52 protein-coding genes and 1 riboswitch (2 of these 53 running past the window's edge) are annotated in these 56,255 nt (G+C 72.1%); of the genes, 35 read left to right on the forward strand and 17 right to left on the reverse strand.

Annotation, left to right across the window (positions count from 1 at the left end; translation table 11 throughout):
- Nucleotides 1-272, forward strand: partial view of a hydrogen peroxide-dependent heme synthase gene (gene hemQ / locus AC2H4J_RS18660; RefSeq protein WP_487466392.1) — the end only. Its footprint begins 448 nt before the window's first position; the window shows 272 of its 720 coding nt (coding positions 449-720); its start codon lies off the left edge, out of view; the stop codon is at nt 270-272.
- 70 nt (nt 273-342) lie between these two features.
- Here the strand turns inward: hemQ and msrB are convergent, their stop codons facing one another.
- On the reverse strand, nt 343-759 hold the full coding sequence (msrB, locus tag AC2H4J_RS18665; RefSeq protein ID WP_487466393.1) for a peptide-methionine (R)-S-oxide reductase MsrB: 417 nt from the start codon (nt 757-759) through the stop codon (nt 343-345).
- Between the two features lie 45 nt (nt 760-804).
- Between msrB and AC2H4J_RS18670 the strand changes: the two genes are divergently transcribed.
- Entirely contained in the window at nt 805-1,272 is a 468-nt protein-coding gene (locus AC2H4J_RS18670; RefSeq protein ID WP_487466394.1) for a hypothetical protein, read from the forward strand.
- Between the two features lie 62 nt (nt 1,273-1,334).
- Here the strand turns inward: AC2H4J_RS18670 and AC2H4J_RS18675 are convergent, their stop codons facing one another.
- Nucleotides 1,335-1,538 (reverse strand): cold-shock protein, encoded by a 204-nt coding sequence (locus AC2H4J_RS18675; protein ID WP_014377016.1) that lies wholly within the window; start codon nt 1,536-1,538, stop codon nt 1,335-1,337.
- Nucleotides 1,539-1,795: 257 nt separating this feature from the next.
- Between AC2H4J_RS18675 and AC2H4J_RS18680 the strand changes: the two genes are divergently transcribed.
- A complete protein-coding gene (locus AC2H4J_RS18680; RefSeq protein WP_487466395.1) occupies nt 1,796-2,050 on the forward strand; it encodes a hypothetical protein in 255 nt (84 codons plus the stop codon).
- Between the two features lies 1 nt (nt 2,051).
- Here the strand turns inward: AC2H4J_RS18680 and AC2H4J_RS18685 are convergent, their stop codons facing one another.
- Entirely contained in the window at nt 2,052-2,468 is a 417-nt protein-coding gene (locus tag AC2H4J_RS18685) for a hypothetical protein (RefSeq protein WP_487466396.1), read from the reverse strand.
- A 135-nt stretch (nt 2,469-2,603) separates the two neighbouring features.
- Between AC2H4J_RS18685 and AC2H4J_RS18690 the strand changes: the two genes are divergently transcribed.
- The 12 genes from AC2H4J_RS18690 (at nt 2,604) to AC2H4J_RS18745 (ending at nt 12,009) form a co-directional block, all read left to right on the forward strand.
- Nucleotides 2,604-3,518 carry a DUF5996 family protein gene (locus AC2H4J_RS18690; RefSeq protein WP_487466397.1) on the forward strand — a complete coding sequence of 305 codons (915 nt, stop codon included), beginning with the start codon at nt 2,604-2,606 and terminating at the stop codon, nt 3,516-3,518.
- A gap of 535 nt (nt 3,519-4,053) precedes the next feature.
- Complete coding sequence (gene mbhE / locus AC2H4J_RS18695) at nt 4,054-6,348, forward strand: hydrogen gas-evolving membrane-bound hydrogenase subunit E (protein ID WP_487466398.1); 2,295 nt, start codon at nt 4,054-4,056, stop codon at nt 6,346-6,348.
- The gene (locus tag AC2H4J_RS18700) at nt 6,345-6,818 is read left to right on the forward strand and encodes an MnhB domain-containing protein (RefSeq protein ID WP_487466399.1); all 474 of its coding nucleotides are present in this window, start codon (nt 6,345-6,347) and stop codon (nt 6,816-6,818) included. Before mbhE ends, AC2H4J_RS18700 begins: the two co-directional genes overlap by 4 nt.
- Complete coding sequence (locus tag AC2H4J_RS18705) at nt 6,815-7,201, forward strand: sodium:proton antiporter (RefSeq protein ID WP_487466400.1); 387 nt, start codon at nt 6,815-6,817, stop codon at nt 7,199-7,201. Before AC2H4J_RS18700 ends, AC2H4J_RS18705 begins: the two co-directional genes overlap by 4 nt.
- The gene (locus tag AC2H4J_RS18710; protein WP_487466401.1) at nt 7,198-8,580 is read left to right on the forward strand and encodes a complex I subunit 5 family protein; all 1,383 of its coding nucleotides are present in this window, start codon (nt 7,198-7,200) and stop codon (nt 8,578-8,580) included. Before AC2H4J_RS18705 ends, AC2H4J_RS18710 begins: the two co-directional genes overlap by 4 nt.
- Nucleotides 8,577-9,065, forward strand: coding sequence for a Na+/H+ antiporter subunit E (locus AC2H4J_RS18715; protein ID WP_487466402.1), 489 nt, complete (start codon nt 8,577-8,579; stop codon nt 9,063-9,065). Before AC2H4J_RS18710 ends, AC2H4J_RS18715 begins: the two co-directional genes overlap by 4 nt.
- 5 nt (nt 9,066-9,070) lie before the next feature.
- Complete coding sequence (locus AC2H4J_RS18720) at nt 9,071-9,340, forward strand: monovalent cation/H+ antiporter complex subunit F (protein ID WP_487466403.1); 270 nt, start codon at nt 9,071-9,073, stop codon at nt 9,338-9,340.
- Entirely contained in the window at nt 9,337-9,648 is a 312-nt protein-coding gene (locus tag AC2H4J_RS18725; protein ID WP_487466404.1) for a cation:proton antiporter, read from the forward strand. The genes AC2H4J_RS18720 and AC2H4J_RS18725 overlap by 4 nt, the downstream gene beginning before the upstream one ends.
- Nucleotides 9,649-9,868: 220 nt before the next feature.
- Entirely contained in the window at nt 9,869-10,030 is a 162-nt protein-coding gene (locus AC2H4J_RS18730) for a hypothetical protein (protein ID WP_487466405.1), read from the forward strand.
- Between the two features lie 34 nt (nt 10,031-10,064).
- A complete protein-coding gene (locus tag AC2H4J_RS18735; RefSeq protein ID WP_487466406.1) occupies nt 10,065-10,262 on the forward strand; it encodes an RGCVC family protein in 198 nt (65 codons plus the stop codon).
- Nucleotides 10,263-10,275: 13 nt separating this feature from the next.
- On the forward strand, nt 10,276-10,590 hold the full coding sequence (locus AC2H4J_RS18740) for a hypothetical protein (RefSeq protein ID WP_487466407.1): 315 nt from the start codon (nt 10,276-10,278) through the stop codon (nt 10,588-10,590).
- Nucleotides 10,591-10,635: 45 nt separating this feature from the next.
- Nucleotides 10,636-12,009, forward strand: coding sequence for an MmgE/PrpD family protein (locus AC2H4J_RS18745; RefSeq protein WP_487466408.1), 1,374 nt, complete (start codon nt 10,636-10,638; stop codon nt 12,007-12,009).
- Between the two features lie 222 nt (nt 12,010-12,231).
- Here AC2H4J_RS18745 and AC2H4J_RS18750 read toward each other — a convergent pair whose 3' ends face one another.
- From AC2H4J_RS18750 to AC2H4J_RS18760, 3 genes are read right to left on the reverse strand one after another with little or no spacing between them, the layout of a single operon-like run.
- Entirely contained in the window at nt 12,232-13,296 is a 1,065-nt protein-coding gene (locus tag AC2H4J_RS18750) for a DNA polymerase domain-containing protein (protein WP_487466409.1), read from the reverse strand.
- A gap of 25 nt (nt 13,297-13,321) precedes the next feature.
- Entirely contained in the window at nt 13,322-14,908 is a 1,587-nt protein-coding gene (locus AC2H4J_RS18755; RefSeq protein WP_487466410.1) for an alpha/beta hydrolase, read from the reverse strand.
- Between the two features lie 60 nt (nt 14,909-14,968).
- A complete protein-coding gene (locus AC2H4J_RS18760) occupies nt 14,969-16,042 on the reverse strand; it encodes an ATP-dependent DNA ligase (protein ID WP_487466411.1) in 1,074 nt (357 codons plus the stop codon).
- A gap of 51 nt (nt 16,043-16,093) precedes the next feature.
- Here AC2H4J_RS18760 and AC2H4J_RS18765 point away from each other — a divergent pair, with 51 nt between their 5' ends.
- Nucleotides 16,094-16,717 carry a maltokinase N-terminal cap-like domain-containing protein gene (locus tag AC2H4J_RS18765; RefSeq protein WP_487466412.1) on the forward strand — a complete coding sequence of 208 codons (624 nt, stop codon included), beginning with the start codon at nt 16,094-16,096 and terminating at the stop codon, nt 16,715-16,717.
- Nucleotides 16,702-17,037, forward strand: coding sequence for a GYD domain-containing protein (locus tag AC2H4J_RS18770; protein ID WP_487466413.1), 336 nt, complete (start codon nt 16,702-16,704; stop codon nt 17,035-17,037). Before AC2H4J_RS18765 ends, AC2H4J_RS18770 begins: the two co-directional genes overlap by 16 nt.
- Before the next feature lie 105 nt (nt 17,038-17,142).
- Here AC2H4J_RS18770 and AC2H4J_RS18775 read toward each other — a convergent pair whose 3' ends face one another.
- The 3 genes from AC2H4J_RS18775 to treZ form a co-directional block, all read right to left on the reverse strand.
- Nucleotides 17,143-20,217, reverse strand: a complete 3,075-nt coding sequence (locus AC2H4J_RS18775; protein ID WP_487466414.1) for a Ser-Thr-rich GPI-anchored membrane family protein — start codon at nt 20,215-20,217, stop codon at nt 17,143-17,145.
- A 194-nt stretch (nt 20,218-20,411) separates the two neighbouring features.
- On the reverse strand, nt 20,412-21,143 hold the full coding sequence (locus AC2H4J_RS18780; RefSeq protein WP_487466415.1) for a dihydrofolate reductase family protein: 732 nt from the start codon (nt 21,141-21,143) through the stop codon (nt 20,412-20,414).
- 1 nt (nt 21,144) lies between these two features.
- Entirely contained in the window at nt 21,145-22,899 is a 1,755-nt protein-coding gene (gene treZ / locus AC2H4J_RS18785; RefSeq protein WP_487466416.1) for a malto-oligosyltrehalose trehalohydrolase, read from the reverse strand.
- A 165-nt stretch (nt 22,900-23,064) separates the two neighbouring features.
- On the opposite strand from treZ, the gene AC2H4J_RS18790 reads away from it, so the two are divergent.
- The 3 genes from AC2H4J_RS18790 (at nt 23,065) to AC2H4J_RS18800 (ending at nt 26,106) form a co-directional block, all read left to right on the forward strand.
- Nucleotides 23,065-24,090: an efflux RND transporter periplasmic adaptor subunit gene (locus AC2H4J_RS18790; RefSeq protein WP_487466417.1), complete on the forward strand. Its 1,026-nt coding sequence runs from the start codon at nt 23,065-23,067 to the stop codon at nt 24,088-24,090.
- Complete coding sequence (locus tag AC2H4J_RS18795; RefSeq protein WP_487466418.1) at nt 24,087-24,815, forward strand: ABC transporter ATP-binding protein; 729 nt, start codon at nt 24,087-24,089, stop codon at nt 24,813-24,815. Before AC2H4J_RS18790 ends, AC2H4J_RS18795 begins: the two co-directional genes overlap by 4 nt.
- Before the next feature lie 76 nt (nt 24,816-24,891).
- Complete coding sequence (locus tag AC2H4J_RS18800; RefSeq protein ID WP_487466419.1) at nt 24,892-26,106, forward strand: ABC transporter permease; 1,215 nt, start codon at nt 24,892-24,894, stop codon at nt 26,104-26,106.
- Nucleotides 26,107-26,162: 56 nt separating this feature from the next.
- Here AC2H4J_RS18800 and AC2H4J_RS18805 read toward each other — a convergent pair whose 3' ends face one another.
- The 3 genes from AC2H4J_RS18805 to glgX form a co-directional block, all read right to left on the reverse strand.
- Nucleotides 26,163-26,765 carry a transglycosylase family protein gene (locus AC2H4J_RS18805; protein ID WP_487466420.1) on the reverse strand — a complete coding sequence of 201 codons (603 nt, stop codon included), beginning with the start codon at nt 26,763-26,765 and terminating at the stop codon, nt 26,163-26,165.
- Nucleotides 26,766-26,768: 3 nt separating this feature from the next.
- A riboswitch (cyclic di-AMP (ydaO/yuaA leader) is annotated at nt 26,769-26,933 on the reverse strand.
- A gap of 199 nt (nt 26,934-27,132) precedes the next feature.
- On the reverse strand, nt 27,133-29,445 hold the full coding sequence (gene treY, locus AC2H4J_RS18810; RefSeq protein WP_487466421.1) for a malto-oligosyltrehalose synthase: 2,313 nt from the start codon (nt 29,443-29,445) through the stop codon (nt 27,133-27,135).
- Complete coding sequence (gene glgX / locus AC2H4J_RS18815) at nt 29,442-31,553, reverse strand: glycogen debranching protein GlgX (RefSeq protein ID WP_487466422.1); 2,112 nt, start codon at nt 31,551-31,553, stop codon at nt 29,442-29,444. Before glgX ends, treY begins: the two co-directional genes overlap by 4 nt.
- 403 nt (nt 31,554-31,956) lie before the next feature.
- On the opposite strand from glgX, the gene uvrB reads away from it, so the two are divergent.
- The gene (gene uvrB, locus AC2H4J_RS18820) at nt 31,957-34,077 is read left to right on the forward strand and encodes an excinuclease ABC subunit UvrB (RefSeq protein ID WP_487466423.1); all 2,121 of its coding nucleotides are present in this window, start codon (nt 31,957-31,959) and stop codon (nt 34,075-34,077) included.
- 38 nt (nt 34,078-34,115) lie between these two features.
- Complete coding sequence (locus tag AC2H4J_RS18825) at nt 34,116-34,478, forward strand: MmcQ/YjbR family DNA-binding protein (RefSeq protein WP_487466424.1); 363 nt, start codon at nt 34,116-34,118, stop codon at nt 34,476-34,478.
- On the opposite strand, the gene AC2H4J_RS18830 is transcribed toward AC2H4J_RS18825, so the two are convergent.
- Entirely contained in the window at nt 34,423-35,400 is a 978-nt protein-coding gene (locus AC2H4J_RS18830; RefSeq protein ID WP_487466425.1) for a TerC/Alx family metal homeostasis membrane protein, read from the reverse strand. The two genes, AC2H4J_RS18825 and AC2H4J_RS18830, sit on opposite strands and share 56 nt — an antisense overlap.
- A gap of 442 nt (nt 35,401-35,842) precedes the next feature.
- Between AC2H4J_RS18830 and AC2H4J_RS18835 the strand changes: the two genes are divergently transcribed.
- The 7 genes from AC2H4J_RS18835 to AC2H4J_RS18865 are packed head-to-tail and all read left to right on the forward strand — an operon-like array spanning nt 35,843 to nt 43,244.
- Nucleotides 35,843-36,838, forward strand: a complete 996-nt coding sequence (locus tag AC2H4J_RS18835) for a TerC family protein (RefSeq protein WP_487466426.1) — start codon at nt 35,843-35,845, stop codon at nt 36,836-36,838.
- 5 nt (nt 36,839-36,843) lie between these two features.
- The gene (locus AC2H4J_RS18840; protein ID WP_487466427.1) at nt 36,844-37,845 is read left to right on the forward strand and encodes a TerC family protein; all 1,002 of its coding nucleotides are present in this window, start codon (nt 36,844-36,846) and stop codon (nt 37,843-37,845) included.
- Nucleotides 37,846-37,856: 11 nt separating this feature from the next.
- Nucleotides 37,857-39,878 (forward strand): S9 family peptidase, encoded by a 2,022-nt coding sequence (locus AC2H4J_RS18845; protein WP_487466428.1) that lies wholly within the window; start codon nt 37,857-37,859, stop codon nt 39,876-39,878.
- Nucleotides 39,879-39,917: 39 nt separating this feature from the next.
- On the forward strand, nt 39,918-41,132 hold the full coding sequence (locus tag AC2H4J_RS18850; protein ID WP_487466429.1) for an alpha-hydroxy acid oxidase: 1,215 nt from the start codon (nt 39,918-39,920) through the stop codon (nt 41,130-41,132).
- 40 nt (nt 41,133-41,172) lie between these two features.
- Nucleotides 41,173-42,171 (forward strand): acetamidase/formamidase family protein, encoded by a 999-nt coding sequence (locus tag AC2H4J_RS18855; RefSeq protein WP_487466430.1) that lies wholly within the window; start codon nt 41,173-41,175, stop codon nt 42,169-42,171.
- A gap of 11 nt (nt 42,172-42,182) precedes the next feature.
- Nucleotides 42,183-42,944, forward strand: coding sequence for an SDR family NAD(P)-dependent oxidoreductase (locus tag AC2H4J_RS18860; RefSeq protein WP_487466431.1), 762 nt, complete (start codon nt 42,183-42,185; stop codon nt 42,942-42,944).
- Nucleotides 42,945-42,953: 9 nt separating this feature from the next.
- On the forward strand, nt 42,954-43,244 hold the full coding sequence (locus tag AC2H4J_RS18865) for a hypothetical protein (RefSeq protein ID WP_487466432.1): 291 nt from the start codon (nt 42,954-42,956) through the stop codon (nt 43,242-43,244).
- A gap of 13 nt (nt 43,245-43,257) precedes the next feature.
- Here AC2H4J_RS18865 and AC2H4J_RS18870 read toward each other — a convergent pair whose 3' ends face one another.
- A complete protein-coding gene (locus AC2H4J_RS18870; protein WP_487466433.1) occupies nt 43,258-44,085 on the reverse strand; it encodes an intradiol ring-cleavage dioxygenase in 828 nt (275 codons plus the stop codon).
- The gene (locus AC2H4J_RS18875) at nt 44,064-44,729 is read right to left on the reverse strand and encodes an MBL fold metallo-hydrolase (protein ID WP_487466434.1); all 666 of its coding nucleotides are present in this window, start codon (nt 44,727-44,729) and stop codon (nt 44,064-44,066) included. Before AC2H4J_RS18875 ends, AC2H4J_RS18870 begins: the two co-directional genes overlap by 22 nt.
- Nucleotides 44,730-44,778: 49 nt before the next feature.
- On the opposite strand from AC2H4J_RS18875, the gene AC2H4J_RS18880 reads away from it, so the two are divergent.
- Nucleotides 44,779-46,203, forward strand: a complete 1,425-nt coding sequence (locus AC2H4J_RS18880) for an amidase (RefSeq protein ID WP_487466435.1) — start codon at nt 44,779-44,781, stop codon at nt 46,201-46,203.
- Between the two features lie 115 nt (nt 46,204-46,318).
- Nucleotides 46,319-49,210, forward strand: coding sequence for an excinuclease ABC subunit UvrA (uvrA, locus tag AC2H4J_RS18885; RefSeq protein WP_487466436.1), 2,892 nt, complete (start codon nt 46,319-46,321; stop codon nt 49,208-49,210).
- A 15-nt stretch (nt 49,211-49,225) separates the two neighbouring features.
- Here uvrA and AC2H4J_RS18890 read toward each other — a convergent pair whose 3' ends face one another.
- The gene (locus tag AC2H4J_RS18890) at nt 49,226-49,720 is read right to left on the reverse strand and encodes a hypothetical protein (RefSeq protein WP_487466437.1); all 495 of its coding nucleotides are present in this window, start codon (nt 49,718-49,720) and stop codon (nt 49,226-49,228) included.
- Between the two features lie 50 nt (nt 49,721-49,770).
- On the opposite strand from AC2H4J_RS18890, the gene AC2H4J_RS18895 reads away from it, so the two are divergent.
- Entirely contained in the window at nt 49,771-50,694 is a 924-nt protein-coding gene (locus tag AC2H4J_RS18895) for an alpha/beta fold hydrolase (RefSeq protein ID WP_487466438.1), read from the forward strand.
- A gap of 15 nt (nt 50,695-50,709) precedes the next feature.
- On the opposite strand, the gene AC2H4J_RS18900 is transcribed toward AC2H4J_RS18895, so the two are convergent.
- Nucleotides 50,710-50,997, reverse strand: a complete 288-nt coding sequence (locus AC2H4J_RS18900) for a hypothetical protein (RefSeq protein WP_487466439.1) — start codon at nt 50,995-50,997, stop codon at nt 50,710-50,712.
- A 334-nt stretch (nt 50,998-51,331) separates the two neighbouring features.
- Between AC2H4J_RS18900 and AC2H4J_RS18905 the strand changes: the two genes are divergently transcribed.
- The 3 genes in view from AC2H4J_RS18905 to rapZ are tightly spaced (at most 9 nt apart) and all read left to right on the forward strand, a layout consistent with a single transcriptional unit that may run on beyond the window.
- On the forward strand, nt 51,332-53,350 hold the full coding sequence (locus AC2H4J_RS18905; RefSeq protein ID WP_487466440.1) for a DUF222 domain-containing protein: 2,019 nt from the start codon (nt 51,332-51,334) through the stop codon (nt 53,348-53,350).
- Nucleotides 53,351-53,359: 9 nt separating this feature from the next.
- A complete protein-coding gene (gene uvrC / locus AC2H4J_RS18910; RefSeq protein ID WP_487466441.1) occupies nt 53,360-55,363 on the forward strand; it encodes an excinuclease ABC subunit UvrC in 2,004 nt (667 codons plus the stop codon).
- A protein-coding gene (rapZ, locus tag AC2H4J_RS18915) for an RNase adapter RapZ (protein ID WP_487466442.1) crosses the window boundary here: on the forward strand, nt 55,360-56,255 show its 5' portion. The gene runs 61 nt beyond the window's last position; the window shows 896 of its 957 coding nt (coding positions 1-896); it begins with the start codon at nt 55,360-55,362; its stop codon lies off the right edge, out of view. The genes uvrC and rapZ overlap by 4 nt, the downstream gene beginning before the upstream one ends.

The raw sequence follows: 56,255 nt of genomic DNA on the forward strand, positions 1-56,255 counted from the left end.
ACCTGCTGCCCGACGAGGAGCGCCGCTTCATGCTCGCCGAGCACGGGAAGATGGCGCGCGACTACCCCGACGTCCGGGCCAACACGGTCGCCTCGTTCGCGCTCGGTGACTACGAGTGGATGCTCGCCTTCGAGGCCGACGAGCTGCACCGCATCGTCGACCTCATGCGCGAGCTGCGGGCCGCCACCGCGCGGCGGCACGTCCGCGAGGAGGTCCCGTTCTACACCGGCGTCCGCAAGCCGATCGCGGAACTGGTCGCAGACCTCGCCTGAGAAAGGACCCGCCTGCCCCCCACTGCTCGCACGCTCGCAGCGGGCCCCTGCAGGCGGGCCGTGGAGCGGGTTACTCGGCCGGCGCCAGCTTGATGCTCACCGAGTTGATGCAGTAACGGTCGCCGGTCGGGGTCCGCGGCGCGTCGTCGAACAGGTGCCCGAGGTGGCTGTGGCAGGTGCCGCAGAGCACCTCGGTGCGGATCATGCCGTGGCTGCGGTCCTCGCGGAGGACGACGTTGTCGGCGTCCGACGCCTCATAGAACGACGGCCACCCGCAGTGCGAGTCGAACTTGGTCTCCGACCGGAAGAGCTCGGCGCCGCAGGCGCGGCACTCGTAGACGCCGACGGTCTTGGTGTCGACGTACTCCCCGGTCCAGGGGCGCTCGGTGCCGGCCTGGCGGAGCACCGCGTACTCCTCCGGCGACAGCTGGGCGCGCCACTCCTCGTCGCTCTTGGTGACCTGGGGCTTCTCCTGCGAGGTGGTCATGTCCCCCACGGTACGACCGTCCGGCGACTGGGCGAGACTGGGACGGTGACGACGTCCCCGAACGAGCTGCTGCCCGATGCCTGGTTCACGCGTGACCTGCCGGTGCTGCGGGCCATCGCGCGGCTGGTCGACAGCTCCGAGCACGGGAACTCGCCGTACCTGCTCGGGGCGGTGGTCCCGGCGAGCGGCCTGCCGAAGGCCGAGGTCATCGCGGCGGCGCAGGCCCTCGCGTCGGCCGGCTACATCGAGCCGCTGACCAACCACAACGGCGACATCGTGCGCATCACCGCGATCTCGGCGGAGGCCCGGCGTCTCGCCGGGCTCTGGCCGACGCCGCAGGGGGAGTGGGAGCGGCTGCTCGAGCAGCTGTCGACCCGGGCGCAGAACGCGCCGACGCAGGTGGAGCGCGACCGCTGGCGGGCCTTCGCCGAGGCGGCGGGCGCCGTCGGCGAGCACGACGGCGCGCTGCTGATGTCGGCGCTCATCGGCGGTTACGTCCCCCGCAAGCGATAGCCCCGCAGACGACAGCGCCCCCGCCCGGAGTTCCGGGCGGGGGCGCTGTGCTGATCAGGAGATCAGAGCGGGGTGACGTTCGCAGCCTGCGGGCCCTTCTGGCCCTGCTCGATGTCGAACGCGATCCGCTGGCCTTCATCGAGCGAGCGGTACCCGCTGGACTGGATGGCCGAGTAGTGGACGAAGACGTCCGGTCCGCCACCGTCGGGGGTGGCGAAGCCGAACCCCTTCTCAGCGTTGAACCACTTCACTGTTCCTTCGGGCATTGCTCGCTCCTTGCTGAGGTCGTGCATCGGGGTCCTGCCATAGCGCAGGGCCTTCCCGACGCGACCAGCCTAGTCACACATGGCCCTCGCGGAACAGCACACCGGGCGCTCGACCCGTCCGGGCGGACGACGTCGAGGGAGTGGCTGAGCGGTCTTGCGGAATTCCTGCGGCAATCTCGGCGGCCCCGTGCGGCCGGTTCCGGAGAGTTCTCCCCAGCCGGGAGCCCCCGGCGTCCGCCGCATCAGGAGAAGCCACCATGACGATCGCCGTTGACCGCACCGCCCGCTTCGTGGCCTTCGCGGATGCCGCGCCCGTCGTCCTGTCGCCGGTCGCCCTGCGCGACGTCGAGGACCTGCACGACGCCGACCTCGACCTGGTCCTGGCCGACCGGCTCGCCGACGCCTACGACGCGGCGGACGTCGCGAACGCGCTCGCCCGGCTGCTCGGGGGGACCCCCGCGGCGCGGACGGTGCACGACCTCGGCGACCGGGCCGCGCGACTGGCCCGCTGACTCAGAGCTGCGGGCCGGGTTCCTCGGGGAACGGCCGGCTGCGCACGCTCGACGTGTAGTAGGTACCGGACGGCGGTGCGGTCACCCTGGCCGCGGGCAGCGCGAGCGGCTCGGGGCGCCAGGAGCGGACGCCGATCGGTGCGTCGTCCCAGACGACCTCGGCCTCCTCGTCCCTGGCCTCCGCGGCGAGCCGCAGCCGCTCCTCGTGCCAGGCGCGCAGCGCCGGGCCCCAGCGCTCGCGGCCCAGGTCGTACGCGACGACGAGCGCGATGCAGACCACGATGGCGAGGAAGGCGTCGGTGAGGGCCTCGGCCACGTCCAGCGGGGTGATCTGCGGCCAGCCGACCTTCTCCAGCTGGTTGCCGACGATCTCGATGGCGACGTACAGCACGCCGTACACCAGGAACGAGACCCTCATGCCCGCTGGATCGACCGGCGGGGGCCTCGGCTGGAGCGTCAGCGGCGCCCAGCGGCCCGCGCGTCACCCGATCGGGTGAACACCCGGGCGGTCGGACCGTGACCCCGGTGGCGCCGTCGCCGCTAGCCTGCCGGCATGACCGAGCGGTGGGCCGCCGTCGACTACGACCGCTGGCGCGCCACCTGCGACACGCTGCACGCGCACACCCAGGTGCTCGGCAAGCTGGCCGTCGCCCTGGCGTCGCCGGAACCGCAGCTCGCCCACGCGGCGTTGCGGCTGACCGCCCGCGGCTGGGAGACGCCGCTCCTGCCGGCGCCCGACGGCTCCGGCGCCGTGGTCGTGGCCCTCGACCTCCGCGCCCACGAGGCCGTCGTCGAGCACACCACCGGCGCGACCGTGCGGATCCCGCTCACCCCGGACCGGCCGGTCGGAGCGGTGACCCGGGACGTGCTCGCGGCGGTCGGCCGCCTCTGCGGCCCGGTGCGGATCAGGACCGACCCGCAGGAGGTGCCGTGGGCCGTTCCGCTGGACGAGGACGACGAGCACGCCACCTACGAGTCCGAGCGCGTCACCGACTACTTCGGGGCGGCGACGCGGGCGGCCCTGGTGCTCGCCCGGTTCCGCGCCCCGTACCGCGGTCGCTCGACGCCGGTGTCGGCCTGGTGGGGCGCGTTCGACCTCGCCGTCACCCTCTTCTCCGGAGCGCCGGCCGAGCCGCCGTCCACCGACTTCATCGTCCGCAACTCCGCCGACGCGCAGGCGGTGTCCGTCGGCTGGTGGCCCGGCGACGACCGGCACCCGACAGCAGCCTTCTACGCCTACGCCCATCCGGCCCCGGCCGGGTTCGCGTCCGCCGATCTGTCGCCGGGCCGGTGGGACGACGTCCTGGGCGAGTACGTGCTCGAGGACGACGACCTCCGCCGATCAGCCGATCCCGACCAGGTTGCCCTGGACTTCCTCCGGCGGGTGTTCCGGCACGCGTGCGCCGTCTGCGACTGGGACCAGGCGCTGGCCGCTTCCGCGGAGGGGCGTCCGCCGCCGGTCCGCTGAGGACTTCGGTCGGCCCGGCGGCCGGCTGCGGACGGTCGCCGGATTGCCGGGTCTCGTCGGGGATTGCCGGGGGTCGGCACATCACCCGCCGGAGCAACGGGCGATAGCGCCAGAGGAGCAGGCCCGACATCGCGACGGCGAGGAGCGGCAGCCCGATGGTCCGCAGCTGGAAGAGCACCAGGAAGATGGCGGCCCAGAGGCCTGCGACCAGCGGAGCCGGTGCGTCGTCCAGGTTCCGGGGCCCGGCCTCCTGGGGCTGGGCCCCGGCCCGCCGCCCGAGGGCCCGCTGTTCGGAAACGCTGAGCATGGCTGCACCTCCTGATTTCCCCCTCGACTCTCCCCGGGGAAGTCGCGAGAGGATAGGGCAGGCGTCGGAGGCATCCCGCGCGTCGCTTTGCCGGTTGTCGGCAATCGGAGGGCGGTACCCGTCGGCCTGGCATGATCGCGTGGGACGCAGATTCGCGGGGGCATGCCGGGGTATCCCCGGCGCGATCCGTGCCGCCGGACGCCACGGCCGACGACCGGAGGGAGCCAGGTGCGGAGCTCCGACAGCCAGCTCGCCGACGAGGCGCCGGTGCGAACGCCCCACCGAGCCGACTGGCCGGGGTGGCTGTCGTGCGCCGTCGCGGTGGTGCTGTTCGTCGGCTGCCTGATCGGCTGGACCTCGGGCGGCGGCAGCTGGTCGGTGCCCTGGGCGCCGTCGCTGGACCTGCACCTGAGCTTCTCCCTCGACGGGCTGGGCGCGCTGTACGCGTTGCTGGCCACGGGGGTGGGCGCCCTGGTGTTCGCCTACGGCACCGCCTACCTGCGGCTGCACCTCGCGCACCAGGGCCGGGACGTGCGCGAGCGGTGGCGGTTCTGGCCGTGGATGGCGCTGTTCGCGGTCGCCATGGTCGGGCTGGCCATGGCGCAGGACCTCGTCCTGCTCTTCCTCTTCTTCGACCTGACCGCGGTCTGCTCCTACTTCCTCATCGGGTTCGACCGCGCCGAGACCGAGGCCCGGCGATCCGCGCTGATGGCCCTGCTGGTCACCGTCGTCAGTGCCGTGGCGCTGCTGATCGGCGCGGTCCTGCTCTACGTCGACTACGGCACGTTCTCGATCCCGGAGCTGCTCGTCCGCGTGCAGCCGGGGACGACGACCACGGTCGCGGGTGCGCTGATCGCGGTGGCGGCGCTGGCCAAGAGCGCCCAGGTGCCGCTGCACTTCTGGCTGCCCAAGGCGATGGCCGCCCCCACCCCGGTGTCGGCGTACCTCCACTCGGCGGCGATGGTCGCGGCCGGCGTCCTCGTGCTCGGCCGGGTGCACCCCCTGCTGGCGCGCAGCGAGGCCGTGCTCACCGGGCTGCTGGTCGTCGGTGGCCTCTCGATCGTCGTGGGCGGCGTGCTCGCGCTCGGCCAGGACGTGCTGAAGCAGGTGCTGGCCTACTCGACGATCTCGCAGTACGGCTACGTGGTGGTGCTGTACGGCATCGGCGGAGCCTCCGCGAGCGGTGCGGCGGCGTTCTACGTGCTGGCGCACGGCGTGGCGAAGAGCGCGCTGTTCATGACCGCGGGCGCCGTCACGTCGGCGACGGGGGAGGACCGGCTGTCCCGGCTCGGCGGGCTGGGCCGCCGGATGCCGCTGCTGGCCGCGTCCGCCGGGGTGGCCGCGGCCAACCTGGCCGGGCTGCCGCTCACGGTGGGCTTCTTCAAGGACGAGCTGTTCTTCGACGCGGCGCACGGAGGCGGCCCCTGGACGACGGTGCTCGGCGTGCTGGCCGCGGGCCTGACGCTCGGCTACATCGGCCGGTTCTGGAAGCTGCTGTTCCTCGGGCGCGCCGGCGCGGCCCCGGAGCCCGTACCGGCGCTGCTCACCGCCCCGGTGGCCGTCCTCGCGGTGATCAGCGTGGCCGGCGGGCTCGTGGCGCGGCCGTTCGCCGCGCTGGCCGAGGACGCCGGGAGCGTCAGCCAGGGCGCCCCCGTGACGCTCTCGCCCGGCTACCACCTCGCACTCTCGCCCGTCACCCTGATGACCCTGGGCGCCTGGGTGCTCGGCGGGCTGCTGATCGGGCTGCCGGGGGCGCCGGGCCGCGGCTCGGCCGTGCTGGCGCAGGCCGGGAACCGGCTGGGACCGCTGCGGGTCTACACCCGGTCGCTGCGGCTGCTGTTCCGCGTCTCCGGCGCCGTCCACGACCGGGAGGTGCGCGACCTGCGCACCAGCATCGCCGCCGTGCTCGTGCCGGCCGGTGTGCTCACGGTCCTGGCGTTCCTGGTCACCCCGACCGTGGGCCAGTTCACCGTCGGCACGCTGCGGGGCAGCGACTGGCTGGTCGTGCCGCTGCTGGCACTGGTCGTGGTGGCGAGCGTCGTGTCGGCCAGGTCGGTCGCGCGGCTGGGCATGGTGCTCGCCCTGTCGGTGGTCGGCTTCGCGCTCTCGGGCGTCTACGCGCTGCTGGGAGCCCCGGACATCGCGCTGGTGTCGGTGCTGGTCGAGACGACGATCACGCTGGTCTTCCTGGCCGCGCTGGCGCGGCTGCCCCAGGCGAGCCCTGCCGTGGACCGATTCCTGCCCCGGCCGCAGGCGCCGGAGCGCCGCGGCCGCAGGGTGGGGGCCGGCATCCTCGCGGGACTGGCCGCGTTCGCCACCGTCTGGGGTTTCCTCTCCGCCCCGACCAAGGCACCGAGCATCGCCGAGGACTTCCTCCGGCTCGCCCCCACGGCCCACGGTAAGGACGTCGTCACCGTGATCATCACCGACTTCCGCGGCCTGGACACCCTCGGGGAGATCACCGTGCTGCTCATCGCCGGCGTCGCGGTCGCCACCCTGCTGCGCAAGGGCAGGCTGTGGTGAGCCGCCCGGACACGGTGCTGCGCGAGGTGGCCCGCGTGCTGTGGGGACCGAGCCTGGTCGTCGCGTTCGGTCTGATGGCGAAGGCGTACGCGGAGGTCGGTGACGGGTTCGCGGCCGGGGTGGTCGTCGCGCTGGTGATCGCGCTGTTCTACGTCGCGCTGGGTGCCGAGGGTGCCGAACGGGCCCTCCCGTTCCTGCGGTTCGCCCCCTGGCTCATGGTGGGCGGGCTCGTGCTGGCGCTGGTCGTCGGCTTCTTCCCGCTCCTGCTGGGCGAACCGCCGTTCACCCACCACCCGGGTCCGGGGGAGCACATCGCCACCGTCGGGACGCTCGAGCTGTTCACCCCGTTCGCGTTCGACCTCGGGGTGTTCCTCCTCGTGCTCGGCGTGCTGACCGTGCTCCTGCACCAGCTCGCCGATCCCGACAGCGAGGCCGGCGAGGCGCTGCCCGACAGCGAGGGACGCCGATGATCCTCGCGTTCGCGGCAGCCGCCGCCGTCCTGTTCGGCACCGGCGCCTACCTGCTGCTGGAGCGCGACCTCCTGCGCGTCGTCGGTGGCATCGCGCTCATCTCGCAGGCGACCGCCCTCACCCTGATCGGGGCCGGCCTCAGCCGCGGGCGGGCGCCGATCGCCCCGGACCCGGCCCATCCGGTCAGCGATCCGGTGCCGCAGGCGCTCGTCCTCACCGCACTGGTCATCGGCCTGGCCACCCTGGCGCTCCTGCTCGCCCTGGTGCACCGGGTCGTCGTCGTCGTCCGGACGGCGCACCGCGAGGAGCTGGCCGCCCAGGAGACCGAGCACTCCGAGACCCTCGAGAGCGACCAGCAGCGCGACCGGGACGAAGCCGCATGACCCTGCTGGCGACAAGTCTGCTGGTGCCCTGGGCGGCCGGCGCGCTGCTCGTCGTGCTCGACGGACGCCGCCGGAGGGTGGCCTGGCTCGGGGTCGCCGCCCTGGCCGCGGCCCTGGTGCTGCTCGCCGTCCTCACCGTGCGCGTGGTCACGTCCGGGCCGCAGGAGCTCGTGACCGGCGGGTGGCCGGCCGGCATCGGCATCATGCTGCGCGCCGACGCACTCGGGGCGGCGTTCGCGGTCGTGTCCGTGCTCGTGCTGCTGGTCGCGGCGGCGCACGAGGCGGTCGCCGGCACGCGGGCGCGCACCTTCCCCGGTCTGCTGGTCCTGCTCGCGGCGGGGCTGATCGGCCTGTTCCTCACCGCCGACCTGTTCAACTTCTACGTCTTCTTCGAGATCTCCATGACCGCCTCGTACGCGCTCACCGCGTACGGGGGAGCGGTCCGCCAGCTGCGCGCGGCGCTGGTCTTCGCGGCGGTGAACCTGCTCGGCTCGTTCATCTTCCTGATGTCGGTGGCCGGCACGTACCACATCACCGGCGCCCTCGGCATGGACGACGTGGCCGCCCGGATGCCGGCGGTCGGCGCCAACGCGGGACTGCTCGTCGCCGTCGGCTTCTTCGTCGCGTTCAGCGTCAAGCTGGGCCTGTTCCCGTTCCACTTCTGGCTGCCGACCGTGTACTCCGGCAGCCGGCCCGCGGTCGCGGCGGTGCTGAGCGGGGCGGTGGCCAACATCGGGGGGTACGGGCTGCTCCGCTTCGGCGGCGGCCTGTTCCCCGAGCAGCTGCAGCTGGCGGCGGGGGCGCTGATCGTGCTGGGTGCGGCGTCGATCGTCTACGGCGCCGTGCTGGCGACGTCCCGGGGCGACACCGCGGAGACCCTCGCCTACTCCGCCATCGGCCAGGTGGGCTACGTGCTGGTCGCGCTGGGCGTCGGCGGCGCCGTGGGCTTCACGGCCGCGGTCCTGTACACGCTGGTCAACGCGCTGAACAAGGGGTTGCTGTTCCTGGCCGCCGAACTGCGCGGCCGGTTCGTCGCCGCGGCGTTCGTGATCGGGGCGCTGAGCGTCGCCGGGGTGCCCCCCGCTGTCGGGTTCCTGGGCAAGCTGGAGCTGTTCCGGACCGCGGTGACCGGCGGCGGTGTCGTCCTCGTCGTGCTGCTGCTGGTCGGCAGCGCGCTGTCGCTGGTCTACATGTTCCAGACCTACCAGCGGACGTTCTGGCGGGGGAGCGAAGCCGGAGCAGGGACGGCGACCGCGCTCCCCGGCCGGCTGATCGTCGCCGCGCTGGGGGTCGTCGTCCTCGGCCTGGGGTTGTGGCCCGAGCCGCTGCTGGCGCTGAGCCAGCGCGCCGCCGACGTCCTGACAGGGGGGCACGGATGATCGCTGCACTGAGTCGCGTCGTCGCGCTCGTCGCGGTCTACCTGTTGGTACTGACCAGCGCGGCGCCCGGCGACGTCCTCGTCGGAACGGTGCTCGCCGTCGCGATCGTCGGGGCCGGTTACCGCGTCCGGCGCCCCGATCCGCCGCCGGCCGGCACCACGCCGCTGCGGCGGCTGATGGGCGTCCCGGCCCTCGTGGGCGGCACGCTGCTGGACATGGCCCGTGCCTCCTGGCAGGTCTCGCTCTGCTGCCTGCGCGGACGGCTGCCGGGGCCGGGCCTGGTCTCGGTGCCCATCGGTCCGCACGCCGGCTCGGCGGCCGCGTGGGGGGTCCGGGTGGGACTGTCGCCGGACACCATCGTCGTCGAGGTCGACGAGCAGCGCGGCGAGCTGCTGCTGCACGTGCTCGACGCCCGCGACCCGGACGCCGTGCGCCGGGAGCAGCTGGATTCCTACGAGCGGCGCCAGCGCCGGGTCTTCCCCTGATCGCCGTGGCTGACTGGCTCCTCGTCGCCGCCCTGGTCTGGGTCACGCTGCTGCTCGTGGCCGGGGGACTGGTGCTGCTCCGGGCGCGGGACGCCGTCCAGCGCCTCGTCGCGATGGACCTGCTGGCCGTGCTGGTCATCGCGCTGCTCGCGCTGCTGTCCTACCTGCTCGACCAGCCCTACTACTTCGACGCCGCGGTGGCGCTCGCGCTGCTCTCGCTCGTCTCCACGGTCGCGGCCGCGCGCTACCTGTCGTCGGGAGGTCCGTTCGAATGATCTCGGTCGTGCTGGACGTCGTCGGGACGGCGCTGCTGATCCTCGGCCTGGTGCTGCTGACGATCAGCCTCGTCGGTCTGCTGCGCCTGAAGGACACTCTCAGCCAACTGCACGCGCAGGGGCTGGCCACGGGACCCGGCGTGATCGCCGTCCTCGCCTCCTCGGTCGCGACCGAGAACGCGGCCGTCATCACGTTCGCGGCGCTCGGCATCGCCTTCGTGGTGCTGACCTCACCGGCGTCCGGACACGCGATGGCCAAGGCGGCACACCGCCGCACCGCCCGCGACGAGGGGCCGGACGGGCCCTGACCCACCGCGGCCACGGTCGGGGGGCTTCTTGCCGCCAATCGGCAACGAACTGCTGCAGGCGAGCCCGATCTGATCGCCCCCGCTGCAGATGGTGCCGGAGGCTTTGCCGGGCCTCGGAAGAGTCGTCGTCGTCGATCCTTCCGGCCGGAGGCGTGGTGGAGGGAACGTTCCGGAGGCATGGTGGGGGTGACCCACAGCCGAAGGAAAAAGGAGCAGACACATGCAGGCGACTCTCGTCAGGCCGGCAACGACCGAGCCCGCACAGGTCCTCGCCGAGTTGTTCGTGGCCCCTCCGGCCCAGCGTCGAACCGCGCGGATCGACATCGTCGAGGAATGGGGCATGCAGTCCTTCCCGGCCAGCGACCCACCGGCGAACTGGTGACCTCCCTGCACCCGTTGTCGACGAAGGAGACCCGATGACAGTCATCGCCCCGGCGGCGCCCCGCACCGGCCCGCACGAGCGGACACCGGTCGCCCAGCCCGCCCCCAGCACGCCGCCGGCATGTGGGGCGTGCCCGCATCCCGAAGCCGAACACGACACCATCGCGCTGCGGTTCTGCCGGGCGACCCTGGCCGGTGCGCTGGACCGAGGCTGCGTCTGCCCGACAGCCTGATGCCGGCGGCCTGATGGGCACGGCCGGTTGCGCACAGGCTGATCAGGAGGGTTCCCGCGGCGCCCTCCGCTGGGCGCGGCTGGGCTGCGCCAAGCAGGTAGTGCCCCATCCGCTGCATGCGGAGGGCGCGGCCGGCGGTGATGCGGGGCACCTGCCGCAGCGCGGCCTCGCCGCGCTCGACCAGCTCGGGCTCGACCGCGTCCATGAGCCGCCGGTGGATGTCGCGCACCGCCGTGCGCAGCACGGTGAGGATCGCCACGGTGATCAGCAGCCCGACGATGGGGTCGGCCAGGGGAGGCCGGCGGGCGTTGACAGTGGACAGAACTAGGTTGGTCTTGCAGCGGAGTGCCACGACATGAGGGGCGCAAGGACGATGACGACGACCCAAGACATGCCTGGCGGCTTGACCGGCGGCAGGTGCGAGGCCTTGCTCGCCGAGGTCGTCTCCTCACCGCCCACCTGGAGCCAGCGAGCGGTCGAACTGGCCTGGCAGGGTCTTCAGGACACCCTCGCCGTGGCGGTCGCCGCCCGCGCGGAGGAGCAGACCCGGGTCGCTCGCGTCTCGCTGGACCTCGCGCCGGCGGCACCTCCCGGCACCTTGCTGGCGGAGCCGGGGGTGGGTCCGCTCGACGCCGCCTTCCTGGTCGGCGTCATGGCGCACGCGCTCGACTGGGACGACTACATGCACCCGATGCACGGGCACTGCAGCTCGGTCCTGCTGGGCGCGACCTGGCCCCTGCTGGCCGCCGAGGGCCGCGGCGCCGAGGATCTGCTCGACGCGTACCTGACCGGGTACCAGGTTGACTACCTGGTCAGCCTGGTGATGTCGCACGGTCACTACTACTCGGGCTGGCACGCCACCTCGACCGTCGGCGCCGTCGGCGCGGCGGCTGCCGCGGCCCGCGCGATGGGCCTGGACCGGGTCAGGTCGGGACATGCGCTGGGCATTGCCGCATCCGCGGCGGCCGGGCTGCGCGCAAACTTCGGCACCATGACCAAGGCGGTGCACGCCGGCAATGCGACCCGCGCGGGCGTGCATGCAGCGCTGCTGGCGCGCGCCGGCGCCGAGTCCTCGGCCGCCTGGCTGTTCGCGCCCCGCGGCATGGCCGCCGTGATGCACGGCGACCACGGGTCCGCCGACGGTGCGCGGCTGCTGGCCGACGCCGTGGCCACCGGCGAGCACGGCATCGAGACGGCCTGGGGGCTGGCCCAGAAGCCGTACTCCTGCTGCGGTAGCTGCCACGCCGTGATCGACGCGCTGCTCGCCGCCGTCGTCGAGGACGACATCGCCGCTGGCGACATTCTCCGCATCGAGCTCCACGTCGACGCGGTCGTGCCCACCGTGATGCCCGAGCCCGTCGCCACCGATTCGTACGCCGCGCGCTACTGCCTGCCGTGGGTCGGCGCGGCCGCGGCTACGGACCGCGCGCTCGGGCCGGCCCAGTTCACCGAGCAGGCGCTCGTCCGGCCGGACCTGGCGGCGATGGTAGAGAAGGTCGCCGTGGTACCTGACCTGGAGACGACGGCTGAGGACCGCTACGCAGGTCGGGCCGTCGTACTCACCTCGAGCGGCGTCAGCGAGCGCACGGTCCGCCACGCGCTGGGACACCCAGCGAACCCGATGACGGCCCAGCGGCGCACGGCGAAGGTCGAGGAGGCGCTGACCTTCGGGCTGCCGGCCGAGCGCGTCGCCGAGGTGGCCGCGCTGGTGCGGGACTTGCCGGGCATCGCCCGGCTACCGCACTGACCCGTATGTCGCAGTTCGTAGGCGTCTTCGATCGATGACGCTTGCCTTGTCACCTGCTCCGGGGTCTCTGGTGCGAGATCGTGTAGGCACACAACTCCAGGCGTGTCCTCGACAAGCCCTGTCGACGCGGCCGCGCACTTCGAGTGCCTCGTGGACTCCGTCGACGGTCATCGGCCCGCGCAACCCGAGCAGCAGCTTCGGTGAGCTCGCCCAGGCGTGAACTCAGGTCTCGTCGCTGCTCGGACGCCTAGCGCGGCTCGGCTGGACGCGCATCGGCTCGCCGGGCATCTTCGGGTAGTCCGGCGGCCACGGCATCTCGCCCAGGCCCTCCCGCGCCTGGCGCTCCACCAGCTCCAGCAGTGGCTCGATCGAGAAGGCGTGGTCGGCCATGCCGGCGTGCTTGTCGCCGACCTCGCGGAACCGGTCGGGCATGGTCAGCACGTCGAAGTCGAACGGGGAGACGTCGGGCAGCTCGTCCCAGTCCAGCGGCGCCGAGACGGGAGCGTGCGGCTTGGGCCGGATGGAGTACGCCGAGGCGATCGTGCGGTCCCGGGCCATCTGGTTGTAGTCGATGAAGATCTTCTCGCCGCGCTCCTCCTTCCACCAGTTCATGGTCACGCGGTCGGGGAGGCGCCGCTCCAGTTCGCGGCCGAAGGCGATGACCGCGCCGCGCACCTGCTGGAAGGTCCACCGCGGCTGGATCGGCACGTAGATGTGCACCCCGCGGCCGCCGGAGGTCTTGGGCCAGCCCTCCATGCCCATCTCGTGCAGCAGTTCCCGCACGTGCAGGGCGACCCACACGGCGTCGGAGAAGTCGGTGCCCGGCTGCGGGTCGAGGTCGATGCGGATCTGGTCGGGGGACTCGACGTCGCCCTTCGAGACCGGCCACGGGTGGAAGGTCAGCGTGCCGAGGTTGGCGCACCACGCGACCACGGCCACCGAGTCGGGCGCGATCTCGTCCGCCGTCCGCCCGCTGGGGAACGTGATGTGCGCCGTCGGCACCCACTCGGGCGCGTTCTTCGGCACTCGCTTCTGGTAGAACGCGTCGCCGGTGTTGTCGACGCGGGTGGAGATGCGGGCGCCCTCGAACACCCCGCCGGGCCAGCGCTCGAGCGTCGTCGGCCGGTCCCGCAGGGCGTTCAGGATGCCCGGACCCACCGACACGAAGTACTCGACGACGTCGATCTTCCGGATGCCCCGGTCGCCGAAGTACGGCTTCTCCGGATTGGAGACGCGCACCTCGTGCCCGTCGATGTCCAGGACGACGGCGTCCTTGCTGCTGGCCATGGCGAATTCCTACCCGACGCGGTGGTCAGGCAGGACAGGTCAGGCCGTCGATCGGCGGGGCGAGGTTGATCAGGTAGTTGTCCACCGCGTCGGTGATGCACTGGGTCTTCGGGTAGGACGTGTGCCCCTGGCCCTGCCAGACCAGCAGGACGCCGTTGGCCAGGTCGTCGGCCATGTCCTTGGCGCCGGGCTCCGGTGTCACCGGGTCGCCGGTGTTGCCGACGACGACGATCGGCGCGCTGCCGGCGGCGTCCCGCTCGGGCAGCGGCGTCCGGTGGGCCTTCCACACCGAGCAGGTGTAGAGCCCCACGGCCGAGCCGGCACCGAACAGCGGGTACTTCTGACCCCAGTCGACCGCGAGGCTGCGGATCTCGCTCTCGCTCTCGCTGTACTTCTTGTCGGTGTCGGCGCAGTTGATCGCGAGGTTCGCGTCGAAGAGGTTGGAGTACGTGCCGTCCTTGAGCCGGCCGGAGTAGCTGTCGGCGAGGGAGAACAGGCCCTTGGAGTCGCCCTTCTGCGCGGCGGCCAGGCCCTGGGCGAGCTGCGGCCAGGACGCGGTGTCGTACAGCGCCGCCTGCACCGCGGTCATGACGACGCCCGGGGTCGCCTTGCGCGTCTCGCCTTCCTGGCTGCTCGGGATCGGCGTCGCGGCAGCCTGGGTCAGCAGGTCGTTCACGAACTGGCGGGGGTCCGCACCGACCGGGCAGCCGGCGATGAGGGCGACGCAGTTGGCGGCGAAGGCGTCGAAGCCGGCCTCGAACGCCTTGGCGCTGGCCTCCGCGTCGGTCTTGGGGTCGGTGTTCGGGTCGACCGCCGCGTCCAGCACGAAGGCGCGCACCTTCTTCGGGAACAGCTCGGCGTAGGTCGAGCCCAGCGTCGTGCCGTAGGAGTAGCCGAGATAGGTCAGCTTGTCGTCGCCGAGGGACTGGCGCAGCTGCTCCATGTCGCGGGCGGTGTCGACGGTGTTGAACGTGCCCAGGGCGTCGCCGTACTGCTTGGCGCAGCCGTCGGCGACCTGCTTGGTGAGCTTGAAGGCGTCGTCGAGCTGGGCGTCGGTGGTGGGCCGCGGCTCGGCGGCGACCATGCGCTCCTTCATGTCGTCGGAGATGCACTCGACCGGTGTCGACAGCCCGACCCCGCGCGGGTCGAAACCGACGATGTCGAACCGGCTCATCACGTCGGCGGGCAGCGTGAGCGCCAGCCCGATGGCGGCGTCGGCTCCGGAGGCGCCGGGCCCACCGGGGTTGACCACGAGCGACCCGATCCGGTCGGTCTGCCCGGCCATGACGACGCGGACGAGGAACAGCGGCAGCGTGGCCCCCTGGGGCTCGTCGTAGCTGATCGGCACCTCGGTGCGGCCGCACTCGAACTTCAGGTTGCGGTCGCTGCCCGGCTGACCGGCGATCAGCGGCTGGATCTGCTCGTCACAGTCGCTCCACTTGATCGACGCGGCCTTCGGCTCGGCCGTCTTCGGAGACGTCGAGGCGGACTTCGAGGAGCCTGTCGCGACCGCGTCGGAGAAGGACGTGCAGCCCGTCAGGGCCATGGTCGCCGCGAGACCGAGGGCGAACAGGCTGGATGGGACGGCCGCCAGGCCTCGGTGCAGACGCATGATCACGAGCCTAGGAGGCGTACGACCGCGGTGCAGGCGCTCGCTACCGATCGGGGGACCTCAGCCTGCGAGAACCTCGGCCAGGTCGTACCGGACGGGGACGTCGAGCTGGTCGTACGTGCAGCTCAGCGCGTCCCTGTCGGGACGCCAGCGGAGGAACTGGCCGGTGTGACGAAGTCGTCGGCCTTCGAGCTGGTCGTACTTGATCTCCACGACCAGCTCGGGGCGCAGCGGCACCCAGGACAGGTCCTTCTTCGCGTTCCAGCGGCTGACCGCGCCGGGCATGCGGTGCTCGCCGTCGCCCATCACCTGCGCGTTGGCCCAGTCCTGCCACGGGTGTCCGTCGAGGGCGTTCGCCCGGTACGGCGCCAGCTCCTCGACCAGCTCCGCGCGGCGGGCCATCGGGAAGGACGCCGCGACGCCGATGTGCTGCAGGTCGCCGGCGTCGTTGTAGAGCCCCAGCAGCAGCGAGCCGACGATCGGCCCGCTCTTGTGCCAGCGGAACCCGGCGACGACGCAGTCCGCCGTCCGCACGTGCTTGATCTTGGTCATCAGCCGCTGGTCCGGCCCGTAGGGCAGGTCGGCGGACTTGGCGACGACGCCGTCGAGGCCGGCGCCCTCGAAGGTGTCGAACCAGCGCTGGGCGGTGTCCGCGTCCTGGGTGATCGCGGTGACGTAGACGGGTGCCTGCGCGCCGCCCAGCTTCGACTCCAGCCGCGCCCGGCGCTGCGCGAACGGTGTGTCCAGCAGCGACTCGTCGCCGATCGCCAGCAGGTCGAACGCCACGAACGACGCCGGCGTCTGCTCGGCCAGCAGGTTGATCCGCGACTCGGCCGGGTGGATGCGCTGGAGCAGGTCCTCGAAGTGCAACCGGTCGCCGCGGGGGACGACGATCTCGCCGTCGACGACGCACTTCTCCGGCAGGTTGGCCTTGACCGCGGCGACGACCTCGGGGAAGTACCGGGTCAGCGGCCGTTCGTTGCGGCTGCCGAGTTCCACTTCGTCCCCGTCGCGGAAGACGACGCAGCGGAAGCCGTCCCACTTGGGCTCGTAGTAGACGCCGTCACCGACCGGGAGCTTGGTCGCCGCCTTGGCCAGCATGGGCTTGACCGGCGGGAGCACGGGGAGGTCCATGCGGGTCAGTCAAGCAGGCGGATGGAGGTCGGGGCCTGCGAAGCTGTGGCCATGGCCACGATCCACACCGGGACGACGTTGTCGCCGGGCAAGCTGGAGCTGCTGACCGACTGGCTGCCGAGTCAGCCGTGGTACCGCGCCCCCGGGGCGGTGCCGCAGCTGAGCAAGGCCGGCGGCTTCCGCCTCGACGACCCGGGGGGCGAGGTCGGGATCGAGTTCCTGCTCGTCGGGGATGCGACCTCGGGGACGACGTACGCGGTGCCGATGACCTACCGGTCCGGGCCGCTGGCCGGATCGGAGGACGCGCTGATCGGCACCGCCGAGCACGGCGTCCTCGGCACGCGCTGGATCTACGACGGGGCGCGCGACCCCATCGCCGTCACGCAGCTGCTCGAGTTCATCAGCGGTCGCGTCGAGGCACAGCACCAGAGCAGGAGCGACACCCTCGATCCGTCTGTCGGCCGGACCTGGCGGGGGGCGGGGGAGCCCGGTCCGCTGGAGGTCCTTCGAGTGCCGACGGGGGACGCCGGGACCGCGCTCGGGTCCGTCGAGTGCGGCTGGACCCGCCCGGGAGGCACGACCGCGCGCGGAACGGTCGCCGTCGTCCGGTACCGAGCCCTAGCGTCGCTGCCCCAGGCGTTCACCCAGGAGGCGCGACGATGCCCATGTACCTGACCAGATTCAGCTACACCCCGGAGACCTGGGCGATGATGATCGCCGAGCCCGAGGACCGCCGGCGGGCCGTGACCGCCTACATCGAGTCGGTCGGCGGAAAGCTGCACGGGTTCTGGTACGCGTTCGGGACCCACGACGGGATCAGCCTCTGGGAGGCGCCCGACAACGTCTCGATGGCGGCGGTGGCCCTCGCGATCAGGGGCGGCGGAGCGCTCAGCTCGATCGAGACCACGGTGCTGTTGACCGTCGAGGAGACCCTGGACGCGCTGGGTCGCGCCCAGGCCGTCGGCTACCGCGCCCCCGGACGCCTTAGCGGGTGAACAGGACCCCGTCCTCGTCCCCCCGGAACGGTCAGGAGCGTCGCGTCGGCGACGGGCCTGTGAGGTGGCGCGTCTCGGGGAGCGCGCCACCTCGCAGGTCGCCGATCAGGTGACCGTGAACGTCCTCGTCACCTCGACCACGTTGCTGGCCGCGAGCAGGACCGGGCGGATCCGCAAGGTGTAGGTGCCCGGAGCCAATGTGGCCGGCGCCTGGTAGACGAACGACCCGGTGCCGTCGTCCGCGGTCACCGCACCGCTCTTGACCGTCAGGACCTTCGTTCCCTGCACCAGGTCGATCCGGACCGGGACAGCAGCCCCGGACGAGAACGACCACGCGATGGTGGCGGTCTGTCCGCGAACCACCGAGGAGGCACCCGAGGAGGTCAGGGTCGGCCGCACCACCGCAACGGAGGTCGTTCCGAGGATCGCGGTGTTGGCCGCCGGTGCCACCTCGAACTCGTAGCTTCCGGGCGCGAGGTTGACCGGCAGGCGATAGGTCAGGGAGCCCGTCCCGGAGCTGGACGTCTGGCCGCTCGTGGTCAGTGTGCTGACTGCCCGAGTGCCCTGCATGAGGCGGATCCTGACCGGCGCAACCGCGCCGTCCGTGAACGCCCAGGACACGGTCACCGGTGCGCCGGCAACACCGGAGGACGAGGCGGACGCCGACACCTGGGGCCACCCGACGGTGATCGAGGCCGCAGAAGTGCCCGACACCAGGGTGTTGCCCACGACCGTCGCGCGGATCTTCCAGTCGCCCTTCGGCAGGTTCACCGGCACCGGCCAGTCATAGGCGCCCGTCGCCAACGGGAGGCTGGCGACGACCGTCACCGGCCCGAGAGGCGGCGACACCGCCTCCAGCTTCACTGCCGTGCCGGGAACGCCCACCGTGGCGAAGGTGATCGCGATGCGCTGTCCGGCGATGACGGAACCCGGTGTGCTCTGTGACGTGACCGTCACCGAGGTTCCGTCGATTGCCAACCCCCGCGTCGCGATCACCGTCGGGAACGACACAGGCACCAGCCGGACCTTGTAATCGTCGCCGGTCGGCAATTTCGCCGGGACGGTGAAGGTGAGGCTGCCGCCGGCCGTGGGGGTCACCGGGCTGGTGAAGACCACCAGGTCCCCCTTGACCAACTCGGCCTTCACCGAGACGCCGAGCTCGCCGGAGGCGGTCCAGGCCACCGTCAGCGGTGCGCCCGCAGTCGCGGTCGTACCGGACACGGGGGAGGTGACCACCAACTGGCGGGTGCTGCCCACCGAGAACTCATCGGTCACCGCCGGGGCCTTGGGCAGGGCCGAGAGGGTTGTGCGGAACTGGTACCCCGCGCCGTTGTTCAGAGCGGCAGGCAGCGTGACGTCGACGCCGCCGGTACCCAGCACAGCGGCACTCTTGAGGACGGCGAGCAACTTCCCGTCCTTGAGCAGCTCGACCTTGACGGTCCCGCCGGGCGCCCCGGTGTAGGTCCAGGTCACTCGAGCGGTGCCGCCGGCAGCTGCTGCGGAGGTGAACGCCGGGGTGAACGAGGGGTCGACGACGGAGAACACGTCGCTCGTGACCGCGTACTGGAGTGCCAGTAGCGGGGTGACCCTGAGGCGATAGTCGTCACCGCGGGCCGTCGCCAACGGAACCACGTAGTCGTACCGTCCGGTGCCCAGCGCGACCTTCGAGGTCAGCACCTTCGTGAGGATGCCGCCGCGCAGCAGCTCCACCTTGGCATCCGAGCCCAGGTATCCGCTGGTGGACCAGGTCGCGCTCAGCTTCCCGGACGCGATCACGCGCTGCCCGGTCGTCGGAGCCGTCAGGGTCAGCGACGCAGGAGCGGCGCCGCCACGGAAGCCGGCGACCGTGCTGGCCGTCATGTTGAGCACCGACCGGTTGTCCGCGGCGTTCGCCGCACCCGCCGGCGCGCCCGTCGGAGCACCGCTGTAGGTCAGGTCCGGGTTGGAGAAGCGCAGCAGACGGACGCAGGTCGGGCAGGCGTTGGCGTAGGCCATGACGGTCCGCCAGCCCTGCTGCGCGTTGACCCAGCCGTAGCCGTAGGACCACGGAGCGGTGCCGTTGGCCACGGCCCGGTCGTGGGACGCGCCGAAGTTGTGTCCCAGCTCGTGCGTGAACGACATGTTGCCCGTGGCGCAGCCGGTGTCGGTGACGCTGAACCCGTATCCCGCGAACGACGGGCTGACGTTGTTCATGAGGTAGCCGATGCCGCAGGCCGAGCCACCCGGGTTGTCGGTGATGAGGGCCACCAGGTCGGCGCCGTACTGGTCGCGCAGCACGTGCAACTCGTCGTAGACACCGTCGGTCGTGCCGGCCAGCTTGCCGAGCGTCGTCCCGTTGACCGGGCTGTTGAGGGCGACCTCCGCCGAGTGCACGAGGCGTACCGAGGCATTGATGCCCGAAGTGGCGAATGCGCTGTTGGTCTGCTCGATCATCAGTGCGACGTCGGCGTCGATGACGGCCTGTCCGCCCTCGCGGGTCTTCGCCGCGGTGGAGTAGGCGATCAGCACGTCGATGACAGGAGCGTCGGAGTCCCTGACGGTCGGCGGGACGACGCCGGTGGTGCCCTGGACCACGCCTCCGGTGTCCGCCTCCGGGGTCGGTACCGCGACGTCCTCCTCGTCGGGGAACTGCGACGCGTCGACCTGTTCGATCCGGGTGCGGCCGTCAGGCATCGGGCGGAGCCGGTACGTGGCGTCCTTGCTCGACACCATCCCGGAGAGCACTCCGGCCTGCTCGACGAGAACGACCGTGCTGTCCTTGTCCCCGTCGATCGTTCCGTTCCACGTCCGGTATCCGGCCTTGGACCGGAGCGTTGGCGCGGAGAGGTCGACCACGACCGTGGTGTCGTCGAAGAGCGGCAGCGCGATCTGCTGTGCTGCCTCGGCGGCGTTGTCGGGAAGAGCCGCGGTGTCCACCTTCACCGTGCGGGAGCGAGCGACGCCGCGTTCCCCGCCTTCGACGGCCTCGGTCTCATCGGTCACGAGGGTGCGCACACCGTCGGCAGGCGCGGTCTCCGCGGACGAGCCGGACGCCGAGGGCGCGGGCTCGGCGGTGGCCGTCCCGGAGGACGTCAGTGCCAGTGCGCAGGATGCCACGACGACCGTGGCGGCTGCCGCGACGGCAAGGGCGGCTGTCGCGAGGGTGAGACCGCGGTGACGGCGCGCGGGGGATGAGCTCATCGTGGGACCCCTAGGCAGGCCCACCTTCCGTAGCGGGCGTCCCGGAAGGCGTCGGCGCACTCCCGTCGGTGCTGGATCGATGACCCAGGTTTCTCACCCTTCGGGGTGGATCCGTCACGCCCCCCGCACCACGGGAGACCGACGACAGCGTCGCCGGACGGGCTGGCCGTCCGACGGGCGCGTCGGGCCGGAAGCTACCTGTTGCTGCCGACGCTGTAGCGCGTGAAGAGGACGCCGTCCTCCTCGACCACCTGGCGGAGGTCCAGCCGGACGACGTCCGGCAACCCCTCCACCAGCCGGTGCTGCTGCCCGACCAGGGCGGGCGCGATCGAGAGATCCAGCTCGTCCACCACGCCGGCCGTCAGCGCGTCGCGGAACAGCGTCGGACCGCCCTCGCACAGCACCTGCTCGTGTCCGAGCTCTGCCAGCCGGTCGACGGCTCGCGGGAGGTCCACCTCGTCGTCGCCGCAGACCAGGACGACGACCCCGGCCGCCTCCAGTCCGGCCCGGCGGCTCTCGTCGGACGCGGCGCAGGTGATCAGGATCGTGGGGGAGACGGCCCCCGTGACCAGGCCGCTCTCCGGGTCGAGGGACGCCCGCTTCGACACGATCGCGATCGGTGCGGTCGCGGGCCGGCCGATCGAGGTGCGCAGCCGCCCGACGGCGGAGTCGGCGGTCATCGGCCGGTAGCCCTCGGCCGCCGCGGTGCCGTGCCCCACGAGGACGACGTCGGCCAGCGCGCGCAGCACCTGGAAGACCTGCCGGTCCCCGGGCGACCCCAGCCCCTCGCTGCGGCCGTCGACGGTCACCGCGCCGTCCAGCGACGCGATGAAGTTGACCCGCAGGTGGCGGCCCTCGGGCAGCCGGTAGGCGTCGACCAGGCCGGCCCCGTCCAGGTTCGCCGGGTCGGGCAGCAGGCGGCGCACGTCAGCGGGTGCTCAGGACCGCGGCGCTCTCCGCGGGGAGCGTCACCGTCCTGCCGTCGAGGACGGGCAGCTCGGACGTGGCGAACAGGACGTCGCCCGCGGGGGAGTCGAGGTCGATTTCGCGCGGGGCGTCGGCGAGGTTGACCACCACGCGCAGCGAACCGCGGTGCACGACCAGCCAGCTGTCCGCGTCGTCCCAGGTGACCTGGACGGCGGACAGGTCGGTGTCGAGCAGATCGGGATGTGCCCGGCGCAGCGCGATCAGCGCGCGGTGCACGGCCAGCAGCCGCTCGTGCGGCTCGTGCGACAGCTCCGACCAGTCCAGCTTCGACCGCGTGAAGGTCTCCGGGTCCTGCGGGTCCGGGACGACGTCGGCGTCCCACCCGTGCTCGGCGAACTCGCCGATCCGCCCCTCGGCCGTGGCCTTGCCGAGCTCGGGCTCCGGGTGGCTGGTGAAGAACTGCCACGGCGTGCCGGCGCCCCACTCCTCGCCCATGAAGAGCATCGGGGTGAACGGGCTGGTCAGCACCAGGGTGGCACCGACGGCGAGCAGGCCGGGGGAGAGGGTCGCCGAGATCCGGTCGCCGACCGCGCGGTTGCCGATCTGGTCGTGGTCCTGCAGGTAGCCCAGGAACTTCCAGCCGGGCAGCGTCGCGGTGTCGACCGGCCGGCCGTGGTGGCGGCGGCGGAAGCTGGACCACGTGCCGTCGTGGAAGAAGGCGCCGGTGAGCACCCTGGCCAGGCCGCCGAGCCCGGCCTCGGCGAAGTCGGAGTAGTAGCCCTGTCCCTCGCCGGTCAGCAGCGCGTGCAGCGAGTGGTGGAAGTCGTCGCTCCACTGCGCGGTGAGCCCGAGACCACCGGCGACCCGGGGGGTGACCACGCGCGGGTCGTTGAGGTCGCTCTCGGCGATCAGCGTGAGCGGCCGGCCGACGGCGACCGACAGCTTGTCGACCTCCTGCGCCATCTCCTCCAGCACGTGGGTGGCCCGCTCGTCGACCAGCGCGTGCACGGCGTCCAGCCGGAGCCCGTCGACGTGCAGGTCCCGCAGCCACATCAGCGCGTTGTCGATGACGTAGCGGCGCACCTCGTCGGAGTCCGGGCCCGACAGGTTGATCGAGTTGCCCCAGGTGTTCGCGCCGCCTTCGGCGAAGACGGGGAAGAACTCCGGCAGGTAGTTCCCGGACGGGCCGAGGTGGTTGTAGACGACGTCCTGGATCACGCCGAGGCCCTGCTGGTGGCAGGCGTCGACGAAGCGCTGGTAGGCCGCGGGACCGCCGTACTCCTCCTGCACGGCGTACCAGAGCACTCCGTCGTAACCCCAGTTGTGCGTGCCGTTGAAGGCGTTGACCGGCAGCAGTTCGACGAAGTCGACGCCGAGCCGCACCAGGTGGCCGAGCCGGCCGATCGCGGCATCGAGGGTGCCCTCGGGGGTGAACGTGCCGACGTGCAGCTCGTAGACGACGCCGCCGGCCAGCGGCCGGCCGGTCCACGAGTCGTCCCCCCACTCGTAGGTGTCGGGGTCGAACCGCCGTGACAGCCCGTGCACGCCGTCGGGCTGGCGGCGGCTCCTCGGATCGGGGCGCGGGACGTCGTTGGCGTCGAGCAGGAAGCCGTAGTCGGCCTCGGGGCCCGCCTCGACCTCCGCCCGCCACCAGCCCCCGTCCTCGCGGGTCATGTCGTGGACCTCGCCGTCGACCTGGATCCGCACCCGCTCGGGCAGGGGCGCCCAGACGGAGAACTCGGCGGGAGCGGACATGCAGGGGGCCTCCAGGGACGGCGGTGGGGACGGCGGCTCGATCATGCCCGGCACCCAGGCGTCGAACCCTCCGGGCCGACGTGATCCGGTACGGCCGACGTCACGGTTCCGGAACCGCGCGTGTTTCCCTGGTCATGTGCATACGCGGTATGCATACTCTCGGCCATGAGCGTCGTACGCACCGTCGTGTTCCCCGCGCTGCGCTTGCTGGTGTGGGCGGTCATCGCGGCCGCGCTCGTCGTCCTGGCGTTCCGGGGCGGCGACTCCGGGGCCACGGCGTCCGGGCCGGGCGCCCCGACGCTCGAGCTGAACTCCCCGCCGGTCCCGGTCGCGCGCGGCAGCGTCACCAACACGGTCTCGGTGACGGGGGCGGTCGTCGCCGACGACGCGGTGCCGGTGAGGGCGACCGCGGCCGGCACGGTCCGCAAGCTGCTGGTGCCGGCCGGGTCGACGGTGACCGCCGGCCAGGCCCTGCTCGAGATCCGGTACGAGCAGGAGCGCGACCCGGTCGCCGGCACCGACGCCGACGGCAACCCGACGTCGGCGCCCCGCCCGCCCCTGGTCAAGACCGCGACCGTGCCGGCGCCGGCCGCCGGCACCGTCACCGCCGTCGACGTGCTGGTCGACCAGGTGGTCGCCGTCGGCGACAAGATCGGCGCCGTCTCACCGGGCACCCTGTCCGTGACGGCCGCCGTCAGCCAGACCGACCAGTTCCGGCTGCTCGCTCCGCCCACCACCGCCGAGGTGGAGGTGCAGGGCGGCCCGGCGCCGTTCACCTGCAGCGGCCTGAAGCTGGGGGTGACGGCCGGCGGGACGGCGAGCCCGCCGGACGACGGCACCGGGGCCCAGCCGCAGCCCGTCTCCGGTGGTGGCACGACCGCGCGGTGCCAGGTGCCGGCGGGCGTGACGGTCTTCCCGGGCATGGCCGCCACGGTGCGGATCCAGGCGGGGGTCGCCGAGAACGTCCTCGTCGTTCCGGTGACCGCCGTCCAGGGTGCGGTGCAGAAGGGCAACGTCTGGGTCGTGGGCGACGACGGGTCGCAGGAGCAGCGGGCCGTGTCCCTCGGCATCACCGACGGCGAGCTGGTCGAGGTGCGCGACGGCCTCAGCGAGGGCGAGCAGGTGCTGCAGTTCGTGCCCGTGCCGAACGACACCGTCGAGGACCCGAGGATGGGCGGTCCCTACGGATGAGCCTCATCGAGATGAGCGGCATCAGCCGCTCGGTGCGGCTGCCGGACGAGTCGCTCCTGCCGATCCTCACCGGGGTCGACCTGTCGGTCGCTCCGGGCGAGCACGTCTCGATCGTGGGTCGGTCGGGTTCGGGGAAGTCGACGCTGCTGAATCTGCTCGGCCTGCTGGACACCCCGACGTCGGGCACCTATGTCCTGGACGGGGAGGCCGCCGACCGGCTGCGCGCCCGCCGCAGGTCCAGGCTGCGCGGCGAGATGTTCGGGTTCGTCTTCCAGCAGTTCAACCTGCTGCCCCGCCGGACCGCGGCCGAGAACGTCGCCGCGCCGCTGCTCTACGCCCGGGGCCGGGAGTACCTCACCCGCCGCCGGGCCGCGCGCGAGATGCTCGACCGGGTCGGGCTCGGCGCCCGCGCCGACCAGGTGCCCGAGCGGCTCTCCGGTGGTGAGCAGCAGCGGGTCGCCATCGCGCGCGCACTGGTCCGCCGTCCCCGCGTCGTCCTCGCGGACGAGCCGACCGGCGCGCTGGACGTCGAGACCGGGGCCCAGGTGATGGCGCTGCTGGCGCAGGCGGCGGCCGAGAACGGCGCCGCCCTCATCACCATCACCCACGACCTCTCCGTGGCGGCCCTCGCCTCGCGGCAGTACCGGCTGGCCGAGGGACACCTCTCGCCGTTGGTGGAGGCCGGCGCGCTGGGGGCGGTCACGTCCGACCGGGCCAACACGTGACCGAGCTTGCGAGGTCACGCATGGGTGGAGCACCGGCTCCGGGCACGGGGTCGACGAGCGCCAGCGAGGTGACCTCGTGACGGGGGTGCTCGGGTCCCTCGCCGAGGCGTGGGACGAGGTGCGGGTGCACAAGAGCCGCGTCGTCCTCTCGCTCGTCGGCGTCTTCCTCGCCGTGTTCGCGATGACGACGGTGTCGGCGCTCGGCGAGCTGCTCGCCCAGGCGCAGCAGGAGCAGGGCGAGCGGTCCGGGGGGCGGCCCGCGACCGTCGCGGTGACGGCGTTCGACCCGGCCACCGGCAACTCGCCGGACTCCGCGGAGTGGGAGAGCGCGGTCTCCGACCTGGTGGAGCGGTACGGCATCACGACGTCGGCGAGCAGCGCTTACGAGCAGGGCCTCTTCCGCCTGCCCGGCGGCACCCGGGCGATCCAGGTGCAGCGGGTCTCCCCGTCCTACGGCGCGTTGCACCGGATCGAGCCGGTCGAGGGTCGATGGCTGCGCGACGGGGACCGGACCAGCTTCTCCCCGGCGCTGGTCGTAAACGAGGCCTTCCTCGGTGCGCTGGGGGCAGCGGACCTCTCCAGCAGGCCCACGGTGGTGATCGGCGGACCGGTGCCGGTCCGGGCCACGATCGTCGGCGTCGTGCGGGCCGGCTACGGCGATGAGCTCCTGGCCTACCGGGTCGACCGGTCGACCGGCCCCTGGGAGGGCTCGGCCACGGGGGGACCGTCGATGTACGGCCCCACCTCGCTGGAGCTGTGGGTCCCGGCCGACCAGGCGGAGCAGGTGATGACGACGGTGCGGCACGATCTCGGTCTGGCCCTGCACGGCGTGCACGTCGACGCCTATCGGCAGGACTTCCCGGGCATCGAGGAGGCGCTGTCGATCCTGCGGCTCGCGGTCCGCGGCGCCGGCGGGATCGTGCTGCTGCTCGGGGGGCTGGGTGTCCTCAACATCGGGCTGGTCACCGTGCGGCAGCGGATCCGGGAGATCGGCGTCCGGCGCAGCTTCGGGGCGACGTCCGGGCGGATCTTCGCGGCGGTGATGCTGGAGAGCGTCTGCGCCACCGCGCTGGCCGGCGTGGCCGCCGTGGGCGCGTCGATCGTGCTGGTGCGCAACCTGCCGCTGGACCGGCTGCTGAACAACGGCATCCCGCTGGCCGACGCCCCGGGCTTCCCGGTCTCGTCGGCCGTGCAGGGTCTCGTCGCCGCCACCCTGGTCGGCGCGCTCGCCGGGCTGCTCCCGGCGATCATCGCCGTCCGCGCGAAGGTGATCGACGCGATCCGGTTCTGACAGGTGGGCGGCGCACGCCGCCCACCTGTCAGAACCCTGCCGTCAGGATTCCGTGGTCAGAGCCGCAGGGTCTGACCCACGTAGACGAGGTTCGGATCGGGGATGGTTCCCGCGTTGAGCGCCCACAGTCCCCGCCAACCACCGGCGGATCCTTGTTCGGCCGCGATGGTCGACAGGGTGTCTCCCGGCTGCACGATGTACGTCCCGCCGCTCGGCGTGAGCTGGACGGCGGGTGTGGCGATGTAGGCCGGTGCCGCGGCCGGCACGGGTGCCGCGGTGTCCGCGGCCGGTGTCGAACCACCGCTCAGGTTGTGCCCGCACGTCGGCCAGGCACCGATGCCCTGACCGGCCAGGACCCGTTCCGCCACGGCAATCTGCTCAGCCGCTGACGCGAGATCCGCACGGGGGGCGTACTCGGCCCCGCCGAAGGCCGACCACGTCGACGCACTGAACTGCAGCCCGCCGTAGTAGCCGTTCCCCGTGTTGATGCTCCAGTTCCCGCCGGACTCGCACTGGGCGACCCCGGACCAGTCGTGCTCGGCCGCGGACGCAGGTGCGGCGAGTGCGCCGACGCCGACGGCTGCGGCGCCGAGGACGACCGCCCCGGTGCGCAGCGGATGACGGACGAGGGCGCGCGTCATGGAGACGTTCTCGGACATGGGTGATCCTCCGATCACCGCCTGCGAGGTGAGCTGTCGGGTTCGGGCGAATCGGATTGCCCGGCCGCGTGGCGCCAGGACGCACGGCGCGGCTTCACCCCAAGACGCGCAAGCGCGCCGGGAAGATCGGTTCCCCCGCCCCCGTCCTGGATGAGTCGGTGTCAGGCTGCCGGCGGACGAGGTTGGGCGGTCCGGCACCTCGCACCCCGGCCGAGGCTGGGCAGGGCGCCCGAGGGACGCTAGGTGCTCGTGCCGCCGCGGGCCCGTCGGACAGGGCCACTCCGTGCGAGTCGTCCCGGCGTGTCGGCGCCACGCCGGGACGCGCTATCTGATTGCGCGCAGTCGACCGCAGCGCGTGCGGTCCTCCTCAGTCGCGGACCAGGAGCGCCACCGGGAGCGTGGCCAGGACGAGATCGGCGGCGATCCCGGCGGCGGCGGAGACGAACCGCTGCCCGGTGAGCAGGTCGCGCCACGGGCCGTTCGGCAACTGCAGCGCGGTGTCGCCCCAGCCCGCGGCGGCGAGCGAGGCCGGCAGTCGGGTGGCGACCGCCACCACGCCGCCGCGGTCGAACGCGACCACGTGGTCGGCGCCCGACCCGCTGACCGCGACCGGCTCGTACCCCGCGAACCACTCGGGGTGATCCCGGCGGGCACGCAGCACGCGGGAGACCACGAGCAGCTTCGCCGCTCCCGATTCGTCGACGGCCGGCACGTCGCCGGCGTCGAGCGCGGCCAGCAGCTCCCGGCGCTTCGCGTAGTCGACCGGGCGGCGGTTGTCGGGGTCGACCAGCGAGTGGTCCCAGAGCTCGGTGCCCTGATAGACGTCGGGGACGCCCGGCATGGTCAGCTGGAGCAACTTCTGGGACAGCGAGTTCGATCGGCCGAAGCCGGCGATCCGCTCGACGAACTTGTGGATCCGCGCCGCGGTCGCCTCGTCGTCGTACGCGGCGTCCACGAGGTCGTGCAGGTGCGCCTCGAACTCCTCGTCCGGATCGGTCCACGTCGTGGACGTCCCCGCCTCGCGGGCCGCCTTCTCCACGTAGGCGTGGGCGCGCTCGCGCGACAGGGGCCACGCGCCCACCAGGTTCTGCCACACGAGGTGTGCCAGCGGCCGGTCGGGAAGCGGGTGGCGGGCGAGCAGGTAGCGCACGAGATCCGCCCACTCGGTGGGGACCTCGGACAGGACCGCCAGCCGGGCGCGCACGTCCTCGCTGCGCTTGGTGTCGTGCGTCGACAGCGTCGTCATCGACTGCGGGTAGCGCTCCGCCCGGCGCTGCTGGGCGGCGTGGAATTCCGCCACCGTGCTGCCGAAGCGGGCCGGGTCGCCACCCACCTCGTTGAGCGCGACGAAGCGCGCCCAGCGGTAGTAGGCGGAGTCCTCGACCCCCTTGGCCATCACCGGCCCGCTGGTCTGCTCGAAGCGCGTCGCCGCCTCGGTCCCGGCCTGGGCGAGCACCGGGTGCAGGGCGTCGAGGGCGGCCACCAGGTCCGGACGACGCTCGCGGACCGCGGCCACCGTGGCGTCGAGGTGCTCGCGCCCGTCCGGCAGGTAGCTGCGGTAGACGCCGAAGGTGGCGAGGAGCTCGGCCAGCGCCTCGGTCTGCTGCGCCGCGTCGACGCCGGGCAGCTCGCCGATCACCCGGACCAGCCGGGCCACCTCCGAGCCGAGCATTCCGTCGGTGACCTCGCGCTTGCAGTCGTGGACGAGCTCCGCGTAGTCGACGGTGCGACCGGCCAGTTCGGTGTCCAGCGCGGTCGACGCGGGCTCGCCGGCCGGGTCGACGAGCACCTCGTCGACCTCGGCGAGCGCGTCGTAGCCCGTCGTCCCCGCCGTCCGCCAGGTCTCGGGCAGGTCTTCACCCGGCTCGAGGATCTTCTCCACGACCGTCCACCTGTCACCGGACAGCCGGGCCAGTCTCTCCAGGTAGCTCTTGGGGTCGGCCAGGCCGTCGGGATGGTCGATCCGCAGGCCGTCGACCGCTCCGTCGCGCACGAGCCGGAGCACCAGCTCGTGGGTCGCGTCGAAGATGGCCGGGTCCTCGACCCGCAGGCCGGCGAGGGTGTTGATGGCGAAGAAGCGGCGGTAGTTGAGGTCGGAGTCGGCGCGCCGCCAGTCGACCAGCTCGTAGTGCTGGCGGGCGTGCACCTCCTGCGGCGTGCCTTCCTCGGTGCCCGGCGCGATCGGGAAACGGTTCTCGTAGTAGTGCAGTTCGCCGTCCACCACCTTGAGTTCGGAGAGGTCGTCCGCCGAGCCCAGGACGGGGATGCGGACCTTCCCGGACCCGAACTCCCAGTCGATGTCGAACGCACTCGCGTGCTCGCTCTGCTGCCCGTATGTCAGCACGTCCCACCACCACGGCGCCGCGGCGGCGTCCGCGACCCCCATGTGATTGGGCACGAGGTCGAGCACGAGGCCGAGACCGTGCTCGTGCAGTGCGGCCACGAACCGGTCGAAGCCCTCCCGCCCGCCGCGCGCCTCGTCGATGTGCGCGTGGTCGACCGTGTCGTACCCGTGGTTGCTGCCCTCGGCCGAGCGCAGCAGGGGAGAGGAGTAGGCGTGCGTCACCCCGAGGTCGGCCAGGTAGCCGGCGACGTCGGCGGCGTCCTGCAGCCGGAACCCGGCATGGATCTGCAGCCGGTACGTGGACGCCGGAACGTTTCCCCCGTGAGCCGCGGTCACAACGCGGGTCCGCGCAGCACGACGATCGACCGGCCCTGCACCGTGACCGTCTCGCCCGGCTTGACCTCCACCGGCTCGACCTCGTTCATCTCCGCGGTGTCGAGGACGGGAGTCCAGGACGGCGCGTAGTCGTCGCTCGGCAGGCAGAAGTCGATCGGCTGGTCCGAGGCGTTGAACGCCAGGTAGAAGTGGTCGTCCTTCACGTACTCGCCGCGCTCGTCCATCTCGCGGATACCGAGCCCGTTGAGGTAGACCGACAGCGACTTGGCGTAGCCGACGTCCCAGTCCTCGTCGGTCATGGACTCGCCCTCGGGGGTGAGCCAGTCGATGTCCGGCACCGGCTCGCCCTGCCCGCGGCGCACGGGCCGACCGTGGAAGAACCGGCGGCGCCGGAACGTCGGGTGCTCTCTGCGCAGTTTCGTGACGGCCTTGGTGAACTCGAGCAGGCCCTGATCGACGTTCTCCCAGTCGATCCAGGTGAGCTCGGAGTCCTGGCAGTAGCCGTTGTTGTTGCCGCCCTGGCTGCGGCCGAGCTCGTCACCGTGCAGCAGCATCGGCACCCCCTGGCTGAGCATCAGCGTCGCGATGAAGTTGCGCCGCTGCTGGGCGCGCAACTGCAGGATCTCCGGGTCGTCGGTGGGGCCCTCGACCCCGCAGTTCCAGCTGCGGTTGTGGCTCTCGCCGTCGTTGTTGCCCTCGCCGTTGGCCTCGTTGTGCTTCTCGTTGTAGGACACGAGGTCGTTGAGCGTGAAGCCGTCGTGGGCGGTGACGAAGTTGATGCTTGCGTAGGGACGGCGTCCGGAGTGCTGGTACAGGTCCGAGGAGCCGGAGATGCGATCGGCGAACTCGCCGATGGTGCCGCCCTCACCGCGCCAGAAGTCGCGGACGGTGTCGCGGTACTTGCCGTTCCACTCGGTCCACAGCGCCGGGAAGTTGCCGACCTGGTACCCGCCCTCACCGACGTCCCAGGGCTCGGCGATCAGCTTGACCTGGCTGACGACCGGGTCCTGGTGCACGAGGTCGAAGAACGCGGCCAGCCGGTCGACGGCGTGCAGCTCACGGGCCAGCGTGGACGCGAGGTCGAAGCGGAAGCCGTCGACGTGCATCTCGGTGACCCAGTACCGCAGCGAGTCCATGATCAGCTGCAGCGACTGCGGCGTCCGGACGTTGAGGGTGTTGCCGGTGCCGGTGTAGTCCATGTAGTACTGCTTGTCGTCCTCGACCAGGCGGTAGTACGTCTGGTTGTCGATGCCCTTGAACGACAGCGTCGGCCCGAGGTGGTTGCCCTCGGCGGTGTGGTTGTAGACGACGTCCAGGATGACCTCGATGCCGGCCTCGTGCAGGGCGCGGACCATGCCCTTGAACTCCTGCACCTGCTGCCCGGTGGTGGTGTCGCTGGCGTACTCGTCGTGCGGCGCGAAGAAGCCGATCGTGTTGTAGCCCCAGTAGTTCCGGAGACCCTTCTGCAGCAGGGTGTCGTCCTGCACGAACTGGTGCACCGGCATGAGCTCGATCGCGGTGATGCCGAGGTCGGTGAGGTACTCGATCGTGGCGGGGTGGGCGACGCCGGCGTAGGTGCCGCGCAGCTCCTCGGGGATGCGCGGGTTGGTCATCGTCAGGCCCTTGACGTGGGCCTCGTAGACGACCGTCTTGTGGTACGGCGTGTTCGGCGGCCGGTCGACGCCCCAGTCGAAGTACGGGTTGGTGACGACGGACTTCGGCATGTGCGGCGCCGAGTCCTCGTCGTTGCGCTCCTTGGTCTCGAAGTCGTAGCCGAACAGCGAGGGGTTCCAGTCGATCTGGCCGTCGATCGCCTTGGCGTACGGGTCGAGCAGGAGCTTGTGGGGGTTGCAGCGCAGGCCCTGTTCCGGGTCGTAGGGGCCGGTGACGCGGAAGCCGTACTTCTGGCCCGGGTGGATGCCCGGCAGGAAGGCGTGCCAGACGTAGCCGTCCATCTCGGGGAGCCGGATGCGCTCCTCGTTGCCGTCGTCGTCGAAGAGGCACAGCTCGACCTTCTCGGCCACCTCGCTGAAGATCGCGAAGTTCGTGCCGGTGCCGTCGTACGTGGCCCCGAGGGGGTAGGCGCTGCCGGGCCAGACCTGCGTCATCTGTGGGTGTGTTCCTTCTGATCGGAGCCCGCCCGCACGCTCTGCACGGGGGTGGCGGCTGTCGGGTGCCCCGGCACACCCTTCCGCACACCTGCGACACGTGTGAGTCCGGCCGCTCCGCGCGCGGGACGACGACACGGGACGACGACACGCGGGACGACGACGCCCCCCGCGGTCGCAACCGCGGAGGGCGTCGTGCGCAGACTCCTCGGGCCGGGGCCGACCTCGCCCGGACGTGCCCGGGTGGCGCTGGTCCCGGCCGGGACCGTCCTGCGACCAGGCACGCTAGGGCGGCGCCGCCGCCAGGACAAGTAGCGCCTTCGTCTCGCCGACCACCCCTGCACCAACCGGCCCGGAAAGCGCTGGGACCCGTTCTGTCACACCCTCGTCGTACCGTCGTCCCGTGCGCACGTCCACCGACATCCGGCCCACCCAGGGGCGCTTCACCGTCGTCAGCGAGTTCGAGCCCTCGGGCGACCAGCCGGCCGCGATCCAGCAGCTGGCCGAGAAGGTCAACGCGGGGGAGAAGGATGTCGTCCTGCTCGGGGCCACCGGCACCGGCAAGTCGGCGACGACGGCGTGGCTGATCGAGCAGGTGCAGCGGCCGACGCTGGTGATGGCGCCGAACAAGACCCTGGCGGCCCAGCTGGCCAACGAGTTCCGCGAGCTGCTGCCCAACAACGCCGTCGAGTACTTCGTCTCGTACTACGACTACTACCAGCCCGAGGCCTACGTCCCGCAGACCGACACCTACATCGAGAAGGACTCCTCGATCAACGAGGAGGTGGAGCGGCTGCGGCACTCGGCCACCCAGAGCCTGCTCACCCGGCGCGACGTCATCGTCGTCTCCACCGTCTCCTGCATCTACGGCCTGGGCACCCCGCAGGAGTACGTCGAGCGCGCACTCAAGATCAAGGTGGGGGAGTCCCGCGACCGTGACGACCTGCTGCGCACGCTGGTCACCGAGCAGTACACCCGCAACGACCTCTCCTTCACCCGCGGCACGTTTCGGGTGCGGGGCGACACGATCGAGGTCTTCCCGGTGTACGAGGAGCTGGCGTGCCGGATCGAGATGTTCGGTGACGAGGTCGAGCGCCTCTACTACCTGCACCCGCTGACCGGTGAGATCGTGCGCGAGGTCGACGAGCTGTTCGTCTTCCCCGCCAGCCACTACGTCGCCGGCCCCGAGCGCATGGAGCGGGCGATCCGCGGTATCGAGGCCGAGCTCGAGCAGCGGCTCGCCGAGCTGGAGAAGCAGGGCAAGCTGCTCGAGGCCCAGCGGCTGCGCATGCGCACCACCTACGACATCGAGATGATGCGCCAGGTCGGCTTCTGCTCCGGCATCGAGAACTACTCGCGGCACATCGACGGCCGCGCGGCCGGCAGCGCCGGCAGCTGTCTCATCGACTACTTCCCCGACGACTTCCTGCTGGTCATCGACGAGTCGCACGTCACCGTGCCGCAGATCGGCGGCATGTACGAGGGCGACATGAGCCGCAAGCGCACCCTCGTCGAGCACGGGTTCCGGCTGCCCTCGGCGATGGACAACCGCCCGCTGAAGTGGGAGGAGTTCACCGACCGGATCCACCAGACGGTCTACCTCTCGGCGACCCCCGGCAACTACGAGCTCGGCCGCACCGGCGGCGAGTTCGTGGAGCAGGTCATCCGCCCCACCGGCCTGGTCGACCCCGAGGTGGTGGTCAAGCCGACGAAGGGCCAGATCGACGACCTGGTGCACGAGATCCGGCTGCGCACCGAGAAGGACGAGCGGGTCCTGGTCACCACGCTGACCAAGAAGATGTCGGAGGACCTCACCGACTACCTGCTCGAGCTGGGCATCAAGGTCCGGTACCTGCACTCCGAGGTCGACACCCTGCGCCGCGTCGAGCTGCTGCGGGAGCTGCGGCAGGGCGAGTACGACGTCCTGGTCGGCATCAACCTGCTGCGGGAGGGCCTCGACCTGCCGGAGGTCTCCCTCGTCGCGATCCTCGACGCGGACAAGGAGGGGTTCCTGCGGTCGGGCACGTCGCTGATCCAGACCATCGGGCGTGCGGCCCGCAACGTGTCGGGTCAGGTGCACATGTACGCGGACAAGATCACGCCGTCGATGGCGCTCGCCATCGAGGAGACCAACCGGCGCCGCGAGAAGCAGATCGCCTACAACACCGAGCGCGGGGTCGACCCCCAGCCGCTGCGGAAGAAGATCGTCGACATCCTCGACGGCATCTACCGCGAGGCGGAGGACTCCGAGTCGGCCGAGCTGATCGGTGGGTCCGGCCGGCAGCAGTCCCGGGGGAAGTCGCCGGTGCCCGGGCTGTCGTCGAAGAAGGCCCCGAAGACCAAGGCGGGGTCGATCGACGTCCAGGGCCTGCCGCGCAACGAGCTCGCCGACCTGATCACGCAGATGAACGAGCAGATGCTGGCCGCCGCCCGCGAGCTGCAGTTCGAGGTCGCCGCCCGGCTGCGCGACGAGCTGCAGGAGCTGAAGAAGGAGCTGCGCCAGTTCGACGCCGCGCACGCGTGATAGGCCCCGTCCAGAGGCTCGCCCCGAGCTTGCGAGGGGTGAGGGGGACGGGGTCCTTCGACTATCCCTGGGGGGAGGAGGAGCTCGTCGCCAAGGTGGGCGGCAAGGGTTTCGCCTTCATCGGGCCGGGTTCGTTCAGCGTCAAGTGCGGGCGGGACGCTGTCGAGGCGGCCGAGTGGCGGGACCGCTACCCGGGAGCGATCACCACCAGCCACTACACCGGGCGCTACGGATGGAACTCCGTCGACCTCGCCGCCGACGTCCCTGACGACGAGCTCCGCGAGCTGATCGACGCCTCCTACGACGCCGCCGTCGCAGCCCTGCCCAAGAGCCGGCGGCCCCCATCTAGAGCGAGCGGCGAGCGTCCATCCGGGTCTTCGCCAGGCTCGCCCCGACGGTGACGGTCAGCGTCGCGAGGATGAACAGCAGCGACGTGGCGATGCCGATCTCTGGTAGCGGCACGGCCCCCAGGTGATCGATGTGCGAGCCGTGCAGCGCCTCGATGACCAGCTTGACGCCGATGAAGCCGAGGATCACCGACAGCCCGACGTTGAGGTAGATGATCCGCTCGAGCAGCCCGCCGATGAGGAAGTACAGCTGCCGTAGCCCCATCAGCGCGAAGGCGTTGGCCGTCAGCACGATGTAGGGGTCCTGCGTCAGCCCGAAGATGGCCGGGATGGAGTCGAGGGCGAAGACGACGTTCGCGATGCTGATCGCGGCGATCACGATGATCAGCGGGGTCAGCAGCCGCTTGCCGTTCACCCGCGTGGCCAGCCGGGGGCCGGCGTACTCGGCGGTCATCGGCAGCACCCGGCGCAGCCCGCGCAGCACCGCCCCCTCCGTGAAGTCCTCCTCGTCGTTCTCGCCCTCCAGCGCCAGCTTGACGGCGGTGTAGATGAGGAAGGCGCCGAAGAAGTAGAAGACCCAGCTGGCCGCCGAGATCGCCGCGGCACCGGCCGCGATGAACACGCCGCGCAGCACCATCGAAGCGACGATGCCGATGTAGAGCACCTTGTCGACGGCGAGGGCGGGCACCGCGAAGCGCGCCATGATGATGATGAAGACGAAGAGGTTGTCCACCGAGAGGCTGTACTCGGTGATGTACCCGGCGACGAACTCGCTGCCGGACCTGCCGTCGCGGAAGACGAACAGTCCGACCGCGAACAGCGCGGCCAACGCGACGTAGAAGAGCACCCACAGCGTCGCCTGCCGGATGGTCACCTCGCTCTTGCGGCGGGCGATGACGACCAGGTCGAGCACGACGACGGCGGCGAAGCCGAGCCCGGTGAGGAGCCAGACGAGCGGCGGCACGGCTGTGAACACGAATCCTCCGAAGGGTCGCCGAAGACGACGGTTTCGAAGGTCTCTTCCGTCCGCGTTCCGAGGACCAGCAGCACCGGGCGCGCCGACGAGGCGCTCCGTGATGACGACACCGCTGCGAAGGAATACTCCCCTTCAAGCGGGCGAAGAGTAGCCCACGATCGCCGTCCCGGCAGTCTGACCCGGCCGGTGACAATCCTCACCGGCGCCCGAGCCGGGGAACTCCGGGACGGGTGCTGCCGTTGTGCCGGAGGGTCGCCTAGAGTGACCCGGGACGCCGACTGCTCCGCAGCCGGCGTTCGCACGTGGAGGGGAGTATCCCCAGCGGCAGTGTCGTCATCACGAGGTCCCATGACCTCCGGCGCTGCCGGTCGACGGCCTCCGGCCGGCGGCGGGAGAGACCTCCGGAACTGACGCATGCCAGTTGCCGGAGGTTTGTCGCCGTATGGACGTCCCGTTCCTCGTCTGGGCTCTCACGATCGCCGTGATCGTCGGGATGCTGATCTTCGATTTCGTCGGGCACGTGCGCACGCCGCACGCGCCGACACTGCGTGAAGCCGCGATCTGGTCGGCGGTCTACGTCGGCGCCGCGGTCGTCTTCGGGTTTCTCGTCCTGTGGTTCTCCGGCGCCGAGTACGCGGGTGAGTACTTCGCCGGCTACGTGACCGAGAAGAGCCTGAGCGTCGACAACCTCTTCGTCTTCGTGCTGATCATGGCCACGTTCGCCGTGCCCAGGCAGCTGCAGCAGAAGGTGCTGCTGTTCGGCATCACCTTCGCCCTGGTGCTCCGGACGGTCTTCATCCTGGTCGGCGCCGCCGCCATCGAGAACTTCAGCTGGGTCTTCTACCTCTTCGGCGCGATCCTCATCTACACCGCCTGGGTGCAGGCCCGCAGTGGCGGCCACGGCAAGGAGGAGGCCTACCAGGAGAACGCCGTCCTCCGCGCCGTCCGGCGGATCGTCCCGACGACCGACGACTACGCCTCCGACCGCATGACCGTGAAGGTCGACGGCAAGCGGTTCATCACCCCGCTCTCCGTCGCGCTCATCGCGATCGGCACGGCCGACGTCATCTTCGCCGTCGACTCGATCCCGGCGATCTTCGGCCTCACGCAGGAGACCTATCTGGTCTTCGCAGCCAACGCGTTCTCCCTCCTGGGCCTGCGCCAGCTGTTCTTCCTCATCGACGGCCTGCTCGACCGCCTGGTCTACCTGGCCTACGGGCTGGCCGTGATCCTCGCCTTCATCGGCGCCAAGCTGGTCATCCACGCGCTGCACACCAACGAACTGCCGTTCATCAACGGCGGCGAGCACGTCACCGCCCTCCCCGAGATCTCCACCGGCGTCTCGCTCGGCGTGATCGTCGGAACCCTCCTGATCACGACCGTTGCCAGCCTCGCCTCCCGTCGGCCCGCGCGGCCCGACGCCCCGACCGATAGGTGATTTCCGTGGATCTGCCCACCTGGTTCTCGATCGCGACGTTCGTGGGGCTCACCGTCCTGCTGCTCGCCGACCTCGCGATCGTCGCGCGCCGACCGCACGAGCCGTCGGTGAAGGAGTCGAGCCTCTGGGTCGGCTTCTACGTGGCGCTCGCCCTGGTCTTCGGCGTCGTCCTGCTGCTCGTCACGGGAGGCGAGTTCGCCGGGGAGTTCTACGCCGGCTGGCTGACCGAGTACAGCCTGTCGATCGACAACCTGTTCGTCTTCGTGATCATCATGGCCCGCTTCCAGGTGCCCCGGAAGCTGCAGCAGGAGGCGCTGATGGTGGGCATCATCATCGCGCTCGTCCTGCGCGGGATCTTCATCCTGCTGGGCGCCGCGGTGATCGAGCGGTTCACCTGGGTCTTCTACATCTTCGGTGCCTTCCTCGTGTACACGGCGATCAACCTCGTCCGGCACCGCGGGGAGGACGAGGACTACGAGGAGAACGCCTTCATCCGGCGCATGCGCACGGTCCTGCCGATCACGTCGGACTTCCACGGCAGCAAGATCCGGGTCCTGCAGAACGGCAAGAAGTTCTGGACGCCGATGATCGTCGTCTTCCTGGCCCTGGGGACGACGGACCTGCTGTTCGCCCTCGACAGCATCCCGGCGATCTTCGGGCTCACCCGCGAGCCGTTCATCGTGTTCACCGCGAACGTGTTCGCCCTGATGGGGCTGCGCCAGCTGTACTTCCTGCTCGGCGGGCTGCTCAAGCGGCTGGTCTACCTGTCGCTCGGGCTCGCGGTGATCCTCGCGTTCATCGGCGTCAAGCTGGTGCTCGAGGCCGTGCACGAGAACAGCCTGCCGTTCATCAACGGCGGCGAGCCGGTGCACGCCGTCCCGGCCATCCCGATCTGGCTGTCGCTCGTGGTGATCCTCGGCGTGCTGGTGGTGGCGACCGTGGCCAGCCTGCTGAAGACCCGGGGGTCGCTGCCGGCGGCGGAGAGTGCTGCCGGGCGGCTCGACTAGCGTCGCTGGCCATGCGGCCGACCGACCTCGCGCTCCTGCGCATCCCCGGCGTGCCGGCGGTCTCGCCCGACGGGCGGATGGCCGTCGTGGCGGTGAGCCGGCCCGATCTCGACGCCGACGAGTACCGCAGTCAGCTCTGGGCGGTGCCCACCGACGGGTCGGCGTCCGCGCGGCCGATAACCAGCGGGGCGCGGGACACCGCGCCGGCGTTCTCGCCGGACGGCCGCTGGCTGGCCTACCTGGGCGCCGAGCCCGGCGGGAAGCCGCAGGTGTGGTTGCTGCCGACCGCCGGAGGCAAGCCGCGACGCCTGACCGACCACCACCTGGGCGCGGGAGCCCCGGTGTGGGCGCCGGATTCCCGCCGGCTCGCGTACGTCGCCCGCGTGCCCGAGGAGGGCCGCTACGGAACGGTCGAGGGCGTCGGGTCGGAGGCCGAGCCCCCACGGCTGATCACGACGCTGAAGTACCGGGCGGACGACGTCGGATTCCTGGCCGACCGGCCCAGCCAGGTCTTCGTCCTGGACCTTCCGGCGGACTTCGAGGACGACGCCGCCCCGCTCGCCGAGCCGGTGCAGGTGACCGCCGGCACCGCCGACTGCGTCGAGGTCACCTGGCGGCCGGACGGCCGGGAGCTCGCATTCGTGTCGGCGCAGCACCCCCGGGCCGACGTCGACCTGGTCCGCGACGTCTACGCGATCGCGCCGGACGGCACCGGCCTGCGGCGGGTGACCGCGTCGACGGGGGAGTGCGCGCTGCCGGCGTTCGGGCCGGACGGGCGGTTGTACGTCACGGCCGTTCCCGACCTCGGACCGGACGGGCTGGACTTCGTGGCCCGGCAGTCCGTGCCGTGCCGGGTGGCCGACGACGGCGCGCTGCGTCCGCTGCTGGACCCCGCGCGGCACCACCGGGGTGACGAGACGCCCGCGACCGTCGTGAGCGACGGTGCCGTCCTCGTCGGGATCCAGCGCGAGGGGGCGGTGGAGCTGCTGCGCGTCCCGGTGGACGGTGGACCGCCCCAGACGCTGATCGAGGGGTCGTTCACCGTCCGTGGGATCGCCGCGGCCGGCGGTGTGGTGGTCGCGGTCGTCGCGCACGACCGGTCCGCGGGGGAGCTGATCGCGCTGACCCCGGGCCGCCGTCGGCTGCTGACCGCCTTCGGCCAGAAGCTGGGGGAGACCGGACGGCTGCACCGGATGCGGGAACGGACGGCGACCGCGCCCGACGGCTACCCGGTGCACGGCTGGGTGACGACGCCACCGGGACCCGGACCGCACCCGGTGCTGCTCACCATCCACGGCGGTCCGTTCGCCCAGTACGGCTGGTCGCTGTTCGACGAGACCCAGACGTACGTGACGGCGGGCTACGCGGTCGTGCAGTGCAATCCCCGCGGGTCCGCGGGTTACGGCGAGGCACACGGCCGGGCGATCACGGGCGGCTTCGGCGAGCTCGACGCGGCCGACGTCCTGGCCTTCCTCGACGACGCGCTGACCGATCCGGCCCTCGACGCCGACCGGGTGGGCGTGATGGGTGGTTCCTACGGCGGCTACCTGACCACTTTCCTCATCGGCCGGACGGCGCGGTTCGCGGCGGCCATCAGCGAGCGGGCCTTCCTCGACCCGGTCAGCTTCGTGGGTTCCTCCGACATCGGGTGGAACTTCCCGGACCAGTACCTCGGCACCGACCCCGAGCGGCTGGCCGCCCAGAGCGCGATGACCGGTGCGCCGGCGATCACCACCCCGACGCTGGTCATCCACTCCGAGCAGGACTGGCGCTGCCCGCTGGAGCAGGGGGCGCGGCTGTACGTGGAGCTCAAGCGCCGCGGCGTCCCGTCGGAACTGCTGCTCTTCCCGGGAGAGGGCCACGAACTGTCCCGCTCGGGCCGGCCGCGGCACCGGCTGGCCAGGCTGGAGCACGTGCTGCGCTGGTGGGCACGATGGCTGCCGACCGCAGCACCGGACGCGCCGCAGGCCGCCCGACCGGTGGAGTCCGCCGTCGCCGAGCCCCTCACGGTCCGCGCCGTCCGGGTCGACTGACCTGCCGAAGAGGCGTCCGGCCTGGCAGGGTGTTCCCGCGTGGGAGAGCGCCGGTTGCCGCACTGGTCGGAGCTGCGCGAGGTCGTCCGCCCGCGGCGTCTCCCGGGCGACGCGACCGACCGGCGGCTGGCACGCGCCGCCACGATCGGCGACCTCCGCGAGATCGCCCGGCGTCGTGTGCCGCGGGCGGTCTTCGACTACACCGACGGTGCCGCGGGGGCCGAGATCAGTCTCCGGCGCTCCCGGGAGGCGTTCGAGCGCGTCGAGTTCGCTCCCCGGGTCCTGCGCGACGTCTCGGTCGTCGACCCGTCGACCACGCTGCTGGGTGAGCGGTCGGCCCTCCCGCTCGTGTTCGCGCCGACCGGGTTCACCCGCCTCATGCACACCGAGGGGGAGCCCGCGGTCGGCCGGGTCGCGGAGCGGGTCGGCATCCCGTACGCGCTGTCGACCATGGGCACGACGTCGGTGGAGGCCCTCGCCGACGCCGCCCCCGGAGCGCGCCGGTGGTTCCAGCTCTATCTGTGGCGGGACCGGGACGCCAGCGACGCCATCGTCGAGCGGGCCCGGGCCGCCGGCTACGAGGCGCTCGTGCTGACCGTGGACACCCCGGTGGCCGGACCGCGGCTGCGCGACGTCCGCAACGGCTTCACGATCCCCCCGGCGCTGTCGCTGCCGACAATGGTCAACGCGGCCGTGCACCCGCGCTGGTGGCTGGATCTGTTCACGACGCCGCCGCTGGAGTTCGCGTCCCTGCGCTCCTGGGGCGGCACGGTCGCCGAGCTCGTGGACCGCGTCTTCGAGCCGGCCGCTGTACTCGCCGACGTCCTCACGCTGCGCGCGAGGTGGCCCGGCGCGCTCGTCGTGAAGGGCATCCTGGACGCCGACGACGCCCGCGCCGTGGTGGACGCCGGCGCGGACGCGGTCGTCGTCTCCAACCACGGCGGCCGCCAGCTCGACCGGTCACCGACGCCGCTCGAGCAGCTGCCGGCCATCGTGGCCGCCGTCGGCGACCGGGCCGAGGTCTACCTGGACGGCGGCATCCTCGATGGCGCCGACGTCGTCGCCGCCGTGGCGTTCGGGGCGCGCGCCTGCCTGGTCGGCCGGGCCTACCTCTACGGGCTGATGGCCGGGGGAGAACGGGGGGTGCAGCGGGCGGCCGACGTCCTCGGTCGCGAGATCACCCGGACGATGCAGCTGCTCGGCGTCGCCTCCGTGGCCGAACTGACGCCGGAGCGCGTGCGCCTCCGTTCGTGAGGGCATTGCGGCCGGGAGCTGCGGGTTCCTAGGGTGCGCCATGGACGTCGTCGAGGTCGTTCCCACCGTCGAGCAGTACGCGTTCACCTTCGGCGGCGTGGCCCCGCTGCGGCGCATCACGCCCGGGACGGCGCTGCGGCTGTGGTCCGACGACGCCTTCTGCGGCGCACTCCGGTCGACCAAGGACCTGTCGAGCGAGAAGGTCGACCTGCGCTACGTCAACCCGCAGACGGGGCCGTTCTACGTCGAGGGTGCCGAGCCGGGGGACACCCTGGCGCTGCACTTCGTCGCCATGGAGCCGGCCCGCGACTGGGGTGCGTCGGCGGCCATCCCGTTCTTCGGCGGGCTGACGAGCACCGACCGGGTCGCCACGCTGCAGGACCCGCTGCCCGACACCACCTGGATCTACGAGCTGGACCGGGCCCGCAACACGGTCACGTTCGCCGCGCAGCACAGCGACCTGCGCATCGACCTGCCGGTCGAGCCGATGCTGGGCACGGTCGGCGTGGCCCCGGCCGGTGGCGAGGTGCGCAGCTCGCTGGTGCCGGAGCGTTTCGGCGGCAACATGGACACCCCGCAGATGCGGCCCGGCACGACGTGCTTCCTCGGCGTCAACGTCAAGGGCGCGCTGTTCTCCGTCGGTGACGGCCACTACCGGCAGGGCGAGGGCGAGGCCTGCGGCACCGCGGTCGAGGGCGCCATGACGACGACGCTGATCGTCGAGCTGATCAAGGGCCGGGCGCCGCTGTGGCCGCGGCTGGAGGACGACGTCCAGTGGATGACCGTGGGTTCCAGCCGCCCGCTCGAGGACGCCTGGCGGATCGGCCAGGTGGAGCTCGTGCGGTGGTTCGGCGAGCTCTACGGCCTGCACCCGATGGACGCCTACCAGCTGCTCTCGCAGATCACCGAGGTGCCGATCGCCAACGTCGTGGACGCCAACTACAGCGCCGTCGTCAAGGCCCGCAAGTCCCTCCTGCCGCAGGCGTCGGCCTACGGCGGACTGCACGCCGAGCTCCGCTCCCGCGCCGCCACCCTCTAGAAGGAGACCTCATGGACCTGCATCTGTCCGGCTCGCGGGTGCTCGTCACCGGTGGCACCCGGGGCATCGGCCGCGCGATCGTGGAGGAGTTCGTCCACGAGGGCGCTCACGTGGAGTTCTGCGCGCGGGACGCCGGTGAGATCGAGGCGACGGAGAAGACCCTCGCGGACCGCGGGCCGGACGTGCGCGGCGTCCAGCTCGACGTCCGGGACGGCGCGGCCCTGCGGCACTGGGTCGAGGCGGCGGCCGGCCGTCTGGGCGGCATCGACGCCGTCGTCGCCAACATCAGCGCCCTGGCCATCCCGGACACCGAGGAGAACTGGTACACGTCGTTCGAGGTCGACCTCATGCACACCGTGCGCCTGGTGCAGGCGGCGCTGCCGCACCTCGAGGCGAGCACGAACGGATCGATCGTCGCGATCTCCAGCGTCTCGGGGCGGGAGGCGGATTTCGCCGCCGGCCCGTACGGGACCATGAAGACGGCGATCGTCGGCTACATCTCCGGACTGGCCTTCCAGCTGGCCGAGCGCGGTGTGCGGGCCAACGTCGTCTCGCCGGGCAACACCTACTTCGAGGGCGGGGTCTGGCAGCAGATCGAGCAGGGCAACCCGGAGCTCTACCGATTCGCCATGGACCTCAACCCGACCGGGCGCATGGGCACACCCGAGGACTCCGCGCGGGCCGTCGTGTTCCTGTCCAGCCCGGTGTCCGCCCGGACGAGCGGCACGCACCTGGTGGTCGACGGCGCCCTGACCCGGGGCATTCAGCTATAGCGTTCCCGCATGGCGCTCATCTATCCCGTCCTGGCCGATGCCCCGGAGGTGGACGAGGGATCGGAACCCGACTTCGCCGAGCTCGCCGCGGACCTCTCCGACCAGTGGCTCGTCGAGGTCGAGGTGGGCGAGGACGGCGACGACGCCTGCTTCGGTCCGGTCGCCGCGCGCATGGCCTGGGACCTGGCGGTGGAACTCATCGACAGGCGGCCCGAGTGGAACGTCTCGGTCGTGCCGCTCTACGTCGCCGAGCCGGCCGACACGATCATCGGGCTCTTCGAGGACGACGAGAGCGACTGACCGTTCCCCCGGCTCAGGGCACGCCGAGGACGAGCGCCCCCAGCCACCTCGCGCCGTCCGGCGCGAGGCGCAGCAGCGCGCCGGGGGAGAAGAACGGATCGCGGTCGTTGCGGGTGTCCCGGCCGGCGTGCTGCGCGTACGGGGGCTGGGCGTACACGCCGTCGGTGACGGCGTCGTCGAAGAACAGCTGACCGGTCAGGACGGTCGACCCGTCCAGGTGCACCTTGAGGTGCAGGTGCGCCGTCCGCGTCGGGTACCAGCCGGGGTAGACGGTCGCGAACTGCACGACGCCGCCGGCATCGGTGACCTGGGTGCCGCGCAGGAAGCGCTCCGCGGTGGTCGCGGCCGATTCCTTGTCGCCGTACTCGTCGACGCCGCCGGCGTGCCCGCCCTGGCCCGGTGACGCGCCGGCGAACCCGGAGTAGATGCCCTGCGCATCGCACTGCCAGAGGTCGACGACCGCGTCCGGCACGGGCGTGCACGCCCCGGTGTGCTCGACGCGGAAGGCGAGGTCCAGCGGCGTGCCGGGCCGCCCGTCGCGGATGTCGCTGCGCACGGCATGGACGTCGAACCAGGTCGGCCCGGCGATGGTCTCCGGCGTGAGGGCGCAGGTCCCGGCGCCGTCGAGCAGGTCGACCGGTGAGGGCGGCGGGGGTGCCGTGGTGGTGGCGGGGGCCGCGGCCGACGGCGGGGCGGACGACGCGCCCGTGCCGGGTGCCGCCGTCCGTTCCTGCTGGCCGGTGCATGCGGCCAGGACCGCGCCCAGGCCGATCAGGCCGCCCGCGGCCAGGACGCTGCGGCGGTCGAGTTCACCACCGGTCACCAGCCGCGCTCGCGCCACTCGGCCAGGTGCGGGCGCTCGGCGCCGATGGTCGTGTCCTTGCCGTGGCCGGGGTACACCCAGGTCTCGTCGGGGAGCGTGCCGAACAGCCGCTGCTCGACGTCGTCGATGAGGCTGGCGAACCGCTCCGGGTCCTTCCACGTGTTGCCGACCCCGCCGGGGAACAGGCTGTCGCCGGTGAAGACGTGCACGCCGGCGTCGTCGGGACCGCGCCAGACGAGGGCGATGCTGCCCGGCGTGTGCCCGCGCAGGTGCACGACCTCCAGCGTCTGGTCGCCGACGGTGACGGTGTCGCCGTGCTCGACCGTCCGCGCGACCGGCACCGGCAGGTCGGCGGCGTCCGCGGCGTGGGCGACGGTCGCGGCGCCGGTCGCCTCCACGACGGCCGGAAGGGCGCGGTGATGGTCCCAGTGGCCGTGCGTGGTGACGACGGTGCGCAGGTCGGCGTCATCGATCAGGGCACGCAGCGCCTCGGGATCGTCGGCGGCGTCGATGAGCAGCGCCTCGCCGCTCGCGGGATCGCGGAGCAGGTAGGCGTTGTTGGCCATCTCGCTGACCGCGAGCTTGCTGATCGTCAGGCCGGGCAGCTCGCGGGTCTGCGCGGGGCCCCCGGGCTCCACGTCGCCGGTGTAGGGAGAGGTCATCCGGGACTCCGATCGGAAACTGTCGGCGACCGCCGTTACGGTCCTCTGCATGGACGCTAGCGGAGCTCCCGACCGTGCTCAGGTCGCCGCCGGGACGGTCGGCCTGCCGGCGACCGAGATCGCCCGCCTCGTGCGCTCCGGCGAGGTCACGGCGGTCGACGTCGTCCGTGCGCACCTCGACCACATCGAGGCGGTCGACGCGCGGGTCGGTGCCTTCCGGGTCCTCCGCCGCGACGCCGCGCTCGCCGAGGCGCACGCGATCGACACCGCGCTCACCCGGTTCGCGCTCCCGCTCGCGGGGGTGCCGATCGCGGTGAAGGACAACGTGGCCGTGGCCGGGGAGGTCTGCACCGACGGGTCGCTGGCGGGCAGCGACGTCCCGGCGACGAAGGATCATCCCGTCGTCTCCCGGCTCCGCAAGGCCGGCGCGATCGTCGTCGGCATCACGCGCGTGCCCGAGCTGTGTCTCTACGGGACGACGGACGGTCCCGGCACCGTCAGCCGCAACCCGTGGGACACCGCGCTCTCCCCGGGCGGCAGCTCGGGTGGGAGCGCCGCCGCGGTGGCGGCGGGCTGCGTCCCGCTCGCCCACGGCAACGACGGCATGGGCTCCCTCCGGATCCCGGCCGCCGCCTGCGGCCTCGTGACGCTCAAGCCCGGTCGCGGCGTGGTGCCCTCCGAGATCGGCCCGGACAGCTGGTCGGGCATGGCCGAGAACGGGGCGCTGGCGACGACCGTGGGCGACCTCGCCGTGGCCCAGGCGGTGCTGGCGGGGGAGGAGCCGGCGCCGCTGACCGACCCGGGGCGGCCGCTGCGGATCGCGGTCTCCACCCGTTCGCCGGTCCCGGGTGTGCGCGCCGACGCGGCCACCCTCGCCGCGGTCGACGCGGTCGTGGCCAGGCTCGTCGCGGCCGGGCACACCGTCGTGCGCCGCGACCCGCCGATCACCACCGGTGCGGCCGTCGCCGGCTTCGCGCAGTGGATGGCCGGCGCGGACGACGACATCACCCACTACGGGCTCGACCGGACGGCGCTGCAGCCGCGCAGCCGCGTGCACGCGCGGGTCGGCCGGATGATGCGCCGGGCGGGCCTCGCCCGGCCGGCCACCGGGCAGCGGTTCCGCGAGCGGATGGCCGGCTTCTTCGAGGATGTCGACCTGCTGCTCACGCCGGTGACCGCAAGCGCCCCGCTGGCGGCCCGGCCGTGGCACGAGCGGGGATTCCTGGCCAACGTGACGGCCAACGCCCGCTGGGCGCCGTGGGCCGCGCCGTGGAACGTGGCCGGGCTGCCGGCCCTCGTCCTGCCGGGTGGCATGCGGCCGGAGGGGCTGCCCGCGGCCGTCCAGTTCGTCGGACCCCCGGGTGCCGAAGCGCGACTACTCTGGCTGGCCGGAGAGCTGGAGCGCCTGCAACCGTGGCGCCGCCACGCACCCGTCTTCGACCCCACTGCGCAGTCCGTCCCGGCGCCCGCCTGAGCGCACGTGACCGGGGTGACACAGCGGGCACGCCGGGGGCAGGGAACAGCGTCCTGACCTTGGGCCTTGGCCCTTATCGATGATGCATCTGGCCACAGCTACTGACAGGGATCACATGGATCGGCTCGTCGTCCGCGGCGCCCGCGAGCACAACCTCAAGGACGTCCACATCGACCTGCCCCGTGACGCGCTGATCGTCTTCACGGGACTCTCCGGCTCGGGCAAGTCCAGCCTGGCCTTCGACACGATCTTCGCCGAGGGACAGCGCCGGTACGTCGAGTCGCTGTCGGCCTACGCGCGGCAGTTCCTCGGCCAGATGGACAAGCCGGACGTCGACTTCATCGAGGGCCTCTCACCCGCGGTGTCGATCGACCAGAAGTCGACCAACCGCAACCCGCGGTCGACCGTGGGCACGATCACCGAGGTCTACGACTACCTCCGGCTGCTGTACGCGCGCGCCGGCCAGCCGCACTGCCCCAATTGCGGCAAGCCGATCTCCCGTCAGACACCGCAGCAGATCGTCGACCAGGTGCTGGCGATGGAGGAGGGAACCAAGTTCCAGGTGCTCGCCCCGGTCGTCCGGGCCCGCAAGGGCGAGTACGTCGATCTGTTCAGCTCTCTGCAGACCCAGGGCTTCTCCCGCGTCCGGGTCGACGGCGTCGTGCACCCGCTCACCGAGCCGCCGAAGCTCAAGAAGCAGGAGAAGCACACGATCGAGGTGATCGTCGACCGGCTGACGGTCAAGGAGAGCGCCAAGCGGCGGCTCACCGACTCGGTCGAGACCGCGCTCGGGCTCGCGGGCGGTCTCGTCGTCCTCGACTTCGTCGACCTGCCCGAGGACGACCCGCAACGCGAGCGCACGTTCTCCGAGCACCTCGCCTGCATCGACGACGGGCTGTCGTTCGAGGCGCTGGAGCCCCGGTCGTTCTCGTTCAACTCGCCGTTCGGCGCGTGTCCGGAGTGCACCGGCATCGGCACCCGCAAGGAGGTCGACCCCGATCTGGTCATCCCCGACCCGGAGAAGACGCTGGCGCAGGGCGCGGTCGCCCCGTGGGCCAGCTCGATGACCAACGAGTACTTCCTGCGGTTGCTCTCCGGGTTGGGCGCGCAGCTCGGCTTCTCGATGGACACCCCCTGGGAGCGGCTCCCCGCGAAGGTGCAGAAGGCGATCCTGCACGGTTCCCCGGACCAGGTGCACGTCCGCTACAAGAACCGCTACGGCCGCGAGCGCAGTTACTACGCCGCGTTCGAGGGCGTGATGCCGTTCCTGGAGCGCCGGCACGAGGACACCGACAGCGACTACGCGCGGGACAAGTACGAGGGCTACATGCGCGACGTGCCCTGTCCCGTCTGCCACGGCACCCGCCTGAAGCCGGAGATCCTCGCGGTCAAGATGAACGGCCGCTCGATCGCCGAGGTCACCAGCCTCTCGATCGGCGACGCGTCCGAGTGGCTGTCCTCCCTGGAGCTGGCCGAGCGGGAGCGGGCGATCGCCGACCGCGTGCTCAAGGAGGTGCAGGCGCGCCTGTCCTTCCTGGTCGACGTCGGGCTCGACTACCTGTCCCTCGATCGGCCGGCCGCCACGCTCGCCGGCGGTGAGGCGCAGCGCATCCGCCTGGCCACCCAGATCGGGTCGGGCCTGGTCGGCGTCCTCTACGTCCTCGACGAGCCGTCCATCGGGCTGCACCAGCGCGACAACACCCGGCTGATCGAGACGCTGATCCGGCTGCGGGACATGGGGAACACGCTGATCGTCGTCGAGCACGACGAGGACACGATCAAGGTCGCCGACTGGGTCGTCGACATCGGCCCGGGCGCCGGCGAGCACGGCGGCGAGGTGGTCGTCAGCGGCACCGTCGACGAGCTGCTGGCCTGCGAGCGGTCGATCACCGGCCAGTACCTGTCCGGCCGGAGGGCGATCGAGATCCCCAAGGAGCGCCGGGAGCTCACGCCGGGCCGCGAGCTGGTGGTCAAGGGCGCCCGCGAGCACAACCTCAAGGGCATCGACGTCACATTCCCGCTCGGAGTCCTGGTCGCCGTCACCGGTGTCTCCGGCTCGGGCAAGTCCAGCCTCGTCAACGACATCCTCTACACGACCCTGGCGAACGAGCTGAACCGTGCGCGTCAGGTCCCCGGCCGGCACCGCACGATCACCGGCCTCGAGCACCTGGACAAGGTCGTGCACGTCGACCAGTCGCCGATCGGCCGCACGCCGCGGTCCAACCCGGCCACCTACACCGGGGTCTGGGACCAGGTCCGCAAGCTCTTCGCGCAGACCACCGAGGCGAAGATGCGCGGCTACCTGCCCGGTCGGTTTTCGTTCAACGTCAAGGGCGGCCGCTGCGAGGCGTGCTCCGGCGACGGCACGCTGAAGATCGAGATGAACTTCCTGCCCGACGTCTACGTGCCCTGCGAGGTGTGCAAGGGCGCCCGGTTCAACCGGGAGACCCTCGAGGTGCACTACAAGGGCAGGACGGTCGCCGAGGTCCTCGACATGCCGATCGAGGAGGCCGCCGACTTCTTCGCGGCCATCCCGTCGATCGCCCGGTACCTGCGCACCCTCACCGAGGTCGGTCTCGGGTACGTGCGGCTGGGGCAGCCGGCGACGACGCTGTCCGGCGGTGAGGCGCAGCGGGTCAAGCTGGCCAGTGAGCTGCAGAAGCGGTCCAACGGCCGCAGCATCTACGTCCTCGACGAGCCGACCACCGGCCTGCACTTCGAGGACATCCGCAAGCTGCTGCTCGTGCTCCAGGGTCTGGTCGACAAGGGCAACTCGGTGATCGTCATCGAGCACAACCTCGACGTGATCAAGAGCGCGGACTGGTTGATCGACATGGGACCCGAGGGCGGGTTCCGTGGCGGCACGGTCGTGGCCGAGGGGCCGCCGGAGTTCCTGGCGACCGTGCCGGAGAGCCACACCGGCCGGTACCTGGCCAAGATCCTGGACGGCGACGCGGTGGCCGCGGCTGCCGCACCGAAGAAGCGGGCGCGCAAGAAGGCCAGCTGACGCAGGGGCCGGCCGTCAGGCCCGACGACCTGGGCGGTGGATCCACTCCACCACCCAGGTCGCGCCGGGCGTCAGGTCCGCCCAGCGTCGTCCGGCAGCGGCCAGTTCGTCGGCCGTCCCCTGCAGCGCGCTTACGGAGTGCCCGGACGCCTTCGCCTCGCCGGCCATCACCGGCTCCTCACGGGCGAGCCGGCCGACCACGTCGGCGACCGCCTCCGCGGTGCCGATGGCGGCGGCGCGCTCCTTCTTGAGCCGCTCCGACCGTTCGGCGGCGTGCGGGGGCCGGCGTCCGGAGACGTGCCGCATGCTGCGCCAGACGACCCCGTCGGCGATGCACCCCCAGATCCCGTCGGGCATGCGCAGGCTCTGCTCGACCAGGGCGTGCACCAGGTCGTGCGGCAGCGCGGCACCACCTCCTGCGCCCCGCAGGGAGAAGACGACACCGTCGTCGCGCTCCACGCGGGTCTCCACCGGGCGGCGGTCGGCCATCCGCTGGAAAGTGATCCGCACGCCTCAGACTGTGGGGGCCGGGTCAACCCATTTTCGATGAGGGGAACGCGATGACGGCGAGCACCGGGGACCTGCACCAGCTCCAGGGCGCCGACGGGTCTCGGATCCGGTACCGGCGATGGCTCCCGGACGGCGACGTGCGGGCGACCATCCAGCTGGTGCACGGCGCGTCCGAGCACTCCGGCCGTTACGGACGGCTCGCCGACGCCCTCACGGCCCGCAGGATCGGCGTCTGGGCCATGGATCTGCGCGGTCACGGCCGGACGGCGGAGAGCACCGGCATCGGCCGATTCGGCGGCGGCCTCGGCGTCGACGCCGTGCTGGACGACGTGGACGCACTGCACCTGGTGATCGCCGAGCAGCACCCCGGCGTGCCCCGGGTGATGCTCGGGCACTCGATGGGTTCGATCATCGCGCTGGCCAGCGCCGAGCGGAACGGCGCGGACCTCGCCGCTCTCGTGCTCTCGGGGCCGATCGGCGTGGCCCCGCAGCTCGCCGACTCGGTCACGGCGCTGGAGGAGGCCGTCGCCGCCGGAGCCGCCGACCACGCGCTCGACGCGCTCGGCGCCTTCAACGAGAAGTTCGAGCCGGCGCGCACGCGCTACGACTGGCTCTCGCGCGACCCCGCCGAGGTCGACAAGTACGTCACCGACCCGCTCAGCGGCGACGAGATGCCGCTGACCGTGGCCTACGCCGCCGGGGTCTTCGCGCTGGCGGTCCGGGCCGCCACCCCGGAGGCCGTCGCGACGCTCCCGGACGGGCTGCCGGTGTTGCTGCTCTCCGGTCAGCACGACCCGGTCGGCGGCGAGGACGCCGTCCAGGTCACCGCGCTCGCCCAGCTGTTCACCGAGCGCGGTCTGCCCGTCGAGCAGCACGTCTATCCCGAGGCCCGGCACGAGGTCTTCAACGAGACCAACCGGGACGAGGTCGTCGGCGACCTGCTGGCCTGGCTCGACGCCCGACTCCACACCTGACCGCCCGCCCCGCCGTCAGCCGGCCGAGCGCGCTCCGCCGATGCCGGCCGATCGGCGGGGGCCGGTGGCCGGACGCTGGTCGACGACGTCGACCAACGCCGCACCGTCCGGTTGCGGGACCTGTCCGCTCTGCAGAGCGGCGGCCACCGCGACGGCTGTCCGGTCGGCCGCCTCGGGCCCGTGTACCTCCCATCGCGCCCAACGGCGGAACCGACCCCGCGCCGATGCTTCCAGTTGCCACGTGTCGGTCATGGGCGTCCGCAGGTGATCGACCGTCTGGCCGACCAGCCGGACGAGCGCCACGAGCGCCCAGATCCCATGGACGGATCCCCGTGTTGCGTCGGCGTTCGCTCGTCGGGCCTCGCACACGTCGATGTCCGCGGTGTCCCCGGGCGTCCGCCAGGCGTCGGGGACACCGCGCATGGGATCGACGGCGACGGCTGCGTGCGGCGCCAGCGCTGGGATGAGCCGGCGCCGCAGCGATTCCTGCTCCGGCGCGGACAGTGGGCCGGTCGTCTCCGTGCTCCGTCCCTCAGGTGGAGGCAGCCTGCCAGGTGCGCTCGTCTGCCCGCGGCCGTCATCCACAGGGCACCGCCGCTGCCTTGCTCGCCACCTTGCTCGAACATATGATCGAATGGTGACGACGGAGGCGCCCCCTTTCGACTGGTACGCGGAGGCGTGCCGGCGGGCGCGGGCGTACGGCCGGCGCCGTCGTGCGGCGCAGGCGTCCACCGAGTGGCCGGAGTTCGCACCGCCCGTCGCCCTGTCCGAAGGTCCGCTGGGTGCGGTGCAATCGGCCGACCGGGAGATCGGCCGGCAGACGGCGATCAGGGCGCGCGCGGTCGCGGACTTTGCCGCCACCCGCCCCGCCGGCGCCGACCGTGCGCAGGGCGAGCCGGGTGCGATGAGCGCGCAGCGGTGGAGCGCACGCCCGGAGGTCCTCCGCCCGGTGTCGGAGTGGGCCGGCCGGGAACTGATGGTCGCGTTGTCGGTCACCGAGCAGGCCGCCGACGCGCTGCTGACCCGCTCGCTGACCCTGGTCCAGCGACTGCCCGGCACCCTGGCCGCGCTGGAGGCCGGGGCGCTGCACCCCGGACACCTGTGGACGATGCTGGAGAAGGTCGCGCCCATCGCCGACGACCGCATCCGGGCCGAGGTGGAAGCCGAACTGCTGCGCTGGGCCGCCGGCCGGGTGACCACGCCGGCGCAGCTGGGCGCCAAGGCGCGGCGGGAAGTGCTCAAGCGCGACGCCCGCGCCGCGGCCCGCGACCTGGAACGGGCGCTGCAGGAGCGCGGCGTCCACCTCCAGGCGCACCGGGTCGACGGCATGGCCACGCTCACCGTCGTCGCGACCATGCCCGAGGCGCAGGCCCTCCACCGGACCCTGACCGCGCTCGCCGACACCCTGACCGGCGACGACGACCCCCGCACCCGCGGCCAGAAGATGGTCGACTGCCTGCTCGACCTGGTGCTGCGCCCCGGGGAGAGCGGGCTGCCCCCGGTGCAGGTGCTGCTCACCATGGTCGCGTCCATCGGCACCCTGGCCGGTGGGGACGCCCCGGGGGAGATCGACGGCCAGGTCGTCCCCGCCGAGATGATCCGCCAGCTCCTCGCCGCCCTCGCCGCGCCGCAGCAGCCCACGCCGGCCGGCCGGCACGACGACGACGGCAGGGACGACGCCGCGCTGTGGGAGGAGACGCTGCGGGCGGAGCTGGAAGCCTGGGGAACCGAGACCGAACGACGCGTGCTCGCCGGCGACGAGTGTGCCGACGATCCGCTCGCCGACGAGCTCGTCGACGGCCCGCTTGTCGACGACCCCGAACCGCCATCGCCCGCGGCGCCGTCCGCCGCCGATCCAGCCACCGATCCAGCGCCCGCGCCGGAGCAACAGCCCGGCGAGTGGGCGGCCGCCGATGCCGCGGTCGACGAGGCCGGCCTGGCGATCTTCCAGGCCGGCCGGAAACTCGCGCACGCTCAGCAGCGGGTGCGCGCCGCCGCCGCGGCCGACGACGCAGACCAGGCCGCCTGGCACACCAGCACGAACCCGCGGATCACCGACGCCGAGGACGCCATCACCGCACTGCTGTCGACCACCGACGCCCAGCGGCACCTGCTCGGCGACCTGCTCACCACCACCGGCGGCGGCGGCCTGGCCGATCGGCCCCGAATAGCACTCACCGACGCGCTCTCCGGCGCCCTGCTCGCCCTCACCGACCTGCCCGGGCTGATCCGTGCCGGCACCTGTGGCCGCCCGGCGTGCCGCCGCGACCCCGCCCGATGTCGCCACGACCTCAGCGACCGCCCCGGACTCGGACCACCGGGCCCCACCGACGGCTACCGGCCCTCGGCCGAACTCGACCCGCTGGATGCGCGCCCGCGACCGGCGCTGCCGCGCACCCGGCTGCCGCCGGCGCGTGCCCCGCGGCGGCGAACTCGACCACCACCGCCCCTATCCCGCCGGTCCCACCAGCGCCCAGAACCTCGCCGGCTACTGCACCACCGACCACCGCGGCAAACACCAGGCACCCGGCTGGCGACACCACCTCGACCCCGACGGCACCCTCACGGTCACGACACCGACAGGACTCGTCGCCGTGACCACCCCGCCTCCGTACTGACCGACGCGGCCCGCCGCCTTGTCGGTGGGCCCACCTAATCTGGACGCATGGCCGACCCGTCGACGTACCGCCCGGCGGTCGGCAGCATCCCGGAGTCCCCGGGTGTCTACCGGTTCCGCGACGGCAACGGCCGGGTCATCTACGTGGGCAAGGCCAAGAGCCTCCGCCAGCGGCTGAACAGCTACTTCGCCGACGTCGCCGGGCTGCACCCGCGCACCCGCCAGATGGTGACGACGGCCGCAAGCGTCGACTGGACCGTCGTGGGCACCGAGGTCGAGGCCCTCCAGCTCGAGTACAACTGGATCAAGGAGTTCGACCCGCGGTTCAACGTCCGCTACCGCGACGACAAGAGCTACCCGTCGCTGGCGGTCACGTTGAACGAGGAGTACCCGCGCCTGCAGGTGATGCGCGGGCCGAAGAAGAAGGGCGTCCGCTACTTCGGTCCCTACGCCCACGCCTGGGCCATCCGCGAGACCCTCGACACGCTCACCCGCGTCTTCCCGGCCCGCACCTGCTCCAACGGCGTGTTCAAGCGCGCCGGGCAGATCGGCCGCCCCTGCCTGCTCGGCTACATCGGCAAGTGCTCCGCTCCCTGCGTCGGCCGCGTCAGCGCCGAGGAGCACCGCGAGATCGTCGACGACTTCTGCGACTTCATGGCCGGCCGCACGGAGTCGATGATCAAGCGCCTCGAGCGCGAGATGGCGGCGGCGTCGGAGAACCTCGAGTTCGAGAAGGCCGCCCGCATCCGCGACGACCTCGGCGCGCTGCGGCGGGCGCTGGAGAAGCAGGCCGTCGTCCTCGGTGACGGCACCGACGCCGACGTCGTCGCCTTCGCCCAGGACGAGCTGGAGGCCGCGGTCCAGGTCTTCCACGTCCGCGGCGGCCGGGTGCGGGGCCAGCGCGGCTGGATCGTCGACAAGGTCGAGGCCGTCACCACCGGGGAACTGGTCGAGCAGTTCCTCCTGCAGGTCTACGGCGGGGTCGACGAGCAGACCGGCATCGGGGAAGCGGGTGAGGCGGTGCCCAAGGAGGTGCTGGTCCCCGAGCTCCCGGCCGACGCCGACGTGTACGAGGAGCTGCTCAGCGAGCTGCGCGGCAGCCGGGTCAGCCTCCGCGTGCCTCAGCGCGGCGACAAGCGCAGCCTGCTCGAGACCGTCGAGCGCAACGCGAAGGAGGCGTTCGCCCGGCACCGGGTCAAGCGCTCCAGCGACCTGACCGCCCGCAGCCTCGCCCTGTCCGAGCTACAGGAGGCCCTCGAGCTGCCCGACGCGCCGCTGCGGATCGAGTGCATGGACGTCTCGCACGTCCAGGGCACGAACGTCGTCGCGAGCATGGTGGTGTTCGAGGACGGGCTGGCCAAGAAGTCCGACTACCGCCGCTTCTCCGTCGCCCAGGGCACCGACGACACCGCGGCCATGGCCGAGGTCGTGCGCCGCCGGTTCGCCCGGCACCTCAGGGACGAGGAGGACCGCCGCAACGAGCAGGGCGTCTCCGCCGAGGAGGGCCGGCCCAGGAGGTTCGCCTACCCGCCGAACCTGCTCGTCGTCGACGGCGGCGCTCCGCAGGTGGCCGCCGCGAGCCGCTCGCTCGCCGAGCTGGGCATCGTCGACGTCGCCGTCTGCGGGCTCGCCAAGCGCATGGAGGAGGTCTGGCTGCCCGGTGACAACGACCCGGTGATCCTTCCCCGCACCTCCGAGGCCCTCTACCTGCTGCAGCGGGTCCGCGACGAGGCCCACCGGTTCGCGATCACCTATCACCGGCAGAAGCGGTCGACCAGCATGCTGGTCTCGTTGTTGGATGACGTTCCCGGTCTCGGGGAGTCGCGGCGGAAGGCGCTGATGAAGCAGTTCGGGTCGCTCAAGCGGTTGCGGGCCGCCACGGTCGAGGAGCTGATGGCCGTGCCCGGCATCGGACGACGGACGGCGGAGGCGGTGCAGGCCGCGATCGCCGAGCCGGAGGAGTCCACCACCGCACCCCAGGGCCCGGCCGAGCGAGGCACCCCGCGCGCCGGCGCCGGTGACACGGCCGAGGTCGGGCGGGTGGCTTCATGAGCGTCGGAACACCCGACGGCGTCGTCGGCCCGCGTGCCGAGGGCGGCCCCCACGTCCCCGTCACGGGCCCGCGGGACCGTCCGGGCATCGAGGCCCAGCCGCTCGAGGTCGTCGTCGTCACGGGGCTCTCCGGCTCCGGCAAGAACAGCGCCGGCCGCGTGCTGGAGGACCTCGGCTGGTACGTCGTGGACAACCTCCCGCCGGCGCTGCTCCTGCCGATGGTGGAGCTCGGCGCCCGCGGCGACCTCCGCCGGTTCGCGGCGGTCGTCGACGTCCGCAGCCGGGCGTTCTCCAGTGACCTGCAGGAGGCGATCCGCGTCCTGTCCGAGGCCGGGCACCGGCCGCGGGTGGTCTTCGTGCACGCCCGCGACGAGGTGCTCGTGCGGCGTTACGAGTCCAACCGGCGCGAGCACCCCCTGCAGGGCAACGGCACCCTGATCGACGGCATCTCGGCCGAACGGGCCCTCCTCACCGGCATCGCCGGCGAGGCAGACCTCTGGGTCGACACCAGCGACCTCAACGTCCACCAGTTGAGGGCGACGCTGGAGAACGCGTTCGCGCGCGAGGGTCGCACCCCGCCGCTCACCGCGACGGTCATGAGCTTCGGCTTCAAGTACGGGCTGCCGCTGGACGCCGACCTGGTCGTCGACGCGCGCTTCCTGCCCAACCCGCACTGGATCCCCGAGCTCCGCGACCACACCGGGCAGGACGACGACGTCCGCGGGTTCGTCCTCGGCCAGCCCGACGCCGAGGAGTTCCTCGACCGCTACACCGACGTGCTGCGGCTGCTCATCCCCGGTTACCGCCGCGAGGGCAAGCGATACCTGACCCTCACCGTGGGCTGCACCGGGGGGAAGCACCGCAGCGTGGCGATCGCCGAGGAATTCGCCCG

This window comes from Blastococcus sp. OS1-29 (assembly GCF_057628075.1).

Excerpts from the sequence above, each read along its gene's own strand:
- uvrA (WP_487466436.1), top strand. The coding sequence starts at position 46,319 with ATGGATCGGCTCGTCGTCCGCGGCGCCCGCGAGCACAACCTCAAGGAC.
- AC2H4J_RS18740 (WP_487466407.1), top strand. The coding sequence starts at position 10,276 with ATGGGCACGGCCGGTTGCGCACAGGCTGATCAGGAGGGTTCCCGCGGC.
- AC2H4J_RS18690 (WP_487466397.1), top strand. The coding sequence starts at position 2,604 with ATGACCGAGCGGTGGGCCGCCGTCGACTACGACCGCTGGCGCGCCACC.
- glgX (WP_487466422.1), bottom strand. The coding sequence starts at position 31,553 with ATGACGCAGGTCTGGCCCGGCAGCGCCTACCCCCTCGGGGCCACGTAC.
- AC2H4J_RS18755 (WP_487466410.1), bottom strand. The coding sequence starts at position 14,908 with ATGCGTCTGCACCGAGGCCTGGCGGCCGTCCCATCCAGCCTGTTCGCC.
- AC2H4J_RS18730 (WP_487466405.1), top strand. The coding sequence starts at position 9,869 with ATGCAGGCGACTCTCGTCAGGCCGGCAACGACCGAGCCCGCACAGGTC.
- AC2H4J_RS18805 (WP_487466420.1), bottom strand. The coding sequence starts at position 26,765 with ATGTCCGAGAACGTCTCCATGACGCGCGCCCTCGTCCGTCATCCGCTG.
- AC2H4J_RS18895 (WP_487466438.1), top strand. The coding sequence starts at position 49,771 with ATGACGGCGAGCACCGGGGACCTGCACCAGCTCCAGGGCGCCGACGGG.
- AC2H4J_RS18750 (WP_487466409.1), bottom strand. The coding sequence starts at position 13,296 with ATGGCCAGCAGCAAGGACGCCGTCGTCCTGGACATCGACGGGCACGAG.
- AC2H4J_RS18795 (WP_487466418.1), top strand. The coding sequence starts at position 24,087 with ATGAGCCTCATCGAGATGAGCGGCATCAGCCGCTCGGTGCGGCTGCCG.
- msrB (WP_487466393.1), bottom strand. The coding sequence starts at position 759 with ATGACCACCTCGCAGGAGAAGCCCCAGGTCACCAAGAGCGACGAGGAG.
- AC2H4J_RS18715 (WP_487466402.1), top strand. The coding sequence starts at position 8,577 with ATGATCGCTGCACTGAGTCGCGTCGTCGCGCTCGTCGCGGTCTACCTG.
- AC2H4J_RS18735 (WP_487466406.1), top strand. The coding sequence starts at position 10,065 with ATGACAGTCATCGCCCCGGCGGCGCCCCGCACCGGCCCGCACGAGCGG.
- AC2H4J_RS18745 (WP_487466408.1), top strand. The coding sequence starts at position 10,636 with ATGACGACGACCCAAGACATGCCTGGCGGCTTGACCGGCGGCAGGTGC.
- AC2H4J_RS18680 (WP_487466395.1), top strand. The coding sequence starts at position 1,796 with ATGACGATCGCCGTTGACCGCACCGCCCGCTTCGTGGCCTTCGCGGAT.
- AC2H4J_RS18760 (WP_487466411.1), bottom strand. The coding sequence starts at position 16,042 with ATGGACCTCCCCGTGCTCCCGCCGGTCAAGCCCATGCTGGCCAAGGCG.
- AC2H4J_RS18710 (WP_487466401.1), top strand. The coding sequence starts at position 7,198 with ATGACCCTGCTGGCGACAAGTCTGCTGGTGCCCTGGGCGGCCGGCGCG.
- AC2H4J_RS18705 (WP_487466400.1), top strand. The coding sequence starts at position 6,815 with ATGATCCTCGCGTTCGCGGCAGCCGCCGCCGTCCTGTTCGGCACCGGC.
- AC2H4J_RS18685 (WP_487466396.1), bottom strand. The coding sequence starts at position 2,468 with ATGAGGGTCTCGTTCCTGGTGTACGGCGTGCTGTACGTCGCCATCGAG.
- AC2H4J_RS18845 (WP_487466428.1), top strand. The coding sequence starts at position 37,857 with ATGCGGCCGACCGACCTCGCGCTCCTGCGCATCCCCGGCGTGCCGGCG.
- AC2H4J_RS18675 (WP_014377016.1), bottom strand. The coding sequence starts at position 1,538 with ATGCCCGAAGGAACAGTGAAGTGGTTCAACGCTGAGAAGGGGTTCGGC.
- AC2H4J_RS18835 (WP_487466426.1), top strand. The coding sequence starts at position 35,843 with ATGGACGTCCCGTTCCTCGTCTGGGCTCTCACGATCGCCGTGATCGTC.
- AC2H4J_RS18725 (WP_487466404.1), top strand. The coding sequence starts at position 9,337 with ATGATCTCGGTCGTGCTGGACGTCGTCGGGACGGCGCTGCTGATCCTC.
- AC2H4J_RS18880 (WP_487466435.1), top strand. The coding sequence starts at position 44,779 with ATGGACGCTAGCGGAGCTCCCGACCGTGCTCAGGTCGCCGCCGGGACG.
- AC2H4J_RS18765 (WP_487466412.1), top strand. The coding sequence starts at position 16,094 with ATGGCCACGATCCACACCGGGACGACGTTGTCGCCGGGCAAGCTGGAG.
- AC2H4J_RS18775 (WP_487466414.1), bottom strand. The coding sequence starts at position 20,217 with ATGAGCTCATCCCCCGCGCGCCGTCACCGCGGTCTCACCCTCGCGACA.
- uvrC (WP_487466441.1), top strand. The coding sequence starts at position 53,360 with ATGGCCGACCCGTCGACGTACCGCCCGGCGGTCGGCAGCATCCCGGAG.
- AC2H4J_RS18855 (WP_487466430.1), top strand. The coding sequence starts at position 41,173 with ATGGACGTCGTCGAGGTCGTTCCCACCGTCGAGCAGTACGCGTTCACC.
- treZ (WP_487466416.1), bottom strand. The coding sequence starts at position 22,899 with ATGTCCGCTCCCGCCGAGTTCTCCGTCTGGGCGCCCCTGCCCGAGCGG.
- AC2H4J_RS18790 (WP_487466417.1), top strand. The coding sequence starts at position 23,065 with ATGAGCGTCGTACGCACCGTCGTGTTCCCCGCGCTGCGCTTGCTGGTG.
- AC2H4J_RS18875 (WP_487466434.1), bottom strand. The coding sequence starts at position 44,729 with ATGACCTCTCCCTACACCGGCGACGTGGAGCCCGGGGGCCCCGCGCAG.
- AC2H4J_RS18860 (WP_487466431.1), top strand. The coding sequence starts at position 42,183 with ATGGACCTGCATCTGTCCGGCTCGCGGGTGCTCGTCACCGGTGGCACC.
- AC2H4J_RS18865 (WP_487466432.1), top strand. The coding sequence starts at position 42,954 with ATGGCGCTCATCTATCCCGTCCTGGCCGATGCCCCGGAGGTGGACGAG.
- AC2H4J_RS18770 (WP_487466413.1), top strand. The coding sequence starts at position 16,702 with ATGCCCATGTACCTGACCAGATTCAGCTACACCCCGGAGACCTGGGCG.